Annotated in this window: 60 protein-coding genes, 2 tRNA genes and 1 other RNA gene (2 of these 63 cut by a window edge); 55 read left to right on the top strand and 8 right to left on the bottom strand. The window is 64.2% G+C overall.

All coding sequences use genetic code 11. The features are described 5' to 3' along the window. From bamB to JY500_RS15540, 9 genes are all read left to right on the top strand, one after another. A protein-coding gene (bamB, locus tag JY500_RS15580; protein ID WP_206253731.1) for an outer membrane protein assembly factor BamB crosses the window boundary here: on the top strand, window positions 1-227 show its final stretch. Its footprint begins 916 nt before the window's first position; the window shows 227 of its 1,143 coding nt (coding positions 917-1,143); the start codon falls outside the window, past its left edge; its stop codon occupies window positions 225-227. Window positions 228-237: 10 nt separating this feature from the next. Continuing rightward, window positions 238-1,566 (top strand): ribosome biogenesis GTPase Der, encoded by a 1,329-nt coding sequence (gene der, locus JY500_RS15575; protein WP_172197480.1) that lies wholly within the window; start codon window positions 238-240, stop codon window positions 1,564-1,566. Between the two features lie 94 nt (window positions 1,567-1,660). Next, window positions 1,661-1,903, top strand: a complete 243-nt coding sequence (gene hfq, locus JY500_RS15570; RefSeq protein ID WP_172197483.1) for an RNA chaperone Hfq — start codon at window positions 1,661-1,663, stop codon at window positions 1,901-1,903. Window positions 1,904-1,947: 44 nt separating this feature from the next. Next, window positions 1,948-3,057 (top strand): GTPase HflX, encoded by a 1,110-nt coding sequence (gene hflX / locus JY500_RS15565; RefSeq protein WP_206253730.1) that lies wholly within the window; start codon window positions 1,948-1,950, stop codon window positions 3,055-3,057. Between the two features lie 39 nt (window positions 3,058-3,096). Further along, window positions 3,097-4,350, top strand: a complete 1,254-nt coding sequence (gene hflK, locus JY500_RS15560) for an FtsH protease activity modulator HflK (RefSeq protein WP_206253729.1) — start codon at window positions 3,097-3,099, stop codon at window positions 4,348-4,350. Continuing rightward, window positions 4,350-5,240 (top strand): protease modulator HflC, encoded by an 891-nt coding sequence (gene hflC / locus JY500_RS15555; RefSeq protein WP_206253728.1) that lies wholly within the window; start codon window positions 4,350-4,352, stop codon window positions 5,238-5,240. The genes hflK and hflC overlap by 1 nt, the downstream gene beginning before the upstream one ends. 3 nt (window positions 5,241-5,243) lie before the next feature. Next, window positions 5,244-5,429, top strand: a complete 186-nt coding sequence (locus JY500_RS15550) for a DUF2065 domain-containing protein (RefSeq protein WP_172197495.1) — start codon at window positions 5,244-5,246, stop codon at window positions 5,427-5,429. A gap of 5 nt (window positions 5,430-5,434) precedes the next feature. Continuing rightward, complete coding sequence (locus tag JY500_RS15545; protein WP_206253727.1) at window positions 5,435-6,601, top strand: ATP phosphoribosyltransferase regulatory subunit; 1,167 nt, start codon at window positions 5,435-5,437, stop codon at window positions 6,599-6,601. A gap of 2 nt (window positions 6,602-6,603) precedes the next feature. Next, a complete protein-coding gene (locus JY500_RS15540) occupies window positions 6,604-7,911 on the top strand; it encodes an adenylosuccinate synthase (protein ID WP_172197501.1) in 1,308 nt (435 codons plus the stop codon). 157 nt (window positions 7,912-8,068) lie between these two features. Here the strand turns inward: JY500_RS15540 and JY500_RS15535 are convergent. Then, window positions 8,069-8,153 (bottom strand) — tRNA-Leu (locus JY500_RS15535). 92 nt (window positions 8,154-8,245) lie between these two features. On the opposite strand from JY500_RS15535, the gene rnr reads away from it, so the two are divergent. From rnr to ffs, 3 genes are all read left to right on the top strand, one after another. Further along, window positions 8,246-10,882, top strand: coding sequence for a ribonuclease R (gene rnr, locus JY500_RS15530; RefSeq protein WP_206253726.1), 2,637 nt, complete (start codon window positions 8,246-8,248; stop codon window positions 10,880-10,882). Further along, window positions 10,875-11,618 carry a 23S rRNA (guanosine(2251)-2'-O)-methyltransferase RlmB gene (rlmB, locus tag JY500_RS15525; protein WP_172197507.1) on the top strand — a complete coding sequence of 248 codons (744 nt, stop codon included), beginning with the start codon at window positions 10,875-10,877 and terminating at the stop codon, window positions 11,616-11,618. The genes rnr and rlmB overlap by 8 nt, the downstream gene beginning before the upstream one ends. A 130-nt stretch (window positions 11,619-11,748) precedes the next feature. Continuing rightward, window positions 11,749-11,846, top strand: an RNA gene (gene ffs / locus JY500_RS15520) — signal recognition particle sRNA small type. Window positions 11,847-11,910: 64 nt separating this feature from the next. On the opposite strand, the gene JY500_RS15515 is transcribed toward ffs, so the two are convergent. Beyond that, a complete protein-coding gene (locus JY500_RS15515; RefSeq protein ID WP_206253725.1) occupies window positions 11,911-12,114 on the bottom strand; it encodes a hypothetical protein in 204 nt (67 codons plus the stop codon). Between the two features lie 157 nt (window positions 12,115-12,271). Between JY500_RS15515 and dnaX the strand changes: the two genes are divergently transcribed. The 8 genes from dnaX to JY500_RS15475 all read left to right on the top strand — a co-directional run bounded on the left by dnaX (window position 12,272) and on the right by JY500_RS15475 (window position 21,926). After that, a complete protein-coding gene (dnaX, locus tag JY500_RS15510) occupies window positions 12,272-14,155 on the top strand; it encodes a DNA polymerase III subunit gamma/tau (RefSeq protein WP_206253724.1) in 1,884 nt (627 codons plus the stop codon). A 15-nt stretch (window positions 14,156-14,170) separates the two neighbouring features. Next, on the top strand, window positions 14,171-14,506 hold the full coding sequence (locus JY500_RS15505; protein ID WP_172197515.1) for a YbaB/EbfC family nucleoid-associated protein: 336 nt from the start codon (window positions 14,171-14,173) through the stop codon (window positions 14,504-14,506). 62 nt (window positions 14,507-14,568) lie between these two features. Further along, on the top strand, window positions 14,569-15,159 hold the full coding sequence (gene recR / locus JY500_RS15500; protein WP_172197518.1) for a recombination mediator RecR: 591 nt from the start codon (window positions 14,569-14,571) through the stop codon (window positions 15,157-15,159). 64 nt (window positions 15,160-15,223) lie between these two features. After that, the gene (locus JY500_RS15495) at window positions 15,224-16,282 is read left to right on the top strand and encodes a rhomboid family intramembrane serine protease (RefSeq protein ID WP_206253723.1); all 1,059 of its coding nucleotides are present in this window, start codon (window positions 15,224-15,226) and stop codon (window positions 16,280-16,282) included. Window positions 16,283-16,304: 22 nt separating this feature from the next. Then, complete coding sequence (locus JY500_RS15490; protein WP_206253722.1) at window positions 16,305-17,282, top strand: Gfo/Idh/MocA family protein; 978 nt, start codon at window positions 16,305-16,307, stop codon at window positions 17,280-17,282. A 62-nt stretch (window positions 17,283-17,344) separates the two neighbouring features. Further along, window positions 17,345-20,995, top strand: coding sequence for a DUF748 domain-containing protein (locus tag JY500_RS15485; RefSeq protein WP_206253721.1), 3,651 nt, complete (start codon window positions 17,345-17,347; stop codon window positions 20,993-20,995). A gap of 47 nt (window positions 20,996-21,042) precedes the next feature. Further along, a complete protein-coding gene (locus JY500_RS15480) occupies window positions 21,043-21,633 on the top strand; it encodes a malonic semialdehyde reductase (RefSeq protein ID WP_206253720.1) in 591 nt (196 codons plus the stop codon). A gap of 8 nt (window positions 21,634-21,641) precedes the next feature. Further along, window positions 21,642-21,926, top strand: coding sequence for a 4a-hydroxytetrahydrobiopterin dehydratase (locus tag JY500_RS15475; RefSeq protein WP_172197533.1), 285 nt, complete (start codon window positions 21,642-21,644; stop codon window positions 21,924-21,926). A gap of 71 nt (window positions 21,927-21,997) precedes the next feature. Here the strand turns inward: JY500_RS15475 and JY500_RS15470 are convergent, their stop codons facing one another. Beyond that, window positions 21,998-23,269 (bottom strand): O-acetylhomoserine aminocarboxypropyltransferase/cysteine synthase family protein, encoded by a 1,272-nt coding sequence (locus JY500_RS15470; RefSeq protein WP_172197536.1) that lies wholly within the window; start codon window positions 23,267-23,269, stop codon window positions 21,998-22,000. A gap of 223 nt (window positions 23,270-23,492) precedes the next feature. Between JY500_RS15470 and rpsF the strand changes: the two genes are divergently transcribed. From rpsF to rplI, 4 genes are read left to right on the top strand one after another with little or no spacing between them, the layout of a single operon-like run. After that, a complete protein-coding gene (gene rpsF / locus JY500_RS15465) occupies window positions 23,493-23,870 on the top strand; it encodes a 30S ribosomal protein S6 (protein ID WP_172197539.1) in 378 nt (125 codons plus the stop codon). A 29-nt stretch (window positions 23,871-23,899) separates the two neighbouring features. After that, window positions 23,900-24,202: a primosomal replication protein N gene (priB, locus tag JY500_RS15460; RefSeq protein ID WP_172197542.1), complete on the top strand. Its 303-nt coding sequence runs from the start codon at window positions 23,900-23,902 to the stop codon at window positions 24,200-24,202. Between the two features lie 2 nt (window positions 24,203-24,204). Continuing rightward, window positions 24,205-24,480, top strand: coding sequence for a 30S ribosomal protein S18 (gene rpsR, locus JY500_RS15455; protein ID WP_172197545.1), 276 nt, complete (start codon window positions 24,205-24,207; stop codon window positions 24,478-24,480). 21 nt (window positions 24,481-24,501) lie between these two features. After that, on the top strand, window positions 24,502-24,951 hold the full coding sequence (rplI, locus tag JY500_RS15450; RefSeq protein ID WP_172197548.1) for a 50S ribosomal protein L9: 450 nt from the start codon (window positions 24,502-24,504) through the stop codon (window positions 24,949-24,951). An 89-nt stretch (window positions 24,952-25,040) separates the two neighbouring features. On the opposite strand, the gene JY500_RS15445 is transcribed toward rplI, so the two are convergent. The 5 genes from JY500_RS15445 to rplU form a co-directional block, all read right to left on the bottom strand. Next, a complete protein-coding gene (locus tag JY500_RS15445; RefSeq protein WP_206253719.1) occupies window positions 25,041-26,372 on the bottom strand; it encodes an NAD(P)/FAD-dependent oxidoreductase in 1,332 nt (443 codons plus the stop codon). A 127-nt stretch (window positions 26,373-26,499) separates the two neighbouring features. Then, window positions 26,500-27,615 carry a glutamate 5-kinase gene (gene proB, locus JY500_RS15440; RefSeq protein ID WP_172197554.1) on the bottom strand — a complete coding sequence of 372 codons (1,116 nt, stop codon included), beginning with the start codon at window positions 27,613-27,615 and terminating at the stop codon, window positions 26,500-26,502. A 3-nt stretch (window positions 27,616-27,618) separates the two neighbouring features. Then, window positions 27,619-28,764, bottom strand: a complete 1,146-nt coding sequence (cgtA, locus tag JY500_RS15435) for an Obg family GTPase CgtA (RefSeq protein WP_206253718.1) — start codon at window positions 28,762-28,764, stop codon at window positions 27,619-27,621. A gap of 132 nt (window positions 28,765-28,896) precedes the next feature. Continuing rightward, window positions 28,897-29,160 (bottom strand): 50S ribosomal protein L27, encoded by a 264-nt coding sequence (gene rpmA / locus JY500_RS15430; protein ID WP_172197560.1) that lies wholly within the window; start codon window positions 29,158-29,160, stop codon window positions 28,897-28,899. Window positions 29,161-29,178: 18 nt separating this feature from the next. Then, window positions 29,179-29,490: a 50S ribosomal protein L21 gene (gene rplU, locus JY500_RS15425; protein ID WP_183634247.1), complete on the bottom strand. Its 312-nt coding sequence runs from the start codon at window positions 29,488-29,490 to the stop codon at window positions 29,179-29,181. Window positions 29,491-29,661: 171 nt separating this feature from the next. Here rplU and JY500_RS15420 point away from each other — a divergent pair, with 171 nt between their 5' ends. The 31 genes from JY500_RS15420 to JY500_RS15270 all read left to right on the top strand — a co-directional run. Then, the gene (locus tag JY500_RS15420) at window positions 29,662-30,630 is read left to right on the top strand and encodes a polyprenyl synthetase family protein (protein WP_172197566.1); all 969 of its coding nucleotides are present in this window, start codon (window positions 29,662-29,664) and stop codon (window positions 30,628-30,630) included. 19 nt (window positions 30,631-30,649) lie between these two features. After that, a tRNA-Pro gene (locus JY500_RS15415) sits at window positions 30,650-30,726 on the top strand. A 366-nt stretch (window positions 30,727-31,092) separates the two neighbouring features. Beyond that, the gene (locus JY500_RS15410; RefSeq protein ID WP_206253717.1) at window positions 31,093-31,800 is read left to right on the top strand and encodes a beta-ketoacyl synthase chain length factor; all 708 of its coding nucleotides are present in this window, start codon (window positions 31,093-31,095) and stop codon (window positions 31,798-31,800) included. Continuing rightward, entirely contained in the window at window positions 31,793-32,566 is a 774-nt protein-coding gene (locus tag JY500_RS15405; protein ID WP_206253716.1) for a lysophospholipid acyltransferase family protein, read from the top strand. The genes JY500_RS15410 and JY500_RS15405 overlap by 8 nt, the downstream gene beginning before the upstream one ends. Beyond that, window positions 32,559-32,831, top strand: a complete 273-nt coding sequence (locus tag JY500_RS15400) for a phosphopantetheine-binding protein (protein ID WP_172197575.1) — start codon at window positions 32,559-32,561, stop codon at window positions 32,829-32,831. The genes JY500_RS15405 and JY500_RS15400 overlap by 8 nt, the downstream gene beginning before the upstream one ends. After that, entirely contained in the window at window positions 32,828-33,079 is a 252-nt protein-coding gene (locus tag JY500_RS15395; RefSeq protein ID WP_172197578.1) for an acyl carrier protein, read from the top strand. Before JY500_RS15400 ends, JY500_RS15395 begins: the two co-directional genes overlap by 4 nt. 6 nt (window positions 33,080-33,085) lie before the next feature. Continuing rightward, on the top strand, window positions 33,086-33,631 hold the full coding sequence (locus JY500_RS15390) for a COG4648 family protein (protein WP_206253715.1): 546 nt from the start codon (window positions 33,086-33,088) through the stop codon (window positions 33,629-33,631). Further along, window positions 33,624-35,303 (top strand): ApeI family dehydratase, encoded by a 1,680-nt coding sequence (locus tag JY500_RS15385; RefSeq protein ID WP_206253714.1) that lies wholly within the window; start codon window positions 33,624-33,626, stop codon window positions 35,301-35,303. Before JY500_RS15390 ends, JY500_RS15385 begins: the two co-directional genes overlap by 8 nt. After that, window positions 35,300-36,040 (top strand): glycosyltransferase family 2 protein, encoded by a 741-nt coding sequence (locus tag JY500_RS15380; protein WP_246479648.1) that lies wholly within the window; start codon window positions 35,300-35,302, stop codon window positions 36,038-36,040. Before JY500_RS15385 ends, JY500_RS15380 begins: the two co-directional genes overlap by 4 nt. Beyond that, window positions 36,037-37,029: a lysophospholipid acyltransferase family protein gene (locus JY500_RS15375; protein ID WP_206253712.1), complete on the top strand. Its 993-nt coding sequence runs from the start codon at window positions 36,037-36,039 to the stop codon at window positions 37,027-37,029. The genes JY500_RS15380 and JY500_RS15375 overlap by 4 nt, the downstream gene beginning before the upstream one ends. Then, window positions 37,013-38,554 (top strand): HAL/PAL/TAL family ammonia-lyase, encoded by a 1,542-nt coding sequence (locus tag JY500_RS15370; protein WP_206253711.1) that lies wholly within the window; start codon window positions 37,013-37,015, stop codon window positions 38,552-38,554. The genes JY500_RS15375 and JY500_RS15370 overlap by 17 nt, the downstream gene beginning before the upstream one ends. Beyond that, window positions 38,547-38,963 carry an acyl-CoA thioesterase gene (locus JY500_RS15365; RefSeq protein WP_172197596.1) on the top strand — a complete coding sequence of 139 codons (417 nt, stop codon included), beginning with the start codon at window positions 38,547-38,549 and terminating at the stop codon, window positions 38,961-38,963. Before JY500_RS15370 ends, JY500_RS15365 begins: the two co-directional genes overlap by 8 nt. Then, window positions 38,960-39,565, top strand: coding sequence for an outer membrane lipoprotein carrier protein LolA (locus JY500_RS15360; RefSeq protein ID WP_206253710.1), 606 nt, complete (start codon window positions 38,960-38,962; stop codon window positions 39,563-39,565). The genes JY500_RS15365 and JY500_RS15360 overlap by 4 nt, the downstream gene beginning before the upstream one ends. Then, window positions 39,558-41,924, top strand: a complete 2,367-nt coding sequence (locus JY500_RS15355) for an MMPL family transporter (RefSeq protein WP_206253709.1) — start codon at window positions 39,558-39,560, stop codon at window positions 41,922-41,924. Before JY500_RS15360 ends, JY500_RS15355 begins: the two co-directional genes overlap by 8 nt. Then, window positions 41,921-42,451, top strand: a complete 531-nt coding sequence (locus JY500_RS15350; RefSeq protein ID WP_206253708.1) for a DUF3261 domain-containing protein — start codon at window positions 41,921-41,923, stop codon at window positions 42,449-42,451. The genes JY500_RS15355 and JY500_RS15350 overlap by 4 nt, the downstream gene beginning before the upstream one ends. After that, window positions 42,448-43,635, top strand: a complete 1,188-nt coding sequence (locus JY500_RS15345; protein WP_206253707.1) for a beta-ketoacyl-[acyl-carrier-protein] synthase family protein — start codon at window positions 42,448-42,450, stop codon at window positions 43,633-43,635. The genes JY500_RS15350 and JY500_RS15345 overlap by 4 nt, the downstream gene beginning before the upstream one ends. Further along, window positions 43,635-44,081: a hotdog family protein gene (locus JY500_RS15340; protein WP_206253706.1), complete on the top strand. Its 447-nt coding sequence runs from the start codon at window positions 43,635-43,637 to the stop codon at window positions 44,079-44,081. The genes JY500_RS15345 and JY500_RS15340 overlap by 1 nt, the downstream gene beginning before the upstream one ends. Then, window positions 44,078-44,803, top strand: coding sequence for a 3-ketoacyl-ACP reductase FabG2 (locus JY500_RS15335; protein WP_206253705.1), 726 nt, complete (start codon window positions 44,078-44,080; stop codon window positions 44,801-44,803). Before JY500_RS15340 ends, JY500_RS15335 begins: the two co-directional genes overlap by 4 nt. Beyond that, window positions 44,800-46,023 (top strand): beta-ketoacyl-ACP synthase, encoded by a 1,224-nt coding sequence (locus JY500_RS15330; RefSeq protein WP_206253704.1) that lies wholly within the window; start codon window positions 44,800-44,802, stop codon window positions 46,021-46,023. The genes JY500_RS15335 and JY500_RS15330 overlap by 4 nt, the downstream gene beginning before the upstream one ends. Before the next feature lie 24 nt (window positions 46,024-46,047). Further along, window positions 46,048-46,476: a hypothetical protein gene (locus JY500_RS15325; protein WP_206253703.1), complete on the top strand. Its 429-nt coding sequence runs from the start codon at window positions 46,048-46,050 to the stop codon at window positions 46,474-46,476. Window positions 46,477-46,493: 17 nt separating this feature from the next. After that, entirely contained in the window at window positions 46,494-46,973 is a 480-nt protein-coding gene (locus JY500_RS15320; RefSeq protein WP_206253702.1) for a hypothetical protein, read from the top strand. A gap of 166 nt (window positions 46,974-47,139) precedes the next feature. Beyond that, window positions 47,140-48,219 carry a class I SAM-dependent methyltransferase gene (locus JY500_RS15315; protein ID WP_206253701.1) on the top strand — a complete coding sequence of 360 codons (1,080 nt, stop codon included), beginning with the start codon at window positions 47,140-47,142 and terminating at the stop codon, window positions 48,217-48,219. Between the two features lie 25 nt (window positions 48,220-48,244). Beyond that, window positions 48,245-48,718: a hypothetical protein gene (locus JY500_RS15310; RefSeq protein WP_206253700.1), complete on the top strand. Its 474-nt coding sequence runs from the start codon at window positions 48,245-48,247 to the stop codon at window positions 48,716-48,718. A 38-nt stretch (window positions 48,719-48,756) separates the two neighbouring features. Continuing rightward, window positions 48,757-49,719: a flavodoxin family protein gene (locus JY500_RS15305; protein WP_206253699.1), complete on the top strand. Its 963-nt coding sequence runs from the start codon at window positions 48,757-48,759 to the stop codon at window positions 49,717-49,719. Next, window positions 49,712-50,866 (top strand): beta-ketoacyl-ACP synthase III, encoded by a 1,155-nt coding sequence (locus JY500_RS15300; RefSeq protein WP_206253698.1) that lies wholly within the window; start codon window positions 49,712-49,714, stop codon window positions 50,864-50,866. Before JY500_RS15305 ends, JY500_RS15300 begins: the two co-directional genes overlap by 8 nt. After that, complete coding sequence (locus JY500_RS15295; protein ID WP_206253697.1) at window positions 50,866-51,267, top strand: DarG family dialkylresorcinol biosynthesis protein; 402 nt, start codon at window positions 50,866-50,868, stop codon at window positions 51,265-51,267. Before JY500_RS15300 ends, JY500_RS15295 begins: the two co-directional genes overlap by 1 nt. Then, window positions 51,264-52,256: a BtrH-related acyltransferase DarH gene (darH, locus tag JY500_RS15290; protein ID WP_206253696.1), complete on the top strand. Its 993-nt coding sequence runs from the start codon at window positions 51,264-51,266 to the stop codon at window positions 52,254-52,256. The genes JY500_RS15295 and darH overlap by 4 nt, the downstream gene beginning before the upstream one ends. Continuing rightward, window positions 52,253-53,167 (top strand): ABC transporter ATP-binding protein, encoded by a 915-nt coding sequence (locus JY500_RS15285; RefSeq protein ID WP_246479646.1) that lies wholly within the window; start codon window positions 52,253-52,255, stop codon window positions 53,165-53,167. Before darH ends, JY500_RS15285 begins: the two co-directional genes overlap by 4 nt. After that, a complete protein-coding gene (locus tag JY500_RS15280; protein WP_206253695.1) occupies window positions 53,164-54,372 on the top strand; it encodes an ABC transporter permease in 1,209 nt (402 codons plus the stop codon). The genes JY500_RS15285 and JY500_RS15280 overlap by 4 nt, the downstream gene beginning before the upstream one ends. Window positions 54,373-54,380: 8 nt before the next feature. Then, a complete protein-coding gene (locus JY500_RS15275) occupies window positions 54,381-54,653 on the top strand; it encodes a phosphopantetheine-binding protein (protein WP_206253694.1) in 273 nt (90 codons plus the stop codon). Then, window positions 54,650-55,570: the 5' portion of a beta-ketoacyl synthase N-terminal-like domain-containing protein gene (locus JY500_RS15270; RefSeq protein WP_206253693.1), read on the top strand. Its footprint extends 132 nt past the window's final position; only the first 921 of its 1,053 coding nucleotides appear in the window; its start codon is at window positions 54,650-54,652; its stop codon lies beyond the right edge, outside the window. The genes JY500_RS15275 and JY500_RS15270 overlap by 4 nt, the downstream gene beginning before the upstream one ends.

Raw genomic sequence — 55,570 nt, 5'->3', positions numbered from 1 at the left:
AGGATGACCTGAAGTTGCGCAAGGTCGGTCGTCCGCTTGAATTTGATCGATACGTCGCCGTAGGTGATGTCGAGGGTTGGGTGCATCTGCTCAACAAGGCTGACGGCCACTTCGCCGCCCGTCTGCGTGCGGACAACTCGCCGCTGGATGCGCCGCTGCTCGAACACGACGGCGGCATTGTTGCACTCTCACGTGACGGCATCCTGTCGTACATGAAAGTGCGTTGAGGTAAATGCAGTGAAACCCACCCTGGTCCTCGTCGGGCGTCCGAATGTTGGCAAGTCGACGCTATTCAACCGTTTGACCCGATCGCGTGACGCGCTCGTGGCAGACATGCCCGGCCTGACGCGTGACCGTCACTACGGCATCGGCCGCCTCGGCGACCGGCCGTATTTCGTGGTCGATACCGGCGGCCTTGAGCCGGCCGCGAAGGACGGCATCCTTGCCGAGATGGCGCGCCAGGCCGATCAGGCGATCGCCGAGGCCGATGCGCTGCTGTTCCTGGTGGACGGCCGCGCGGGCTTGACGCCCCAAGACAAGCAAATCGCCGTCGAACTGCGCCGTACCGGGCGTCCGGTTCATCTGGTCGTCAACAAGGGCGAGGGCATGAACCGCGCCGTCGTGGCTGCGGACTTCCATGAACTTGGGTTTGGCGATCCGATCGTGATTTCCGCCTCGCACGGTGATGGTGTGCGCGGCCTGATCGATGCCGCGCTGGCACCGTTTCCGGTCGATCCGGAGGGTGAGGACGACGGCTCGGGTGGCCCCAAGGTCGCAATCATTGGCCGTCCGAACGTCGGTAAATCGACGCTGATCAATGCGCTGCTGGGTGAAGAGCGCGTTATCGCCTTCGACATGCCGGGCACGACGCGTGATGCGATCTCCATCCCCTTCGAGCGCAATGGCAAGAACTACACGCTGATCGACACCGCTGGTCTGCGCCGCAAGGGCAAGGTGTTCGAAGCGATCGAGAAGTTCTCGGTAATCAAGACCCTGCAGGCGATCGAGCAATCGAACGTCGCGGTACTGGTGCTCGACGCCAGCCAGGACATCTCGGAGCAGGACGCGCACATCGCCGGCTTCGCGCTGGAGTCCGGTCGCGCGATGGTGGTGGCGGTCAACAAGTGGGATGCGGTGGATAGCTATCGCCGCGAACAGCTCAAGAACGATCTGGCGCGCAAGCTCAACTTCCTGTCCTGGGCAAAGTTCCACTACATTTCGGCGCTGGAAGGTGACGGCATTGGTGCGCTGATGCGTTCCGTCGATGGCGCCTACGCTGCGGCGATGATCAAGCTCGCGACGCCGAAGCTGACCCGCACGCTGCAAGCGGCGATTACGAAGCAGGCGCCGCCGCGCCACGGAATCTTCCGCCCGAAGATGCGCTATGCGCACCAGGGGGGCTCCAACCCGCCGGTGGTCGTGGTGCATGGCAACGCGCTGGAGCACATCCCTGATTCTTACAAGCGCTTCCTTGAGCGCAACTTCATGGAAGTCTTCAAGCTACAGGGCACGCCGTTGCGGATACAATTCAAGACGGCCCGCAATCCGTTCTCCGACACGGAATAGGGCCTGGCGGGGACACGGCTGACCCCGCATTCGATCTACCCCGGGACATGCGCCCATCGAATGATTATTACAAGCACACAAGAGGACACCCGAAATGAGCAACAAAGGGCAACTGCTACAAGACCCGTTTCTGAATACGCTGCGCCGGGAACATGTTCCGGTCTCGATCTACCTGGTTAACGGCATCAAGCTGCAGGGTCAGATCGAGTCCTTCGATCAGTACGTCGTGCTGCTGAAGAACACCGTCACCCAGATGGTCTACAAGCACGCCATCTCCACCGTTGTCCCGGCGCGTCCGGTCTCGATCCAGCAGGATCACGGAGACAAGCAGGATTGAACGCACGCTGTCTGAAAGCGGCCGCGCAAGCGGCCGTTCGCTGAATGTTTGAACGGCCCGCGAGCGGTAACAGGGCCGTCATCGTTCAACTCGATCTCGGCGAACCCGGCCAGGTTGAGCGACTGAACGAAATCTCTCTCCTCGCCAAGAGCGCCGGCGCTGAAGTGCTGGCCGTCGTGCGCGGCAAGCGGCGCGCACCCGATGCAGCCTTGTTCGCAGGGCGCGGCAAGGTGGAAGAAATTGGTGCTGCATGCCAGGAACACCAGGCCGATCTGGTGCTCTTCAATCACCAGCTATCCCCGGTTCAGCAACGAAATCTCGAACGCGAGCTGCAGTGCCGCGTTGTCGATCGCAATGCGCTGATCCTCGATATTTTCGCGTTGCGTGCCAAGAGTCACGAAGGCAAGTTGCAGGTCGAGCTGGCGCAGCTTGAACATCTGGCAACGCGCTTGGTGCGGGGCTGGACCCACCTTGAGCGGCAGAAGGGTGGCATTGGCTTGCGTGGCCCGGGCGAAAAGCAGCTCGAAACCGACCGCCGTTTGCTCGGCGTGCGGGTAAAGGCACTGAAGGAGCGCCTCGCCCAGGTTGAACGCCAGCGCAAGACACGTCGACGTGCAAGGGAACGTCGCGACATTCCGACGGTCTCTCTAGTCGGTTATACGAACGCAGGCAAATCGACGCTGTTCAATGCGCTGACTAAGGCGGGTGCCTATGCGGCAGACCAGCTGTTCGCGACCCTCGACACGACCTCCCGCAGGGTGTTTCTTGGTCGTGGCACCGTGGTGTTGTCGGACACCGTAGGTTTCATCCGCGACTTGCCGCACTCTCTGGTGGCAGCGTTTCACGCGACCTTGGAAGAGACTGCAAGTGCTGATCTCTTGCTGCATGTGGTGGACAGCGCCAGCGACGACCGTGAAGCTCAGATCGAGGTGGTCAACAAGGTGTTGCAGGAAATCGGCGCAGGTGATGTGCCGCAGATTCTCGTGCTGAACAAGATCGATGCGACCCTAGCGGCGCCCAAGGTTGAGCGGGACGCCTGTGGTAACATCGCCCGCGTTTTTGTCAGCGCTCAGACTGGCGCCGGCCTTGATGGCCTGCGCGAAGCGCTCGCCGAGCTGTTGCTCGGCGAGGACGTGCCCGCAGAGCCGGGCTGATCTCCAAGGACCATCCCTATGGTCATCACCGGAATTCTCATGTCTCTCAACGACCCGCGCTGGGGCAACAACAATCAGGGTGGCGGCGACCGCGGCGGCAATCAAGGGCCGCCCGATCTGGAAGAGGTATGGCGCGATGTCAATCGCCGCCTGTCCGGCTTCTTTGGTCGCAAGGGTGGCGGCAGCGGCGACTCGGGCGGTAATTCGCCAAGCCCCGGCCAGATCGGTGGCGGCATCGGCCTGATCGTCGGCGTCGTCGCCGCGCTATGGCTTGCGAGCGGTTTCTACATTGTTGATGCGAGCCAGCGCGGCATCGTGCTGCGCTTCGGCAAGTTCATCCAGAGCACCGAACCGGGTTTGCGCTGGCGTTTGCCCTACCCGATCGAGACGCACGAACTGGTCAACCTGACTGGTGTGCGTACCGTCGAAATCGGCTATCGCGGCAGCGAGCGCAACAAGGTGTTGAATGAATCGCTGATGCTCACGGACGACGAAAACATCGTGAACATTCAGTTCGCGGTGCAGTACGTGTTGAAGGATCCGAAGGAATACCTGTTCAACAACCGTGAGCCGGACGCAAACGTCGTTCAGGCGGCGGAGTCCGCGATCCGCGAGATCGTCGGCAAGAGCAAGATGGACTTCGTGCTTTACGAGGGCCGTGAGCAGATTGCGACGAACGCCGCGACGCTGATGCAGGAAATCCTGGACCGCTATCAGGCGGGGATCATGATCTCCAAGGTGACAATGCAGAATGCGCAGCCGCCCGAGCAGGTGCAGGCGGCATTCGATGACGCGGTGAAGGCAGGGCAGGATCGCGAGCGTCAGAAGAACGAAGGTCAGGCCTATTTCAACGACGTCGTGCCGAAGGCCAAGGGCACGGCATCGCGCCTGTTCGAAGAGGCGGCGGGCTACCAGGCTCGCGTGATTGCGAACGCCGAAGGCGATGCCTCGCGCTTCAAGAGCATCGTCACCGAGTATGCGAAGGCGCCGGAGGTGACGCGCCAGCGCATGTACCTCGACACCATGCAGCAGATCTTTGCCAACACCACCAAGGTGATGGTCGATGCCAAGGGCAATGGCAATCTGCTCTATCTGCCGCTCGACAAACTGATGCAGGCGACCGCTCAGGGCCCAAGCGCGCCGGTGGCAGCGCCGGACGTCGCTGCGACCCCGAGTCGTCCGGCGAGCACGGCTGGCTCGGATCCGGTCGCGCCGCCGAAGGCCGATGTGCCGGTGCCTGCCGATTATCGTAGTCGCGAAGCCATGCGTTCGCGCGAAAGGGGAGAGCGCTGATGCGCGAACGTTTGCCTTTGCTCGCGGGGCTTGCTCTCGCGATCATCGCGGTGCTGTCGCTCGCCGTCTTTACGGTGGATCAGCGCCAGTACGCGATCGTTTTCCAGCTCGGCGAGATCCGTCGTGTCGCCAACGAGCCGGGTTTGTTCTTCAAGGTGCCGCTGGTGCAGAACGTGCGCTACTTCGACAAGCGCATCCTGACCTTCGAAACCAGCGATCCCGAGCGTTTCATCACCAGCGAAAAGAAGAACGTGCTGGTTGATCTGTTCGTGAAGTGGCGCATCGTCGATCCAAAGGCCTACTACACGGCTGTTGGCGGCGACGAAGCGCGCGCCCGTACCCGACTGGAGCAGACCGTGAACGCTGGTCTGCGCGAAGAGTTCGGCAAGCGCACCGTGCATGAAGTCGTCTCCGGCGAACGCGAGCGCATCATGAACGAGATGCGCAGCAAGGCCGACCTCGATGCGCGCAAGATCGGCGTGCAGGTGGTGGATGTTCGCCTCAAGCGCGTCGAGTTGCCGACCGAAGTCAGCGCCGCTGTCTTCAGCCGGATGGAGGCAGAGCGCAAGCGCGTTGCAAACGAGCTGCGCTCGCAGGGCTCAGCCGAGGCTGAGAAGATTCGCGCCGATGCTGATCGCCAGCGCGAAGTGATCATCGCCGAGGCCTACCGCGACGCGCAGAAGGTCAAGGGCGAGGGTGACGCGAAGGCGGCCGCCATCTACGCGGAAGCCTTCAATCGGAACCCCGAGTTCTACAGCTTCTACCGCAGTCTGGAAGCGTACCGCCAGAGCTTCAAGAACCGCAGCGACGTGCTGGTCGTCGATCCGGGCTCGGAGTTCTTCAAGTACTACCGCGGAGCCGGCAGCAACAAGGGCGGCGCCGGCAAGTAGGCCATGTTTGATACCCTGTTCATGGCCTTCGCACTGATGCTGGTGCTCGAAGGCCTGCTGCCCTTTCTGGCGCCCGGTGTGTGGCGCAAAGTCTTTTTGCAGGTTGCCAGCCTCGCAGACGGCCAAATCCGATTCATCGGGCTGACCTCAATGCTGGTCGGCCTGATTCTCCTGATCCTTTCGCACTGATACTCATGTCGTCGCCGCGCTGGGCTTTGCCCGACCATATTGAAGACGCATTGCCACTTGAGGCCGCTCGCCTTGAGGCGATGCGCCGCCGCCTGCTCGACGAGTTCCGGCTCCACGGCTACCAGTTGGTGATGCCGCCGCTGATCGAGTACGTCGAATCGCTGCTTTCCGGTACTGGCAAGGAGATGGGCGAGCACACCTTCCGCATGGCCGATCCGTTCACCGGTCGCGTCCTCGGGTTGCGCGCCGATATCACGCCGCAGGTCACGCGGATCGATGCGCACCTCTTGAATCGGCAGGGTGTGACGCGTCTTTGCTATGCCGCGAGCGTCGTGCGGACGACCCCGCGCTCGCTTCTGGCGAGCCGTCAGCCGATGCAGCTTGGCGTCGAAATCTACGGCCACGCCGGCATCGATGCCGATATCGAGGTCATCCGCATGTTGGCGCGAACCCTTGATGTCGCTGGCGTGAAGGCTTCGCGCATCGACGTTGGTCACATCGGGCTGTTCCGCGCGTTCGCGGAGCTCGCCGGACTGAGCGCAGAGCAGGAGCGTGAGCTGTTCGCTGTGCTGCAGGCGAAGGATGTGCCGACGCTGGAGGCGATGACGGCCAGCATGCCGGCCGAGGCTGCTGCCGCCTTGCGGCAGTTGCCGGTGCTGTACGGTGATGTCAGTGTGCTTGCACGTGCCGCCGCGGTGTTGCCCGCAATTCCGGCCGTGCAGGCTGCTTTGGCCGATCTGCGCGCGATTGCTGAGGCATTGCCGGATCTGCCCTTGTCATTTGACCTCGCGGATTTGCGCGGCTACGACTATCACAGCGGGCTGGTATTTGCGGCCTTCTGTGGTACCTCGCCAGCCGCCGTGGCCTTCGGTGGTCGCTACGACGAGGTAGGGCGCGCGTTCGGGCGTGCGCGTCCGGCGACGGGATTCAGCGTCAATGATCTGCGTGACCTGATCGACGCGGATTTGGATGCCGTGTTGCCCGGTGCGGTGTTGGCGCCGGCCGGCGACGATCCGTTGCTCGCGCAGGCGGTTGCCTCGCTACGCGCCGCTGGTGAGATCGTCACGCGTGCGCTGCCGGGGCATGAGGGTACCTGGCGCGAAGCCGGATGTGATCGGGAATTGGTTCTGCAGGGCGACCGTTGGGTGGTCGTCCCGCTTCAGGGAGATTGAGCATGGCAAGAAATGTTGTCGTCGTCGGCACCCAGTGGGGTGACGAGGGCAAAGGCAAGGTCGTCGACTGGCTGACCGATCACGCGCAGGGTGTTGTGCGTTTCCAGGGCGGTCACAATGCCGGCCACACGCTGGTGATCAAGGGGCAGAAGTACGCGTTGAACCTGATTCCGTCGGGCATCATGCGCGATGGCGTACGCTGCTATATCGGCAATGGCGTGGTCGTCAATGCCGAGCATCTGCTGTACGAGATCGACAAGCTGGAAGCCGGTGGCATTGAAGTCCGCTCGCGCCTGATGGTCAGCGAAGGCTGCCCGCTGATCCTGCCGTATCACCAGAAGCTGGATCTCGCACGCGAAGCCCGCCGCGGCGAAGCCAAGATCGGCACGACGGGCAAGGGTATCGGGCCGACCTACGAAGACAAGGTCGCCCGCCGCGCGCTGCGCGTGCTGGATCTGTTCTATCCGGATCTCTTTGCCGAGAAGCTGCGCGAGAACCTCGACTATCACAACTTCGTGCTGACCAAGTATTTCGGCGGCGAAGCGGTTGATTTCCAGCAGACGTACGACGCCTCGATGGCCAACGCGGCGCGGGTGCTGCCGCTCGTGGGCGACGTGTCGGCTGCGCTGCATGCGGTCAACCGCCGCGGCGAGAACCTGCTGTTTGAAGGCGCGCAGGGCACGCTGCTGGACGTTGATCACGGCACCTACCCGTACGTGACGTCGAGCAACTGTGTGGCGGGCGCAGCGTCGCCCGGTTCGGGTGTTGGCCCGAACATGCTGCACTACATCCTGGGCATCACCAAGGCTTACACGACCCGCGTCGGTGCAGGCCCGTTCCCGAGCGAACTGCCAATCGAGGAAGAGGGCTGCGTTGGCCATCATCTGTCGACGGTTGGCCACGAGCGTGGCACCGTCACCGGGCGCGTGCGCCGTTGCGGCTGGTTCGACGCGGCCTTGCTCAAGCGCTCGATTCAGATCAATGGCGTTTCGGGTCTTTGCATCACCAAGCTCGATGTGCTGGATGGCATCGAAGAGCTGCAGCTGTGTGCGGGGTATCGACTCGACGGCAAGATCATTGACCTGTTGCCGATCGGCGCCGATCGCGTTGCGCGCTGCGAACCGATTTACGAGACGATGCCGGGTTGGAACGAGCCGACGGTGGGCGTGAAGTCCTACGACGCTTTGCCGGCGAATGCGCGCGCCTACCTGCGCCGTATCGAAGAGCTTTGCGGCGTGCCGGTCGACATGATCTCGACGGGCCCTGATCGCGAAGAGACGATCGTTCTGCGCCACCCGTTCAAGGGCTGAGCGCAGACAGTAACAGATGGGGTCTGGCTGCGATGGGTGGCCAGACCTCACGATGAAACGCCCACACCACTACACCGACGGCGAAACGGAAACGCGTGCAGGGAAAGCACAAAAGAAAAATGCCAGCTCGAAGAGCTGGCATTCTTTGCGAAATTCTTGGTGCCCAGGAGAGGACTCGAACCTCCACACCTTGCGGCACTAGTACCTGAAACTAGCGCGTCTACCAATTTCGCCACCTGGGCATTCGCTGCTCCGCAGCGAGAACAGAAGTATAAACGAAGGAATTGAATTGTCAACAACACCAAAGAAAAATATGCGCTCACGCAAGACGACGATGAGTGAAGTACCCGATACCGCCGCTGAAGTTACGCCGGCGGCCGAACCGAAAAAGCGCGTGAGCAAGAAGGCTGCTGGCCCGGCGCTCTCGAAGATTCGGCGCGCAGATCCGTTTCTCGAACGGGAACTGCAGAAATACGAATATCCGCTACCGAGCCGCGAGTACATCCTGCAGACCCTGACGGATCGCGGCGTGCCGATGACCGGCGAAGATCTCGCCGACGCGCTCGACATCACGCTCGAAGAGTCTGACGTGTTTGCGCGCCGCCTCGGTGCGATGGAACGCGACGGTCAGATGATGCGCAACCGTCGTGGCGCGTACATCCTGCCGGACAAGGCGGATCTGATTCGCGGCCGGGTGGAAGGCCATCCCGATGGGTTTGGCTTCCTGAAGCCGGAGGAGGGCGGCGACGACCTCTTCCTCGGCCCGCGCGAGATGAAGGCCGTGCTGCACGGCGACCGCGCCCTGGTGCGGGTCACCGGAGCGGACTGGAAGGGGCGTCGCGAAGCCAAGATCGTCGAAGTGCTTGAGCGCGCTAACGAGCGCCTGGTTGGTCGCGTCGTTGTCGAGCACGGCGTGCACTACGTTGTGGCCGAGAACCGACGCATCAACCAGGAGATCCTGCTCGCGCGCGAGGGGCGTACCAAGCTTCCCGTCGCCGGTCAGGTCGTGACCGTCGAGCTTGTGCAGCAACCGACCAAGAACAGCCAGCCCATCGGCAAGGTGGTCGAGGTGCTGGGGGCGTACGCCGACCCGGGCATGGAAATCGAGATCGCCCTGCGCAAGCACGATCTGCCGTTTGAGTTCTCGAAGGCTGCCAAAGCGCAGACTGCGCGGATTCCCGATACGGTGCGCGAGAGTGATCTGGGCGGTGGCCGCGAGGACTTGCGCGCACTGCCGCTGGTGACGATTGACGGAGAGACCGCAAAGGACTTCGATGACGCAGTGTTCGCCGAACCGGTTGGCAAGGGCTGGCGTTTGGTCGTCGCGATCGCCGATGTGAGCCACTATGTCACCGAGGGCAGCGCGCTCGACAAGGACGCCTACGAACGCGGCAATTCGGTCTACTTCCCGCGCCGGGTCATCCCGATGCTGCCGGAGAAGCTCTCGAACGGCCTGTGCTCGCTGAACCCCAACGTCGATCGCCTGTGCATGGTCTGCGACATGGCGATTTCGGTGACCGGCAAGATTCAGCGCTATCGCTTCTACCCTGCCGTCATGCATTCGAAGGCGCGCCTGACCTACACCAAGGTCGCCGCAGCCCTGTATGACAAGGATGAGGCCACGCGAGCAGAGCTTGCGCCCTTGTTGCCGCATCTGGAGTCGCTCGACGCGGTGTTCCAGATTCTGCTCAAGGCGCGCGCGCGGCGCGGTGCGATCGATTTCGAGACGACCGAGACGCGCATGGTGTTCAACGATCAGGGCAAGATCGAGAAGATCGTGCCGGAGACGCGCAATGACGCGCACCGCCTGATCGAGGAGTGCATGCTCGCAGCCAACGTATGCGCCTCCGAATACCTCGAGTTCAACGAACAGCCGGCGCTGTATCGGATTCACGAGGGGCCGAAGCCGGAGAAGCTGGAAAAGCTGCGGACCTTCCTCGGCGAATTCGGGTTTGATCTGGGCGGTGGCGACGACCCGGCCGCATCTGATTTCGCGCGCCTGATCGACCGTATCAAGACGCGGCCGGATCGCCAGCTGCTGCAGACGGTGATGCTGCGTTCGCTGCGCCAGGCGATGTACAGCCCGGACAACGTCGGCCACTTTGGCCTTGCCTATGACGCATATACCCACTTTACGTCGCCGATTCGTCGCTACCCGGATCTGCTGGTGCATCGCGCCATTAAGGCAGTGATCGCTCGCCAACAGCCGCGCAAGAAGAGCAAAGCGGCGGAAGCGCTCGCCGCGCTGGATCTTGATGAAGTCGGCGCGCATTGCTCGGCAACCGAGCGTCGTGCTGACGAAGCTACGCGCGATGTCGAGGCCTGGCTCAAGTGTTTCTTCATGCAAGACCGGATCGGCGAGCAATTCGAAGGCAGCGTTTCTGCCGCTGTCCCGTTCGGCATTTTCGTGGCGCTCGACGATGTGTTCATCGAAGGCTTGGTGCACATCTCGGATCTGGGTGCCGACTATTTCCACTTCGACGATGCGCGTCACGAACTGGTGGGCGAGCGCACCGGGCAGCGTTTCCGTCTGTCCGATCGCGTGAAGGTGCAACTGGTGCGCGTGGACCTCGAAAGCCGCAAGATCGACTTCCGCCTGGTCGAGGCCACCCCGTCGGCAACCGCGCGTCGCGGCAAGACTGCGCGCGACGCCGCGCGTGGCGATGCACGCGAGAAACCGGTTGTGGCATCGCTGGACGATGACGAAGGTGAGTTCGTGAGCTGGCGCGAGCTTCAGGGGGTGAAGGCCGGCGCCCAGGTGCCGGGCGCGGCCGCAGGTCGCCGCAAGACGGCGGGGCCGGCACGCGAACGCAGCGGTCCGCCACCGGCGGGTGCGAAGAAGGCGGGCGCCAAGCCAGCCAAGAAAGCAGGCGCCGCGCCGCGTAAGGCAACCGGCGGGAAGCCCGCACCGACAGGCAAGAAGCCGGCGCCCAAGGGTGGCCCGCGCAAGAAGGGAGGCCGTCGTGGCTGAAACGCGTTACATCCATGGTTTTCACGCGATTGGCGCCAAGCTGCGGCATGACCCGGAATCGGTGCTCGAAATCTATCTGGACGCCAAACGCGCCGATGCGAGGGCGAAGGACCTTGTGGCGCGCGCTGAACTGGCGGGCGTGCGGCTACATCCGGTGGATGGGCCACGGCTGGATGGCATGGCGGGCACCCACCGCCACCAGGGCGTTGTCGCAAAGATCGACGCGCGGCAGCGCGCGCTGAAAGTCGACGATGTGCTCGAAGGGCTGACGGAACCGGCGCTGCTGCTGGTGCTCGATGGGGTGACTGATCCGCACAACCTTGGCGCTGCGTTGCGTGTGGCAGACGGCGCTGGGGCGCATGCGGTGATTGCGCCGAAGGACCGCTCGGTCGGGCTCAACGCCACGGCGATGAAGGTTGCCAGCGGCGCTGCGGACACCGTGCCCTACATCACCGTGACCAACCTGGCCCGCACGCTGCGCGAGTTGCAGGATGCTGGCGTGTGGTGTGTCGGCGCGGCGGGCGAGGCGGAGAAGGACCTCTACGCCATCGACCAGCGTGGATCGCTCGCCTGGGTGCTGGGTGCTGAGGGTGATGGGCTGCGTCGACTCACGCGCGAAACCTGCGACGAGTTGGCGAAGATACCGATGTACGGCTCGGTCGAGAGCCTCAACGTCTCGGTTGCCAGCGGAATCTGCCTGTTTGAGGCGAGGCGGCAGCGCACGCGTAGCGCCTAAGGCGATTGCTCGGCGGTTCGCCCTCTGCGCAGCGCCAAGTATCGGCTGCGCAAGGGCTGCGGCGACCTCGCGTCGTTAGACGGCGCATTGCCGCGCAGATGTCCGCTTTCGCCGTGTTATGATTCGGCGTGGCGGGTCTCCTCGCATTGCAGCGTGGGAATCTGGTCAGGTCCGGAAGGAAGCAGCCATAACCGCTCCCTGCAAGTGCCGGGGGTCAGGCTCGCCACCCTGACTACGAGAAGGGCGCCGAAGGAAACTTCGGCGCCCTTTGCTTTTTCAGCGCGGTGCGTCCTTACGTCGCGATGCCGACATGCTTGCCGATACCGTGCGCCGGTGAAACGATCGTGTGGATGCGCGGGTCGAGATGCGGCGTCCGGTCTGCTCCGATCGCGCTGGCGCCCTGCATGGCCAGAACCGTTACACCGCCCATGAAGATGGCGAGCCCAAGGCTGCGGCGCGCGCGGCGCAGGGTGTGGCTGCGAGTGATCTGGTTCATGGTGGCCTCCCGTTGCTCTGTTGGTGTTGCCCAGTGTGGTCGTTTGGTTTCGGTAGGGCCAATTGATTAAAGCAACCATTGTCATCAGGTTTGCCTATCGATCGGCTACGCCGCACCGCTCGCGGGGCCCCTCCGACCCTCTGCTAGAATCCCCCGCATGAGTTACTTGGTGCTGGCGCGCAAATGGCGCCCAAAAAGCTTCGACACCCTCGTCGGGCAGGAGCATGTGGTGCGCGCGCTGACGCATGCGCTGGCCACCGGCCGCCTGCACCACGCCTGGCTCTTTACCGGCACGCGAGGGGTCGGCAAGACGACGATCTCGCGCATCCTCGCCAAGGCCTTGAACTGCGAGACCGGGGTGACGGCGACCCCGTGCGGCGTGTGTTCGGCCTGCCAGGAAATCGATGCCGGGCGCTTCGTCGATTACGTCGAGATGGACGCCGCGAGCAACCGTGGCGTGGACGACATGGCCTCGCTGCTGGACAAGGCGGCTTATGCGCCGACCCGCGGTCGCTACAAGGTCTACATGATCGACGAAGTGCACCAGCTCACCGGGCATGCGTTCAACGCGATGCTCAAGACGCTGGAAGAGCCGCCCGCGCACATGAAGTTCATCCTCGCGACCACCGATCCGCAGAAGATTCCGGTGACCGTGCTGTCGCGCTGCCTTCAGTTCAATCTGAAGCAAATGCCGCCGGGGCACATCGTCGATCACCTGTCGCGCATCCTTGAGCAGGAGAACGTGCCCTTCGAGGCCGGCGCCTTGCGCCACCTCGCGCGCGGCGCGAATGGTTCGATGCGTGATGCGCTGTCCTTGCTTGACCAGGCGATCGCGCATGGCGCGGGCCGTGTCGAGGAGCAGGGCGTGCGCGACATGCTGGGCTCGGTTGGCGAGGATCAGCTCTACGCGCTTGTGGAAGGCCTTGCGGCACAAGACCTTCCGGCGATGCTGGCGGTGGCCGACGAGATGCAGGCCCGTAGCCTCAGTTTTGAAGCCGCATTGCAGGCGTTTGCCAGTCTCCTCCACCGCCTTGCGCTGACCCAGTTCGCGCCGCAGGCCATCATGGACCTGCAGGAGCGTGCGCAGCTTGAAGCGTTGGCCGCGCGTTTTGATCCGGAATTCCTGCAGCTGGCCTATCAGATCGCGATTCATGGTCGCGACGATCTTGCGCTGGCGCCGGATCCCTATGCCGGATTCACGATGACACTGCTGCGCCTGCATGCGTTCCGGCCGGAGATGCCGGGCGATGCACGCGGTGCGCAGGGTGGGGCGCCCTCGGGTGGCGGTGCGCCGCGCGCGCGACCAATGCCGGCCGCTCCGCAGGTCGCAACCACTGCGCCACAGACACAGGCTGCACCCGCCGCGGCACCGCACGCGCAAGCGCCGGTGGCGGTGTCGACGCCGCGCGAGCCCGCGCCTGATCCCGAACCAGAGCCTGCTGCGCCAGCGCCGGCTGTCGCTGCACCGCAAAGCGAACCGCCGTTTGATCCAGGTTTTGATGACCGCTACGAACCGGTACTCGAGCCGGATTTCGAACCGCCATTTGATCCACCCTATGTGCAGGCGGAGGCACGTACCGCTGCGCCAGCTGCACGCGAAGCCGCGCAGAAGCCTGTCGACGTGGCGCCTGCGGTTGTCGAACCGGCGAGCTGGAATGGCGCGCTCGACGACTGGCATGGCATGGTTGCCGCGATGCGGCTGGGCGGACTGGTGCGTGAGCTCGCGCAGCAATGCGAGCTGCTGGGTTTCGATGGTTCCTTGGTGCGCTTGCGCCTGCCCGAAACGCACAAACATCTTGCCGCGATGCAGAGCACGCGCGACAAGTTGCAGGACGCGCTAACCGCCTTGTTGGGGCGCGCTGCGCGTCTTGGTATTGAGATTGGCGCCGTTGCCAGTGAAACGCCGGCACAGCGCAACCAGATTGAAAAGCAGCGTCGCCATGCTGATGCCGTGGCGGCGCTGGAGGCCGATCCCTTCGTGCGCGAAGTGATCGAACGATTCGACGCGACGCTTGTGGAAGCGTCGGTAAAACCGCTTTAAGAAGGAGAGCAAGCGATGTTCAAGGGTGGTGGCATGGGCAATCTGGCCGGGCTGATGAAGCAGGCCCAGCAGATGCAGGAAAACATGAAGAAGGCGCAGGAAGCCCTGGCGCTGATCGAGGTCGAGGGTGCGTCGGGTGCCGGTATGGTCAAGGTTCAGATGACCTGCAAGTACGATGTGCGCCGTGTGACGATTGATCCCTCGGTCATGGATGACAAGGAAATGCTTGAAGACCTCGTCGCCGCCGCCATGAACGATGCGGTGCGCAAGGTTGAAGCCACCACGCAGGAGAAGATGGCCGGCTTCACCGCCGGACTCAACCTGCCGCCGGGCATGAAACTGCCCTTCTGAGCCAATGGCGCGCGGTGCTCTGCCAAGTGCGGAGCTACGCGCCTCACAACTGAAGCGACTGCATGCCTGCCGCCCTAGACGAACTGATTGATGCCTTGCGCGTGTTGCCAGGCGTGGGGCCGAAGTCCGCCCAGCGTATGGCCTATCACCTGCTGCAGCGTGATCGTCAGGGCGCAGGGCGTCTCGGTCGGGCGCTGGAAGGCGCGCTTGCGCACATCCGCCATTGCAATCGCTGCAATACCTTCACCGAGGCCGAGGTCTGCGATCGCTGCCTCAATCCTGCGCGCGATCCGCAGCAGCTTTGCGTCGTGGAGATGCCGGCCGACCTCGCGATGATGGAGCAGACCCACGCCTACCGCGGCATGTACTACGTGCTGATGGGGCGCGTCTCACCACTCGACGGTATCGGCGCGCGCGAACTGCGGCTCGACCGCCTGTTGGCGCGAGCGACCGACGGCACCGTGCAGGAAGTGATCCTCGCGACGAACTTCACCAACGAGGGTGAAGCGACTGCGCACTACGTCGGCGAGATGCTGCGCGCGCGCGGGCTGAAGGTCAGCCGCATCGCCCGCGGGCTGCCGGTCGGCGGCGAGCTGGAACACACCGATATCGGAACAATCGCGCAGGCGCTGGTCGAGCGCCGCGCGCTCTGAGGGCTGCAAGCTGGACGAACAACGCTTCCTCGATCTGTTGTTCGGGCGCATCAAGCGCCCGTGGGTGACCACCGTGCTGCTGCTGGCCAACGGTTTGGCATTCGGCTGGCTGATGCTGCGCAGCCACGGCTTGCTGCAGATCGACAGCCGGGTGCTGATTCGCGCCGGCGCACTGTACGGCCCGGCGGCACTGACGGGCCAGACATGGCGTGTCGTCACCGCGCTGTTCCTGCACGGCGGGCTGATGCACATCGCGATGAACATGTTCGCGCTGTGGCAGGTCGGTGCGGTGACCGAGCGACTCTTTGGGCACCGCAACTTCCTGCTGACCTACGCCGGAGCGGGCCTGCTCGGCTCGCTCGCGAGCCTGTGGTGGAAGCCCGCGGTGCTGAGTGTGGGCGCTTCGGGCGCGATCTTCGGTCTCTACGGCGCCTTGCTCGCCTACCTGATTTTTGAACGCCGCGCGGTGCCCGAGGGCTTGCTGCAGGAACTGCGCACCAGCACGGTGGCGTTCATCGGCTTCTCGCTGGTCGCCGGATTCACCTTGCCGGGCATCGACAATGCCGCGCACGTCGGCGGCCTGGTCGGCGGTTTCGTACTCGGTGCGGGCTTTGCTCATCCGCTCGACCAGAAGCCGGGGCTGGGCGTTTGGCTGCGCGGGCTCGCTGGCATCTCGGCGGTATGCGGTGTTGCGCTGGTGCTGTGGGGCGGGGCGCAGCCGGCGGGTGAAGGCTTCCGCCGCATGGCTGCCGAGCAGCATCAGACCCTGCTGTTCGCCGAGGCGGATCAGGAGCTGACACAACACACGGCGACGTTGGTGGCCGGTATGCGGCAGGGCAAGATCACCAGCGCTGAAGCGCTCGAACAGATCGAGGGGGAGCTGCTGCCGGGGCGCGAGCTGCAATTGCGCACTGTGACGGCGCTGCCCGCAGGGGCGCCGAACCGCGAGCTTCTGCTGCATTACGTGCAGGCGCGGCGCAGTGCCGTGGTCGCCCTGGGTCAGGCCTGTACGACAGGAAATCCGCGCTGGTTTGATCTGGCGGTTAACCATTCGCTGCGGGCTGACAACATCATCCTTGCATTGCGTCTGCAGCAGGCCGAAGGCGTCAAGAGCAGGCAGTAAGTTTGCCCGGGGGAGGGCAGCAATGAACACGACGGTGGGCGCTACGGTGAAGTGGGGCGTGCTTGGCGCCGCACGGATCGCCGAACAAGCGTTGATTCCGGCAATCCGGGCTGCGGGTGGGCATGTGGCCGCCCTCGGCTGCCGTGATTTGCAGCGGGGCCAAGCCTATGCGCAGCGCAATGGCATCCCGCACACGATGGGCTATCTCGATCTGGTGCAAAACGCGGATGTCGATGCGGTCTATATCGCCCTGCACAACGCCGCGCATTTGCCCTGGGCGCTTGCCGCCCTGGCTGCGGGAAAGCATGTGCTGTGCGAGAAACCGCTTACGCTTAACGCGCGGCAGGTCGCGCAGTTGCAGGCTGCTCAGCGGATTCACGGCCGCTTTGCGATGGAAGCGTTCATGTATCGCTTCCACCCCGCGATCGAGCAACTCCACGCGCTGGTGCGTGATGGCGCGATCGGCCAGCCGCGCGTGATGCGCGGCGCCTTCGCTTTCGTGCTCGACCGGCCCGAGGATGTGCGCTGGGACCCGGCAATGGGTGGCGGCGCCCTGTACGACGTCGGGTGTTATCCACTCGACCTGATGCGCCAGTTGACCGGTGAGCAACCCGACGTGCTGGCAGCCCAGGCGAGCTACACCGATCGCGGTGTGGACCATGCGCTGAGCGCGCTGCTGCGGTTCGGCGATGCGACGGCGCACATGGACTGCGGCTTCTCGCTGCCTTTTCATCAGGGGTTTGAAGTGCTCGGCGCGCACGGCGCCCTGCGGGTTGATCAGCCCTTCCTGAACAAGGACCGGGATGTCGTGCTGTGGCACGACGCGCACGCGCATCGCTTTCCGCCCACCGATGCGTATGTACGCATGGTGTCCCATTTTCAGCGTGCGATTCGCGTCGAGGAGCCCCTGCGGTATCCGCTTGATGATGCGTTGGCGCAGGCGGAAACGCTCGACCGTGTTTTTCTGGCGATGGAGCCAGCGCCAACCGGCGCAATGTGAGTCGTAGTGCGGGCGCGCTGCTAAGCTGAAAGCAGGCCCAAAACAAGAAAACGAGGGTTGCGATGAAGGCCTTTCCGGCGGTGATGAGTCATCCTGGGGTTCGGCGCTGGGGGCGCCGTGCGGCGATCGCGGTTGTAGCGGTTCTGGTACTCGCCGGGGTCGTGGGGGTGCTGGTGCCGCCCTTCGTGCGCGGCGCGCTGCAGAAGGAATTGGGCGCCGTACTTGACCGGCCGGTCACGGTCGGTGCCGTGCACATCAACCTGCTTCGGCTCTCGGCCGGCATCGATGACCTGAAGGTCGGCGGGCGCCCCGGTGAGCCGCCGCTGCTCGAAATCGGCCGCGCCGAAGCCAATCTGGAAGGCCCCAGTTCCCTGCTGCATCGTGCTGTGGTCGTGCGTTCGCTCAGTATCGAACGGCCGCAGCTGTACGTTGCCCGCGAGGGGGCGAACCGCTACTCGATCAGCGATATTCTCGAACGCCTCGCCAAGCAGCCCAAGAAAGAGGGCGGCGGCGACACGCGCTTTGCGCTCTACAACATCGAAGTCCGCGATGGCGTGCTTCGCTTCAACGACAAGCCTGTTGGCCGCGAGCACCGCATTGAGCGCCTCACGTTTGGCCTGCCGTTCATTTCCAGCATCCCGGCGGATGTCGATATCTTTGCCAGCCCGCACCTGTCGGCGCTGGTGAATGGCACCGCGCTCGAACTCGGCGGCAAGGCGCGCCCCTTCTTGCGCGAGCGGCGTGATGCTGAAATCGAGCTCAAGCTGGCACCGATCGAACTGGCCCCATATCTCGCCTATCTGCCCAAAAAACCGGGGGTTACCCTGGACAAGGGCAAGATCGCGGCCGATCTGCGCCTCCGCTTCGAACAGCCTCTGGGCAAGGCGCCCGCCATTTCGCTGTCGGGCCAGGCCAGCGCGCTGGATTGGCTGGTGCGCGACTCGGACGGCAGCGACATCGCCCACTTCGAGGCGCTGCGTATCGCACTCGCCGACGTTCAGCCGCTGGCGCGTAAGGCGCATGTGCAACAGGTGGAACTGGTCAAACCCGGCATGGCGGTCGAGTTCGATCGCACGAACCGGGTCAAGGCCGTACTGGCGATTCAACGCGAATTGCTGGCCTACGCGGCACCGGCCGATGCGGCGGCGCCTGCCCAGCCGGAAGCCGGCGGCGGCTGGCAGTGGCAGATCGACCGCATCGCGCTGGATCGTGGGCATGTCGATATCTCCAACGTAACCACCGATCCGCCCGTGAAGATGGCTGTTGAAACCCTGGACATCGAACTGAAGGGGCTGTCTTCGGCGCTTGATAAAGCTGCGGCGCTCAAGGTTGCTGCCAAGGGCGACGCGGGTGAATCGATCGGGCTCGATGCGAAGCTTGCGATCAAGCCGCTGCATCTGGCCGGGGTGCTGGACTTCGCTGAGTTTCAACCTGCGCGGGGCTCGCCCTATGTCGCGGCGACGGTGCCTGGATTGGTGATCGATGCCGCCCGTTTCAGCGGCCATGTTCCGTTGGATCTTCAGGTTGGCGAAAGCGGTGTCGGCATCGTGCTGACTGATGCGGAGCTTGGCGCAGCAGACGTTGCGCTGCGCGTGCGTGGCGAGAAGACGCCCTTCCTGAAGGCCCCGAAGATCGCCCTGAGTGCGGTGACCTTGGACCTTCCGCAGCGCACGATCAAGCTCGGCGCCGCGACGATCGACGCACCTGAATTCGCTTTGCAGCGTGACAAGGAGGGTCGTTTCAATCTCTCGCGCCTGATGGGAACGAAGCCGGCCGCCAAAGCGAGCGAACCGCCCAAGACCGCCAAGGCGGAATCCGACTGGGCCTACGCCCTGGGCGAACTGAAGCTCAACGGCGCAACGCTGCGTTACGACGACGTCTCGCACGCGACCCCGCTGCGCCTGAACCTCTCGCCACTGACGCTGGCCGTGAGCAACGTGGACAGCCGTGCGGGCAGCTACGCGCAGCTCAAGTTGGCAACGGGCTGGAACCAGAAGGGGAAACTGACGGTGGATGGACGCGTGTCGCCGCAGCCGCTGCGCGCCGACTTGAAGATTGACGGCAGTGGCCTGGACGTCGTGCCGCTGGTGGCACAGGTGACGCGTGACTATGAGGTCTCCGTGACACGCGCGAAGGTGTCGGCGCAAGGGGCGCTCAGCCTCGACCTGAGTAAGCCCGATGCGCCCGCGGGCAGCTACAAGGGACGCGTGGCGGTGGCGGATTTCTCGTCGCTCGATCTGATCAACGATGCCGACTTCGTGCGCTGGGGCAACTTCTCCGTCAGCGGTATCGATCTGCGCTTGGCGCCATTGTCGATCGGCATCGGCGAGATCGCGTTGCGCGATTTGCAGACCCGGCTGATTCTGAGCAAGGAGGGTGAGCTGAATCTGCGCGAAGTCACGCAGCGTCGTCATTCGGATGACGACACCCCCACGCCCCCGCCTACTGATGCCAAGAAAGCGGCGACTGCAACCAGCACGACGACGGTGCCACCCGCGAAGCCGATGCCGCCGATCCGGATCGACCGCATCGTTTTGAGCGGCGCGTCGATCAACTACAGCGATCGCTTTGTGCGGCCTAATTTCGATGCACGCCTTTCCGGGGTTGCCGGCCGTATCGAGAACCTCGGTACCGATCCGGCGAAAGTGGCCTCGCTGGATCTGCGGGGTGCGGTGGATGGGCTGGCGCCGCTCGAAATCAGCGGCCAGCTTGCGCCGTTCCGTAACGACCGCTTCCTCGACGTGAAGACCTCGGTCAAGGGGTATGAGCTCACGGCCCTGTCGGCATATGCGAGCAAGTACGTTGGCTACGGCATCGAGAAGGGCAAGCTCTCGATGGATCTGCGCTACCGCATCGAAGATCGCAAGCTCAGCGCCGAGAACCATGTGTTCCTCGACCAACTGACCTTCGGCGACAAGGTCGAGAGCCCGGATGCAACCTCGCTACCGGTGCGCTTCGCGGTGAATCTGCTGAAGAACAGCCGCGGCGAAATCGACGTCAATCTGCCCGTGGGGGGCACGCTTGATGACCCGGAGTTCTCGGTCGGCGGCATCGTCTGGAAGATGATCCTCAACTTCTTCGGCAAGGTCGTCTCGTCGCCGTTCTCCTTCCTGGCAGGCGGTGGTGCGGATGCCGATTTTTCCAACCTGCCGTTTACCGCGGGTTCGGCCCGTATTGACGCCGAAGGCACCAAGCGACTCGATACCGTGGCGAAGACCTTGAAGGACCGGCCTGCGCTTACCCTTGAGTTGATCGGGCGCGCCGATCCGCTGGTGGACGCGGAGGGGCTCAAGCGCGAGAGCTATCAGCGCAAGGTTCGTAGCCTGAAGTTGCAGGACATGGCGAAGGCGGGCGAATCGGGCGGCAGCATCGACGAGGTGCGCATCGACCCGGCCGAATATCCGGCACTGCTCAAGCGTGTTTACGCCGACGAGAAGATCCCCAACAAGCCGCGCAACGTCGTGGGGATGCAGAAGGATGTTCCCGTCGCTGACATGGAGCGGATGCTGATGAGTGTTGCCAACGTCGGCGACGCCGATGTGCGCGCACTGGCGCAGGAGCGTGCGAACCAGGTCAAGGCTTGGTTGGTCGAAACCGGGAAGGTGCCCGTCGAGCGCGTGTTCGTTCTGGCGCCAAAGGTGGGAGAAGACAAGGACAAGAGCGACGCGAAGGCTGCCACAAGCGCCAGTCGCGTCGATTTTTCACTGCGCTGACCCAATCGGTCTGGCGCGATTATCGGCTGACGGAGCAACTCACACCCATGACGCAAGCCCTTGGCGCGGAAGCGCTGGACCAATTGTTCAACGCCGCACGCACGCACAGCAAATGGCTCAACAAGCCAGTCGAGCCCGCGTTACTGCACCGACTTTACGATCTGCTGAAGATGGCGCCGACGTCGGCCAACTGTTCGCCGGCACGCATCGTCTTTGTGACCTCGCCGGAAGCCAAGGCGCGTCTCGCCCCAGCGCTTGACGACGGGAACCGCGCAAAGACGATGGCGGCGCCGGTGACGGCGATCATCGGTTACGACCTGCAGTTCCACGACCGCCTCGACTTTCTGTTTCCGCATACCGACGCAAGATCCTGGTTCGCGGGCAATGACGCCAAGATCCAGACCACGGCCTTCCGCAATGGCAGCCTCCAGGGCGCTTACCTGATTCTTGCCGCCCGTGCTTTGGGGCTCGATTGCGGGCCGATGTCCGGCTTCAACAACGCGATGGTCGATGTCGAGTTCTTCGCCGGCACCGCCATCAAGAGCAACTTCCTCTGCAACCTCGGTTACGGTGACGCGAGTGCGCTGCATGCGCGCAGCCCGCGCTTCGCCTTCGACCAGGCATGCAGCATCGTCTGAGGCGCACCATGGCAATCGCAAAACTCACCGAGGCCGAGCGTGCAGCGCTGGTGTCACTGAACGGGTGGGCGCACGACGCCAGCCGTGATGCGCTGGTGAAGCACTTCAAGTTCAGGGACTTCAGCGAGGCCTGGGGATTCATGAATCGCGTGGCGCTGCTGGCAGAGAAGCACGACCATCATCCCGAGTGGAGCAACGTCTACAACCGCGTCGAGATCTTGCTGACGACACACGACGCAGGCGGTTTGTCGGCGCGCGATGTGGCGATGGCGAAGGCGATCGACGCCTTGTGATCGCCGCAGTTGGCCGAGAACGAAAAAAGGGCACCCGAGGGTGCCCTATTTGTTGTGGTGATCGACCGACCTCAGGCTGCGGCGAGCGCTTGCTCCAGATCGGCGATCAGGTCGTCGATATGCTCGATACCGATCGAGAGGCGTACCGTATCCAGCGTTACGCCCGCTTTCTCAAGTTCCGCCGGCGAGAGTTGGCGGTGCGTGGTGGAGGCCGGGTGGCAGGCAAGCGACTTCGCGTCGCCGATGTTAACCAGGCGGGTGAATAGCTTCAGCGCATCCTGGAAGCGCGCGCCGCCTTCCAGGCCGCCCTCGACGCCGAAGGTCAGGATGCCGGACGGGCGGCCGCCCATGTACTTCTGCGCCAGCGCATGGTCGCGGTGGTCGGCAAGCCCCGCGTAATTCACCCACTTCACCTTCGCATGGCCCTTCAGGTATTCGGCGATCTTGCGGGTGTTCGCAGTGATGCGATCCATCCGCAGCGCGAGCGTTTCGATGCCCTGCAGGATCATGAAGGCGTTGAAGGGGGAGATCGCGGCACCCATGTTTCGCAGCGGCACCACGCGTGCGCGGCCGATGTACGCCGCCGGGCCAAGCGCTTCGGTGTAGACCACGCCGTGGTAGGACACATCCGGCTCGTTGAGGCGGCGGAAGCGCGCCTTGTGATCCGCCCACGGGAACTTGCCCGAGTCGACGATCGCACCGCCGATCGAGTTGCCATGGCCGCCGAGGTACTTCGTCAGGGAGTGCACCACGATGTCCGCGCCGAACTCGATCGGCCGCAGCAGGTAGGGCGACGGCACGGTGTTGTCGACGATCAGCGGCACCCCGTGGCGGTGCGCGATGGCAGCGATGGCTTCGATGTCGGTGATGTTGCCGAGCGGGTTGCCGATCGATTCAACATAGACCGCCTTGGTCCGCTCATCGATCAATGCTTCAAAGCTCGCCGGGTCACGGTAGTCGGCAAAGCGTACGTTGATGCCGTACTGCGGCAGCGTATGGGCGAACAGGTTGTAGGTGCCACCGTAGAGCGTGGCGGCTGACACGATGTTGTCGCCGGCCTCCGCGATCGTCTGGATCGCGTAGGTGATCGCCGCCTGGCCGGAAGCCAGTGCCAGCGCGGCGATGCCGCCTTCGAGCGCGGCCACGCGCTTCTCCAGCACATCCTGAGTCGGGTTCATGATCCGCGTGTAGATGTTGCCCGGCACCTTCAGGTCAAACAGATCGGCGCCATGCTGGGTGTCGTCGAAGGCGTAGGCCACCGTCTGGTAGAGCGGCACCGCGACTGCGCGCGTGGTCGGGTCGGGCGAGTAGCCGGCATGTACCGCAAGCGTTTCGAGCTTCATCTGTTTGGTCTCCGGGTCACAAAAACAAGCGCACGAGTATAGAGGCGGCGCCCGCGGCGGCTATTGCGAAATCTTGCAATGCATATCGTCTCCTGCCGCCATTCTGGCGCCGCTGGCGTCAACTTGAATAAATACATGGGCTTGTATAAAATCGCGGGTTCCCTTGCTCCACCGGTTTCGCATGCCGGGGGGCTGTGATTCACGCAAACCGCAAGGAGCATCCATGCGACATTACGAAGTTGTCTTCATCGTCCACCCGGACCAGTCCGAACAGGTGCCGGCGATGATCGAGCGCTACAAGGCGCTCGTGACCCAGCGTGGCGGCCAGATCCATCGTCTTGAAGACTGGGGTCGTCGTCAGCTGGCTTACCCGATCCAGAAGGTTCACAAGGCTCACTACGTCCTGATGAACATCGAGACGGATCAGGAAGCGCTCACCGAACTCGAACACGCGTTCAAGTTCAACGACGCCGTCCTGCGCCACCTCACCATCAAGATGAAGAAGGCCGTCACTGCGCCGTCTCCGATGATGAAGGAAGAGAAGGCCAAGTCGCTGACCCCGGCACCTGCTGCCGACGAAGCCAAGACCGCCGAAGCCTGAGTCGCCTGACTCCCGGGCCACCGGAGGTGATGCGTAACGCACTGGTTCTGGATGGAGTGATCGCCGAATGCGGCGTACTCCGCAGAACGCCGGCAGGAATGCCGGTCCTCGAATTCAGCCTCGAACATGTCTCACGGCAGATCGAAGCCGGGATCGAGCGGGAAGTGCGGTGCGAGGTTTCCGTCCTGGCCTTGGGTGATGCCGCGCTGTCCGCGCAGGCTCGCCGCCCGGGTGACAAGGTGACGCTCACCGGATTTCTCGCAGCGCGTAGCGCGCGGCACAAGGGTCTGGTGATGCATGTGAATACGATCGAAATTTTGGAAGGGAACTGAAAATGGCTTTCAGACCGAAGAAAAAAGATGACAAGAAGGGCGGCAACCGCCGCGGCGGGCTCTTCAAGCGTCGCAAGTTCTGCCGTTTTACGGCTGAAAAAGTCGAGCTGATCGACTACAAGGACGTCGACGTCCTCAAGGAATTCGTGACCGAAACCGGCAAGATCATGCCGGCCCGTATCACCGGCACCAAGGCCGGCTATCAGCGTCAGCTGCAGGCTGCTATCAAGCGCGCCCGCTTCCTGGCCCTGCTGCCGTTCTGCGACCTGCACGACTAATCGGGTCGAAGAGGAATCACCATGCAAATCATTCTGCTCGAAAAGGTCATCAACCTCGGCAACCTCGGCGATGTCGTCAAGGTCAAGGACGGTTACGCCCGTAACTTCCTGATCCCGAACGGCAAGGCCAAGCGCGCTACCGCTGACAACCTGGCTGCCTTCGAAGCCAAGCGCGCTGAACTTGAGCGCGTTGCTGCCGAGAAGCTGGCTGCTGCTCAGGAACTGGCCGGCAAGCTGGACGGCACCACCGTTCAGATCGTTCGCAAGGCTGGTGTCGATGGCCGTCTGTTCGGCTCCGTCACCAATGCCGACGTCGCCGAAGCGCTCAACGCGCAAGGCTTCTCGGTTGAGAAGGCTGCGGTTCGCATGCCGCTCGGCCCGATCAAGGCTATCGGCGACAACGCGCTGCAAGTCGCGCTGCACACCGATGTGCTGGTCAACGTGACGGTGTCGGTGCTCGGCGAGAACTAAGCCGAACCCGCTGCTGCATGTGAAACGGCCCGCTTTTGCGGGCCGTTTTTTTTGAGCGCGGTGTCGGCCGTGTAGCCAACACGCAGCGTTCAGTGCAGTTTGATGCGCGGATTGCGCATACGGTCGATGGCCTCGACCCAGGTTGCCAGCCAGGTGCGAAACATGCCGTTGATCGCAACCTGATGCTTCTTGTAGAGCGACCAGTACATCCACTTGGCGAACATGCCCTCGATGAACACGCCGCCGCTGGCCACGCGCCCCATCAGGCTCCCCACCGTGCTGTATTCACCAAGCGAAACCAGCGAACCATGGTCGTGGTAGCGGAAGGGCAGGCCTGGCTTGCCGGCCAGCACCCGCGGAATGGTCTTGGCGAGCAGCAGCGCTTGCTGATGTGCCGCCTGGGCGCGCGGCGGCACCATCGCCTTGCCGCTATCGTCCATCGGGCATGCAGCGCAATCGCCCATCGCGTAGATCGACGGGTCGCGCGTGCTGCGCAAGGTGCGATCGACCACCAGCTGGTTGATCCGGTTGGTTTCAAGCCCGTCGATGTCGCGCAGAAAATCCGGCGCCTTGATGCCCGCGGCCCACACCGTCAGGCCACTCGGGATGAACTTGCCGCTGCCCATCCGCACGCCTTCGGCGCTGACTTCGACAACCTTTTCGTTCGTGTGCAGATCGATGTCGAGCTTGCGCAGCTCTCGCGACACGGCCGACGACACGCGCTCGGGCAGCAGCGGCAGGACGCGTGGCGCGGCGTCGACGATCGAGATCTTCAGATCGCGTTCCGGATGCAGGTTCTCCAGCCCGAAGCTCGCCATGATGCGGGCGGTCATATGCAGTTCGGCGGCGAGCTCCACGCCCGTCGCGCCGCCGCCGATGATCGCCACGGTGAAGCGGCCTTGACCCGCGGCCGGGCCGCCTGCCTGCGCGCGGATCGAGGCGTCGATCAGTTTGCGGTGGAAGTGCAGCGCGGCGGCGGGTGAGTCCAGCATGATGCTGTGCTCGCGCGCGCCCGGCGTGCCGAAGTCGTTGGTCTGGCTGCCCAGCGCGAACACGAGCGTGTCGTAGGGCAGGCTCGACTCCGGTAGCAGAATCTCGCCTTCAAGCGAGCGTACGGGCGCCAAACGGATCTGCTTGCTGGCTCGATCGAGCCCGGTGAATTCACCCTGCCGAAAACGGAAGTGGTGACGCCGACCGAGCGCAAGGTATTCGATCTCGTCTGCATGGCTGTCGAGCGTGCCTGCCGCAACCTGATGCAGCAGTGGTTTCCAGACGTGCGTGCGGCCGCGGTCGACGAGGGTGATGTCTGCCTTGCCGGGCTTGCCGAGACAGTCGCCGAGTTTGACTGCCAGCTCGAGCCCGCCTGCGCCGCCGCCGACGATGATGATGCGATGGCGCGGTGTTGCGTCAGCCTGTGTCACGTTTGAATCTCCGGTGCTGCTGAAGGACCGGGGACTCTAGCGGCAATGCGCTAGGGGCGACAATCGAATTTCATGATTGACGCATCGGCCGCCGCTATGTCGCGGAAACCCGCGTGAAAGCGGGCGCTCAGAGCAGTACGAGATTGTCGCGGTGGATCAGCTCTGGTTCGTCGACATAACCGAGAATGCTCTCGATTTCATGGCTGGCGTGGCGCGCAATACGGTTTGCCTCACGGCTGGCGTAGTTCGTCAGTCCGCGTGCCAGCGCGCGGCCATCGGGCCCCACGCAGGCGACTACGGCGCCGCGGCCAAATTCACCTTCGACCGAAACCACGCCGACCGGAAGCAGGCTACGACCGGTTTCGAGCGCGCGCACCGCACCCGCGTCGAGATGAAGCGTGCCGGCGAGCTGAAGATGATCCGCCAGCCACTGTTTGCGGGCCGCCAGCGGCGAGCTGGATGCGTAGAGCAGTGTCCCCAGCGATTCACCTTTGGCGAGTCGCAGCAGCGCGTCGGCCTCGCGGCCGCTGGCGATGCAGGTGTGCGTACCGCTGCGTGCACCGCGCTGCGCAGCGCGAATCTTGGTGATCATGCCGCCGCGCGAGATACCGGTGCCGGCACCGCCAGCCATCGCTTCGAGCGACGTGTCTTCGGCGCGTGCTTCGGCCACCAGCGTGGCATCCGGGTCTTTACGTGGGTCGGCGGTGTAGAGGCCTTGCTGGTCGGTCAGGATGATCAGCGCGTCGGCTTCGATCAGATTGGCGACCAGGGCGCCGAGGGTGTCGTTGTCGCCGAACTTGATCTCGTCAGTGACGACTGTGTCGTTCTCGTTGATGATCGGAATCACGCCGAGATCCAGCAGCGTCAGCAGGGTCGAACGTGCATTGAGGTAGCGGGTGCGATCGGCGAGATCTTCGTGCGTCAGCAGCACTTGGGCGGTTTTCAGGCCATGGGCTGAAAAGATGCCCTCGTAGGCTTGCGCGAGGCCCATTTGCCCCACCGCGGCAGCCGCTTGCAGTGCGTGCGTCTCGTGCGGGCGGGTCGTCCAGCCCAGGCGTTGCATGCCGGCTGCAATCGCGCCGGAAGAGACCAGCACGATCTGTCGACCTTCGCGACGCAGCGCCGCGATTTGGCGCGCCCAGTCTTCAAGGGCGGCGAGCGCGAGCCCGCGCCCGTTGTCGGTCACCAGTGCGCTGCCGACTTTCACAACCAGCCGGCGGGCTTCGCGGATCTGCTCGCGCATCGCTTACTTGTCCTCGTCTTCGTCCGTTTCGTCTTCGCTGTCGTCGCCTTCCGCGGCCGCCGCGGCGAGGATTTCTTCCTCGGAGGGGCCGACCGGTTCGGCCGGCAGGCCTTCCTCGTCGTCAACGAACTCCGGCTTCGGTTGGGCGTCGAGGAATTCCTGAATCGCCAGCACCAGCGAACGGCAGTTTTCCCCGTTGATCGCTGCAATCGCAAACCAGCGCTCGACGGGACCGTAGGCTTCGAGGAAGGCTTTGACGCGCGCTTCGCGCTCTTCCTCGTCGAGGAGATCGATCTTGTTGATGATCAACCAGCGCGGTTTGGCGGCGAGTGCCGGGTCGTACTTCTCGAGTTCTGCAACGATCGCCTTCGCTTCACGAACCGGGTCAGTCTCCGGCGAGAAGGGGGCAATGTCGACCAGGTGCAGCAGCACGTTGGTGCGCGCAAGGTGCCGCAGGAAGCGATGTCCAAGCCCGGCGCCGTCTGCAGCACCCTCGATCAGGCCTGGGACGTCGGCGATCACGAAGCTGCGCCCCTCGTCGGTCCGCACTACACCCAGGTTCGGATGCAGCGTGGTGAAGGGATAGTCTGCCACCTTCGGCTTGGCCGCCGAGACCGCGCGGATAAAGGTCGATTTGCCGGCATTCGGCATGCCGAGCAGGCCCACGTCGGCAAGCACCTTGAGTTCCAGATGCAGGCTGCGGCGCTCGCCGGGAATACCCATCGTCTTCTTGCGCGGCGCACGGTTGGTGGCGGTCTTGAAATGCAGATTGCCCAAGCCACCGCGCCCGCCGCGGGCGATCACCACCCGCTTGCCGTCCCGGTTCATGTCGGCGATGCGCTCGCCGGTCTCCAGGTCGGTGATGATCGTTCCGACGGGCATGCGCAGGACGATGTCCTTGCCGCCCTTGCCAAAGCAATCCTTGCTGCCGCCGTTCTCGCCGCGCTCTGCGCGGAAGGTGCGGGTGAAGCGGTAGTCGATCAGCGTGTTCACATTGCGATCGGCCACCACGATGACGTGGCCACCGTGGCCGCCGTCGCCGCCATCCGGGCCGCCCTTGGGGATGTACTTCTCGCGGCGGAAGGAGGCCATACCGTTGCCACCGTCGCCGGCGAGCACATCAATGCGGGCTTCGTCGAAAAATTTCATGCGTTTCTCCTTGCACCGCAGACAGGCGGTCGCACCTAGAGGATGCGACCGCCTCTCTGCAGTGGTTGTGCGCCATCAGAAATGAAAAAGCCCTATCACGCGGATAGGGCTTTTGCTTCCCGACAGCGATGATTACTGCTGGGCGGGCACCACGGTGATGGTGCGGCGGCGGCTCGCGCCCTTGATCACGAACTGAACGACGCCGTCGATCTTCGCGAAGAGGGTGTGATCCTTGCCGATGCCGACGTTGTCGCCCGGGTGGTATTCGGTACCGCGCTGACGAACGAGGATGTTGCCAGCCAGCACGAATTGACCGCCGTAGCGCTTGACGCCGAGGCGTTTCGATTCTGAGTCGCGGCCGTTACGTGAACTGCCGCCGGCTTTTTTGTGTGCCATGTGCGTGACTCCCCGTTATCAGGCCGAGATCGCTTCGATGCGAAGCTCGGTGTAGTTCTGACGATGCCCCTGGTGCTTCTGGTAGTGCTTGCGACGGCGCATCTTGAAAATCGTGACCTTGTCGTGACGGCCTTGAGCGATCACGGTGGCCTTCACGGCAGCACCAGCAACCACAGGCGTGCCGATCTTGACCGACTCGCCTTCACCCACGGCCAGAACCTGGTCCAGGGTGATCTCAGCGCCAACGTCCGCAGGTATCTGTTCTACCTTGATCTTTTGGCCGGCGGACACACGATACTGCTTGCCCCCGGTTTTTACGACCGCGTACATGTTGACTCCGTTCTTTACGAACAACTACGTGGAAAAGCCCGCGACTCTAACTTTTTGCGAGAGCTAAGTCAAGGTTTCTAATCGGGTTTTCCTGTTTTGATCGAAGTGCGCGCCTTGACTCGCCGGCCGCCGCTTCCTAGCATTGCGTCTTTTGTCACGCACGGCCGCACCTTGTCGACCCAAGAACTCTACGCGCCGATTGCCGCCGATATGGCCGCGGTTGATGGCGTGATCCGCCAGCGCCTCCATTCCGATGTGGTGCTCATCCGGCAGGTGGCCGAGTACATCATCGCAGCGGGTGGCAAGCGCTTGCGCCCGGCTTTGCTCCTCTTTGTGGCCAACGCGCTTGGCTATCGAGGCGTCCATCACCATGAACTGGCGGCGGTGGTTGAATTCATTCACACCGCGACCTTGCTTCACGACGACGTCGTGGACGAATCCGCATTGCGTCGTGGCAACAGCACCGCCAACGCAATGTTTGGTAACGCCGCTGCGGTGCTGGTGGGCGACTTCTTGTATTCGCGCGCCTTCCAGATGATGGTGGGCGTGGACGACATGCGCGTGATGCGGGTGTTGGCGGATGCGACCAACGTCATCGCGGAGGGGGAGGTGCTCCAGCTCCTCAATGTCCGCAATGTGGATGTGACGGTCGAAGACTACCTTCGCGTGATTCGCTACAAGACCGCCATGCTGTTTGAGGCAGCTGCGCGGCTCGGCGCAATCCTGGGCGGGTTGGATGAGGCTGGTCAGGAGTCGCTGGCAAGCTTTGGTCGCCACATCGGCACCGCGTTCCAGTTGGTGGATGATGTGCTGGACTACTCCGGTGACGAGGCTCATACCGGCAAGCATGTTGGCGACGATCTTGCCGAGGGCAAGCCGACTTTGCCCCTGATTCATGTGATGCGCCATGGCTCGCAGGAGCACGCCGACGCGGTGCGCCATGCGATCACCGAAGGGGGGCGCGAATCCTACCCTGCAGTGATGGCGGCGATCCGCGCCACTGATGCGCTGGAGCGCACGCGCCAAGCGGCCGTGGAGGAGGTTGCGCTGGCAAAAGCGGGTCTCGTTGCATTACCCCCTTCACATTTCAAAGATTCGCTGCTACAATTGTCGGACTTTGCAGTTGCGAGAGATCACTGATCGGTCGCAGCAAGAAAAACGGGGTGTAGCTTAGCCTGGTAGAGCGCTACGTTCGGGACGTAGAGGCCGGAGGTTCGAATCCTCTCACCCCGACCAGGTTTCATGAAAAACGCCGGCTTTATGCCGGCGTTTTTTCGTTTGTGCGAAAATATTTATATTTTCTGACAAATTTGTTGGTTTTGTTTGCTTGTGTCGTAGTTGCTATGCCATTCGTTGGGGTGTGATGTGGTCGTCAGGCGATCATCGCCTGGGATAATTTGCCCCTCGATTGATTGTGGAGTTCGTGAGCGATTGCATCGCCGCGGCACCGGCGATTAGCAAACAATCCGAACTTTTTTGCGCCGACTCGTGGCGCTGTGGCAACTCGATGCGCGCACCCGTATCTATCTTTGCTGTCTTTTGTCTGCCGATGCGCGCCCGCGCAGCGTTGGGTGCGGGCCGGGCGTTTGCGGGTGTTGTGTGATGTCGGGTTTGCTAAGCGTGTCGTCCTGGACGGCGTGGGCGCCCGGCTTGCCGGATCGCGCTGCGTGGCAGGAGTGGGCCGACGGTCTTCGCACACCTGAGTCCGCCGGTGAGCCCGTGCTGCCGGAAATTCCGGCAATGCTGCGACGCCGGGCTGATCGACTGGCGCGTATGACCTTGCGTGCCGCGTTCGATGTTCTGGGCGATCGAACCGGTTTGCCGGTCGTGTACGTGTCGAGGCATGGATCGGTCGGCCGTTCCGCAGAGTTGCTCGAGGCGCTTGCGCGAGGTGAGACCTTGTCGCCGGCCGGCTTTGCTGCGTCGGTGCACAACGCGGCGCCTGGCTTGCTCGGCATCGTGCGCAAGGATTCGGCGCCGTATACGGCGCTCGCTGCTGAGACGGGCGGGGTCTTCGCGATGCTCGCCGAAGTAATGGCCTTTCTGGCTGATGGTCATGCTGAAGTTCTGGCGATTCTGAGTGATGAGCCGGTGCCCGCCTGCTATTCAAGTTATGTGACTGAGCCTGAGCTCCCTGCCGCTTGGGCGGGCATTTTCCGGCTTGGCGACGGCACCGGCCTGGCGCTGTCGCAAGCGGCGGTGCCAACGCCCGCGTATTCCGAACCAGAGGTGCTGGCTTGGACGCGGTGGTTGGCCGGCGACTCCGTTTCATTCGACTGCGCTCGCGGGTGGCAGGTGCGGCGTGTCTAGTCCGTTTAATCGCGCTTGGCGGATCTTCGCGACCGCGTTCTGCTTCTCGAGTTTCGGGCTCGGCGGACTGGTGCTTGGGCTATTGATCTTTCCGCTGATTCGCATCGCGGTTTGGGAGCGGAACGCGCGCCGCCGTATTTCACGCAACGTGATCCGCTTCGCATTCCGAGTGTTCGTCGCGCAGATGCGCGTGATGGGCATCTATACCTATGAGCTTCGGAACGTCGAGCGGCTGCAGCGGGACGGGCTCCTGGTTGTTGCGAACCATCCGACCTTGATCGACGTCGTGTTCTTAATGTCGCTGGTGCGCAATGCTGATTGCGTGGTGAAGGCGGCGTTGTGGCGTAATCCGTTCACTCGCGGCCCGGTCCAGGCTGCTGACTATGTAAGCAATGGTTCCGGCCCGGAAGTCGTCGATGCCTGCATCGCGTCGGTCCGTAACGGCAGCAACCTGATCATCTTCCCGGAAGGTACGCGCACGGTGCCCGGGTGCCCGCTCTCGTTTCAGCGCGGCGCCGGAAACCTTGCGGTACGGGGTGCGCTTGCGCTGACACCGGTCTATATCCAGTGCAGCCCGATCATGCTGACCAAGGGGGAGAAGTGGTATCGAGTGCCGCTTCGGCGGCCGCATTTTGTGTTTTCCGTGGGGGAAGACATACCCGTCACCCCCTACCTGCGTCCCGATTTGCCTCTTGCTCTCGCGGCCCGGCATCTGACACAGGATCTCGAACGGCATTTCGCCCAGGAGTTGTTGCGCCATGGATGAGTTGTACAAAGAAATCAAACAGATGATCATCGACTGCCTCGACCTCGAGGACATCTCGGTCGACGATATCGACACCGATGCACCGCTGTTCGGCGATGGGCTGGGCCTCGATTCGATCGATGCGCTTGAGCTTGGCGTCGCGCTGCAGAAACATTACGGAATCACGCTGTCAGCTGATTCGAACGAGACGCGCGCGCACTTCGCCAGCGTTGCCGCACTCGCCGAGTTGGTCAAGGCGCGCCGGCGTACGCAGGAGGCTGTATGAACCGCGAGCAGATTTATGCCTGGATCGTGGGCGTGCTTCACGACACTTTCGAGATCGATCCGGCCGACGTGAAACCGGAATCGAATCTCTACACGGATCTCGATATCGACTCGATCGATGCGGTTGATCTCATGCTCCGCGCCAAGGAGCTGACCGGCAAGCGTATGCAGCCCGAGGTCTTCAAGACGGTCCGTACCGTGCAGGACGTGGTGGATGCGCTTTACGGTGTGATGGCCGAAGCCGCCTGACGCACGATGCCCAACGGCGTGCTCGCGCTCTTTGCGATCCTGTTTCCGCTTGCACTTGCGTTTGGCCAGCGCTGGGTGTCGCCTCGCTGGCTGGCGGCTGCGCTGCTGGTCGCGGCCCTGACACGCCTCGTCGTCGGTCCGCGCGATCGTATGGCGTGGACGTGGGTCGGTGCGGCAACGCTGATCGCCGGCTATGCGTTGCTTTCCAATGACGCACTGCCGCTGCGCTTCTACCCCTTGGCGATCAACCTTGGCTTGCTTGCGGTGTTCGGCTGGAGCCTGCTGCATCCGCCAACCGTCATCGAGCGTTTCGCGCGCCTGCAAGAACCGGATCTTCCGGACGCCGCAGTGCCCTATGTCCGGCGCGTGACGCAGGTTTGGTGCGGCTTCTTCGTGATAAACGGCAGCATCTCGCTCGCGACAGCGCTGTGGGCTTCGGACGCGATCTGGGCTTTGTACAACGGTTGCCTGTCTTACGTCGCGATGGGGCTTTTGTTTGCCGCGGAATGGGTGGTCCGTCAGCGCGTCAAGCGGAGGCTTGCCGGTGCTTGATCGCCTTTCGAGCGCGCTGTTACAGGCGCGCGCGCCTGAGACGCCGTTCGCGCTCAGCCACGGCAGCCTCGTTTCCTGGGGGATGTTCCTCGCGCGTGTACGCGCGTGGGCCGCGCGCCTGGGCGAGATGCCGGGCGCGCGATGGGGGCTTTACTGCGGCGACGTCGATGAAGCCGCCGTGCGCCTATTCGGTGCCTGGGCGGCCGGCAAAACGGTCGTACTGCCGGGTGACCTTCTGCCGGCGACACTTCAGCGCTTGCAAGGAGAGGTCGACGGCTGGCTGGCCGGCCCAGCGAGCGCGATCGCAGAGCCCGCGCCGGCTGATTTCGCCCTCGCGGCGCTTGATGGCGAACTGCCAGCCTTGGTCGTCTTCACGTCGGGCACCAGCGGCGCGCCGGTGGCAATCGAAAAACGACTGCGCCAACTGGCTGCCGAACTCGCCGTCATTGAGTCGACCTGGGGAGAGGCGGCAGCCGATGCAACGATTGTGGGCACAGTCTCCCACCAGCACCTTTACGGGCTGCTGTTTCGTTTGCTGTGGCCCGTGGTCAGTGGTCGCGTGCTGCTCGCCCAGCAACTGCTGTATCCCGAGGCCGTCGCCGCCGCATTGGGGGGCCAAGATGCGGTGCTGGTGTCGAGCCCCGCTTATCTGCGACGCTGGCCCGAAGCGCTGGCGCTGCATGCGCTGCCACCAGCGCCGCGCATCGTCTTTTCGTCGGGCGGGCCGCTGGCGCGGGACGCTTCGCTCGCGGTGCGTGGCACCCTGGGTGTGCCCGTGATCGAGGTCTATGGCAGCTCCGAGACGGGTGGCATCGCGTGGCGGAGCCAGTCCGATGCGGCGCTTGATGCGGTGTGGCAGCAGCACGGCTGTGTTGACCTTGAATTCGCGGAGACTGGACTGCGTCTGCGCTCTCCTTTCATGCCCGACCCTGCTGCGTGGTACGACACCGCCGATCGTGCGCAGCCAATCGGGGCGGGCTTCCGTTTGCTGGGTCGCGCCGACCGTATCGTGAAGGTCGAGGAAAAAAGGGTGTCGCTCGACGCGGTTGAGCGCGCACTCACCGGCCAACCTGAAATTGCCGAGGCGCGCTGCTGCGTGCTGCCGGAGGGGCGTTTGGGGGCGGTCCTCGTGTTGAGCGAGACCGGGCATGCCGCGCTTGCTCGGCTTGGTCGTGCGGGGCTGCACGGGTATTTGCGCACTGCGATTGCTGGCGATGTCGAAGCGCTGGCGCTGCCGCGGCGTTGGCGGCATGTCGAAACGATACCGCTCAACGCGCTGGGCAAGACGCCGCAGGCGCTGCTCGTGGCCTTGTTCGGCGCCTCGGCCGAGCAGCCGGAAGCGCAGGTGCTGTCGGTGAGCGATACCCAAGCGGTCGTCGCGTTGGAGGTGGCGGCCTCACTCGCTGCCTTTGAAGGGCATTTTCCCGATACGCCGATCCTGCCGGGTGTCGTACAGCTCGATTGGGCGATGCGCTGGGCACAGGACATGTTCGGCATTGCGGCGCCATTCCGCGGTGTTGATGCCCTGAAGTTCCAGCACGTCGTGCGCCCCGGTTGCCGCTTGGTGCTGTCACTTGAGCATTTGCCTGCGAAGGCGGCCGTGGCCTTTCGGATCACCGATGGCGAACGCCCTTGTGCGAGTGGCCGCCTGATGTTTGGAGCTGCGCGGTGAAGTGCTGCGCCGTGATCCCGGTCTACAACCACGAGCATGCAGTGGGCGGCGTGGTGGCGGCCCTGCGCGCGCAGCGCCTGCCCGTCTTGATGGTGGATGACGGCAGCCGCGCCGAGTGCGCAACGGTGCTAGACGCTCTGGCGGCGGCTGACACTGATGTGACGGTGCTGCGCCGGCAACAGAACGGCGGTAAGGGCGCGGCGGTGTCCGACGGCCTTTGCGCTGCCCATGCGGCAGGCTACACGCACGCCCTGCAGATCGATGCCGACGGCCAGCATGACACGGCTGACGTGCCGCGTTTTCTCGCCGAAGCCGAATCTGCGCCCGACCACGCGATCATCGGTTGCCCGGTCTATGACGCCAGTGTGCCGAAAGGGCGTCTCTACGGGCGCTACGCCACGCATGTATGGGTCTGGATCAACACGCTCTCGTTCCGCATCACCGATTCGATGTGCGGATTCCGCGTCTACCCGCTCGATGCGGTGGTGCCCTTGTTGCAGCGCACCCGCATCGGACGCCGCATGGACTTCGATGTTGAGGTTCTGGTTAGGCTGGACTGGGCCGGCCTGCCGATCCGAAACGTGCCAACCCATGTGCGCTATCCGGAAGGTGGTGTGTCGCACTTCCGCCCGCTGGCGGACAACTTGGCGATTTCGTGGATGCACACGCGCCTGTTCTTCGGCATGTTGCCGAGGGCGCCGCGCCTGCTGCTGCGGCACTTCCGGAGTGCAGCATGAATCGTCCGCAGGCGAGCCCCGCGCCCGGGGCAGGGCAGCCGCCTGCGCGCGGCGCACGGCATTGGGCGCAGATGGACGAGGTGGGCTTCATCTTCGGCATGCGGCTGCTCTATCGCCTGCATCGCGCGCTGGGGCGCCTGCCGTTCCAGTTGGCGCTGTACCCGGTGGTTTTTGTGTATTGGCTGAGCGCGCGCAGCGCACGTGAAGCGTCGCTGGCCTACATCGAGCGCTTGCGGGCGAGTGGCGTCGAGCCCGGGCGCTGGGCATCGCTGCGCCACTTCGTGGCCTTCGCCGAGTGCATTCTCGACAAGCTGATGGTCTGGAATGGCGGACTCGATCCGGCGCGCTGCATCGTCGAGGGGGCCGAATTGTGTGCCGAGGCGTTTCGCGCGCGACGCGGTGGCCTCATTGTCACCGCTCATCTCGGCAACTTCGAGGCCAGCCGGGCGCTGGCGTCGAGCTACCATGACGCCGGCAAGATCCATGTGCTGGTGCACACGCGGCACGCGGCGCGCTTCAACCGGCTGATGGCCGAACTCAATCCGGACAGCCAGCTCAACCTGATTCAGGTGACCGAACTGGATCCGGCGATGGCCATGTTCCTCGCGGAGCGCGTTGCCGACGGCGACTTCATCGTGATGACTGGCGATCGTGTCCCGGTCACGCAGGATGCGGGGGTGCTCGAAGCCCCGTTTCTCGGCAAGGCCGCGCCATTTCCGATCGGCCCCTGGGTGCTGGCAGCGGTGCTGGGCGTACCGGTGTTCCTGATGTGGCCGACCGCTGAAGGCAAGGGTTTTCGCGTGCGTTTCGAGCGCTTCCGCGATCGCATCGTGCTGCCGCGGCGCAACCGCGAAGCGGCCTTGCAGCCGCTGGTGCAGGAGTTCGCCGCGCGCCTTGAGGCGGAAACACGACGCACGCCGTTGCAGTGGTTCAACTTTTTCGATTTCTGGGCGCGCCCCGTGCGCGTGACACATGACTCGCAAGCCTGATTCTGCCATCCGCGTCGGTGGCACCCGCATCCATACGGTCGACGTGGTCGCCGCCAGTCAGCGGCGCGCTGCCGTGGCGCTCGATCCCGCTCCAGCCTTCCGTGATCGCATCGAACGCGGCGCTGCCTTCCTTGACCGCCTGCTGGCGGAAGACGGCGTGATCTACGGCGTGACGACCGGCTACGGCGATTCCTGCACCGTCACGATCCCGCCAGCACTGGTCGCGGAGTTGCCGCACCATCTTTTCACCTACCACGGCTGCGGGCTGGGGCGCTGGCTCACGCCGGAAGAAACACGTGCAGTGCTGGTGGCGCGCCTGACCTCGTTGGCTCAGGGCTTTTCGGGCGTGAGTTGGGGCCTGCTTCGGCAGATCGAAACCCTGCTGGCGCAGGACATCCTGCCGTTGATTCCCGCCGAAGGCTCAGTCGGCGCGAGCGGTGATCTGACGCCGCTCTCGTATGTTGCTGCGGTGCTGTGTGGCGAGCGCCAGGTGTGGGTCGAAGGTTCGATCCGCAACACAGCCGATGTCTTTGCCGAACGCGGCATCACGCCGCTGCGCCTGCGCCCGAAAGAGGGGCTGGCGATCATGAACGGCACCGCGGTGATGACAGGCCTGGCTTGCCTCGCGATTGAGCGCGCCGAATACCTTGCGCGGCTGGCTACGCGCATGACCGGGCTGGCCTGCCTTGCACTCGACGGAAACGCCCACCATTTCGACGAGACGCTGTTCTCGGTGAAGCCGCACGCCGGCCAGCAGGGGGTGGCAGCACGCTTGCGCGCCGATCTGCATTCCGATCGCCCGCCGCGCAACGAGAAGCGCCTGCAGGATCGCTACTCGATCCGCTGTGCGCCGCATGTGATCGGGGTGCTGGAAGATGCGCTGCCATTCCTGCGCACGACACTGGAAAACGAACTCAACAGCGCAAACGACAACCCGATCATCGATCCGGATGGTGAACAGGTGCTGCACGGCGGCCACTTCTACGGCGGCCATGTCGCATTTGCCATGGATAGCCTGAAGAACCTCGTCGCGAACCTCGCCGACCTGATGGACCGCCAGATGGCGTTGCTGGTCGATACCCGCTTCAACCATGGGCTACCGTCCAACCTGTCCGGCGCCAGCGGCGAGCGCGCGCCGATCAACCACGGCCTCAAGGCGCTGCAGATTTCGCTGTCGGCCTGGACTGCCGAAGCGCTGAAGCTGACGATGCCGGCCTCGGTGTTCTCGCGCTCGACCGAGTGCCATAACCAGGACAAGGTCAGCATGGGCACGATCGCTGCGCGCGATGCGTTGCGTGTGCTGGAACTGGTGGAGCAAGTTGCGGCCGGGCATCTGATCGCGGTGCGCCAGGGCGTCGCGCTGCGGCGCGCGCAGCAGGCCGTCGAGCTGACGGAAGAACTCGGCGAGTTCGTTGCCGACCTTGATCAGTTGATTCCTTTCGTAGCCGAAGATCGCGCGCTCGACGCTGACTTGCATCGCGTGCTCGGGGCGCTGCGCAGCCAGCGCTGGGGGCTGTATGCGTGACAACTGGCAGGCCGAGATCGAGATCGAGGTGCCTTTCCACGACCTCGACCCGATGGAAGTCGTTTGGCACGGTAACTATGTGCGTTACTTCGAACGCGCCCGCCATGCCTTGCTGCAGGGCCTGGACTACGACTATCCGCAGATGCGTGATTCGGGCTATGCCTGGCCTGTGATCGACATGTCGGTCCGTTACGCACGCCCTGCACGTTTTGCGCAGCGCCTGCGCGTGTCTGCCCGCATCGTCGAATGGGAAAACCGGCTGCGCATCCGTTACGAAGTGCGTGATGCAGCCAGCGGCGAGCGCTTGACCAAGGGCGAGACGATCCAGGTGGCGGTGGAGATCGCCAACGGCGAGATGTGCTTCGTTTCGCCGCCGGTCCTGTTTGAGAAGCTTGGGGTGAGCCTGTGATTCGCTTGTTGTGTGCGTTGAGCCTGTCGCTGGTGGCCTCCGTTGCGCATGCGGCCGACCCGTTGGTCGACAAGGTGCGTGGCTTGTTGCAGCAGCCACCGGTGGTGAGCGGCCGCTTTGAACAGGTGCGTGAGCTGAGTGGTTTTCCGAAGCCAGTCGCTTCGCGGGGGCGCTTCATCGTCGCCCGCGACCGCGGCGTGTTGTGGCAGACCGAAGCCCCGTTCGCGAGCAGCGTGCGGCTCACCAAGGGGGAGATCCTGCAGAAGGCGGGTGACACGGTGACGATGCGCATGTCGGCGGACAAGGAGCCCGCGGTGCGCGCGATCAACGGCGTGATGTTCGCGCTGCTCTCTGGCGATATCGCTCAGCTCGAACAGCGTTTCACGGTAACCGGCAAGGTCGACGGCAATCGCTGGTCCTTGAGCCTTGCGCCGCGCGAAGCGTCGATGGCGCAGGTGTTGTCGAAGATCGATCTGGCGGGGCAACGCTTCGTCGAATCGGTGGACATGCTCGACGCCAACGGTGACCGCACCCGTATTCGCCTGCTTGATATCGTGCCGGCAGCGGCGTTGGGCAAGGCCGAGGCCGCGCAGTTTGACTGATTCACCTTCGGCCCCCCACGCTCGCGACGAAGTCTCGTGGCTGCCGGAAGGTGGCTGGCGCGCACTCGCCTGCGTGTGGCTGTTGCTCGTGCTTGCCGCCTGCGCGCACTTGGGCTGGCTCTGGCAGGTAGAGCGGCCAAGGCCGGATTCCGACGTGATGGCGTTGTTGCCGCAGGACGACCGTGACCCGGTTGCCGAGGCGGCTTTTGCGCGCATGGCCTCGTCGGCCGAACGGCGTGTGGTGGTGATGGTTGGCGCGCGCGACGCAGCGACCACGCGTAAGGCTGTGGATGCGTGGCTGAGCGGGATCGACGGTGTGCCGGCATCGGTGCGCCACCGGGTCAGCGGTGGAGACCTCGCCGCATGGCGCGCGTTTCTTGCGCCTTATCGCGGCGGCCTGATCAGCGATGCGGGCCGGGGCGTGCTCGCTCAGGGTGCCGACAAACAGGCGGACCATGCGCTGGCGCGACTCTTCTCGCCGGCGGGCGGTGGCGGTCTGGCCTGGCGCGAAGATCCGCTCGGCTTGTTCGGCGACTGGATGATGGATCAGGCCGGTGGGCAGCGCGTGCGCACCGTTGATGGCCGCCTGTGGGTGTCAGCGGAAGGGCGTGAATGGGGCGTCGTGCTACTGACGCTGAAGGAGGGCGCTTTCTCGCTCGACGCGCAGCAAAACCTGATGGAACACCTCGGCCTGGCCCGGCAGCGCGCCGTGGGTGCTGCGCCGGATGCCGAGATCCTGATCGCCGGTGTGGCGCCGATTGCTGCGGTGATCGCGAGCGAGGCGCGCAATGAATTCGCCGCGATTGGTCTCGGCTCGACCTTCGGGGTGACCCTGCTGGTGTTTCTGATCTTCCGCCGCCCGGGTGCCTTGGTGCTGTCGCTGTTGCCGCTGTTCATCGGCACTCTCTGTGCAATGAGCGCCACCTGGCTGGTCTTCGAGCGTGTGCATGTGCTGACGCTGGTGTTCGGCGCCAGCCTGATCGGCGTCGGCGTGGATTACGGTGTGCACTTTCTCGCCGCCGGCATTGGCGAGCAGCCCTTCGACCCAAAGCGCCGGCGCGACCAGCTCAACCCGGGGCTCTGGCTCGCGATGGTGACGACGGTGCTGGCCTATGTCGCGCTCGCGTTGGCACCCTTCCCAGGATTGCGCCAAATGGCGCTGTTCTCAGGCGTCGGCCTCGTCGCCGCGTGGCTCACTGTAATCCTGTGGTTTCCCTATCTTCAGTGGCGCGCCACGCATGGCACAAGCGTTGGCACCTGGATGGGCCATCTGCGAGCGATCTGGCCGACGTTTGGGCGTGGGCCGATGGGCATTGCGATGGCGCTTGCCACCCTGACCGTGCTGGTACTCGGACTCGCGCAGATCAAGGTTCAGGACGACGTGCGTGCGCTGCAGTCGGCGCCGCCGGCCTTGCTGGCAGAGCAGGCACACGTTGCGCAACTCGCCGGCGTGCCGAGTCCAGCGCAGTTCTTCGTGGTGCAGGCGGGCAGCGCGGAAGCGGTGCTGCAGGCGCAGGAGGCGCTGGCAGCGCGCCTGGCCGCTCGTGTTGCCGACGGCACGCTGAGCGGCTACGACATGCTTGCCCGACACATTCCATCGCAAGCCCGGCAAGCAGCCGATTGTGCAGCGCTGCAAACGGTGTATCGCGCGCCGCAATGGCGCGAGCGCATCGAGGCGACCACCGGTTTCGACCCGGCGCTGATGGCCGATCGACTGGCCTGCAAACCGCTGGCTTTCGACGACTGGCTCAAGCATCCGGTGTCCGAGCCCTTCCACAGCCTATGGCTGGGCCGAATCGGCGCGCAGTTCGCAGGGGTCGTGCTGTTGAGCGGCGTGACCGGGGCCGCATCGCTGGATCGTCTGCGCACGCTGGGCGAGGGGATTCCCGGCGTGAGCTGGGTCGACAAGCCGGGCCGCATATCGAGCGTCATCGCGCGTTACCGCGGGCTGATGAGCGGCGTGATCGTACTTGGCTACCTCGGCTCCTTCTGGCTGCTGTGGCGTCGCTATGGCCGCGAAACCTGGCGTGCGGTGGTGCCGACTGTGCTGGCGAGTTTGCTTGCGGCTGCTGCGCTGGGCATCGCTGGCCTGCCATTTCAGCTGTTCGCAGTGCTGGGGCTGTTCATCGTGCTCGGCATGGGCATCGACTACGGCATCTTCCTGCTCGAGCATCCGCGCAATGACGATGGGAATCCGTGGCTCGCCGTCACACTGTCTGCATTCAGCACCCTGCTGTCGTTCGGCTTGCTCGCGCTGTCGCACACCCCGGCGCTGCGGGTCTTTGGCTTGGTGTGTCTGGTCGGCGTAGGTGCATCGTGGCTGCTGGCGCCGGCTTTCGCGCGCAAGGAGCGGGCATGAGAAGCTGGCTGCTGGCCTTGCTGACGTTGCTTGCGGCGTGCGCCGGGCCGTCACCCAATGAAGTGCCGCTGGGTTACGTTGCACCGGCTGCCTTTGGCCGCACGCTGACGCTGACGCAGCAGATCACCGTGGTCGCCATGGGCGAATCGCGCAGTTTCGAGGCGGTGGTGGCCATCGATCCGGAGCGCATCGACCTTGCTGCGCTGGCGATGGGGCGTCGGATGATCGCCGTGCATCTGGACGCCGGCGGTCTGCGTGAAGACCGCAGTCCGCTGGTGCCCGAGGCAGTGTCGGGAGCGCGTATCCTGCGCGACCTGCAGCTGGCGTACTGGCCGCGCGAGGCGCTCGCGGCGGCCCTGCCAGCTGGCTGGTCGGTGGAGGAGGGGGCGCATAGCCGCGACGTGCTGCTCAACGGCGCGACCATCCTGCATATCGAGTATTCCGGCGAGCCTCGCTGGCGGGGGCGGACGACGCTTGAGCACCGCCGCTTTGGCTATCGCCTGACGATTGATTCTGAAGAAGCATGAGCACGATCTATCTGAACCACCTGGGCCTGCTGTGCGCGTTGGGCGATAGCCCGAGCGAAGTGGCCGCCGCGCTGCAAGCAGGGGAATCGCCGGGCATGCGCATGCGCGAGGGCTACCTTGCCGGGCGCGAGGTGATGGTCGGCGAGGTACGGGCGGCGCTGCCGTCGGTCGCGCACTTGCCGCTGCGTCAGCGCAGCCGCAACAACGCGCTGATGCTCGCAGCCCTGGCGCAGATCCGCCCGCAGGTCGATGCCGCGATCGCGCGCGTCGGAGCGCATCGCGTGGCCGTGGTACTCGGCACCAGCACATCGGGCATTGCCGAGGGTGAGCAGGCGATGCGCGAGCGGGTGGCGCAGGGCGAATTCCCGCCGGCATACCACTATGGGCAGCAGGAACTCGGGTCGCCGGCGCAATGCCTCGCCGAGACACTGGGGACTTCTGGCCCGATCTACACGATTTCCACGGCATGTTCGTCGAGTGCGCGTGCGCTGATCTCGGCTGCGCGGCTGTTACGTGCGGGCTTGGCCGATGTGGTGATCGCCGGCGGGGTAGACAGCCTGTGCGCATTCACCGTCAGCGGGTTTGCCGCGCTGGATTCGGTGAGTACGGAGCGCTGTAACCCGTTCTCGCGCAACCGCCACGGCATCAATATCGGCGAAGGCGCCGCGTTGTTCCTGGTGTCCCGTGAGCCGGCTGCGGTGAGCCTTACGGGCTGGGGCGAGAGCGCCGACGCGCACCACATGTCGGCGCCAGACCCGGAAGGGCGCGGTGCGGAAGCTTCGATGCGCGAGGCGCTGCGAAGGGCGGGCCTGGCTCCCGAGAACATCGACTACGTCAATGTGCATGGCACGGCGACGCCGCACAATGACGCGATGGAAGCACCGGCGATTGCGCGTGTGCTGGGAACGTCGGTGCCCGTCAGTTCAACCAAGCCGCTTACCGGCCATACGCTGGGCGCGGCGGGTGCGATCGAGGCTGCACTTGCCTGGCTCGCACTGCAGCCGGACAACGTTGACGGTTGGTTGCCACCGCATCTGTGGGATGGCGAGCCGGATCCGGCGCTCCCGGCCCTTTGCCTGGCTACCGCGGGCACGCGTCTGGGGCGCCGCCCGCGTCATGTGTTGTCGAATTCCTTTGCATTCGGCGGCAACAATGCGAGCCTCATTCTGGGGGCGGAACCATGATGCCTGCAATCGAATCGCTGCTGCCCCATCGTGGGCGCATGCGGCTGGTTGATCGGCTAGTCTCGCATGAAGGCGACGCCGTCCTGTGTGAGCTGACGGTTCGCGACGATCCGCTCTTCTGCCACGACGGGAGCGTCGGTGCTTGGGTCGGTATCGAGTACATGGCCCAGACCGTCGCGGCGCTCATTGGCGTGCGGGCGCAGAAGGCGGGTGCGCCGGTGAAGATTGGTTTGCTGTTGGGCGCGCGTCGCTATGTGGCCCATGTGCCGGGGTTTGCGCCGGGCGATGTGCTGCAGGTAGCGGCCTGTCAGGTTTTTCAGGGTGACAACGGGCTGGCGGCGTTCGATGCGCGGATCACGCGCGATGGTGCCGTAGTGGCGGAGGCGACGCTGTCGGCTTTCCAGCCTGACGATGTGAACGTTTTTCTGAAGGGTTCTGAAGCATGAACCGGACGGTTCTTGTCACGGGTTCCAGTCGTGGAATCGGACGTGGTGTGGCGCTGCAGCTTGCGCGCGATGGATTCGATGTTGTGCTGCATTGCCGCAGCAGGCGCGAGGAGGCGCTCGCCGTAGCGGCGGAGATCGAATCGCTCGGGCGCGCAGCGCGCGTGCTGCAGTTCGACGTATCCGACCGTGCCGCAGCGCGCGCTGCGTTGGATGCGGACGTGGGTGCCAACGGCGCCTACTGGGGCGTTGTCCTGAATGCCGGCATCACACGCGACACGGCTTTCCCGGCGATGGCGGAAGACGATTGGGACGCCGTGCTGCGGACCAATCTGGATGGTTTCTACAACGTGCTGCATCCGTTGGTAATGCCGATGGTGCAGCTGCGGCAGGGCGGTCGGATCGTGACGCTGGCCTCTGTCTCAGGTGTCATCGGCAACCGCGGGCAGGTGAACTACAGCGCATCGAAAGCCGGCCTGATCGGCGCGACAAAGGCGCTGTCGCTGGAACTTGCGAAACGTCGTATCACGGTGAACTGCGTTGCGCCGGGGCTGATCGAGACCGACTTGACGAGCGATATGCCAGCCGAGATTCGCGACATGATCCCGCTGCGCCGCGCCGGCACGGTGTCGGAAGTCGCCGGTACCGTGGCGTTTTTGATGAGCGAGGCGGCGGCCTACATTACGCGGCAAGTGATCGTGGTGGACGGAGGATTGGCAGGATGAAGCGCGTCGTGATTACCGGCGTGGGGGCAATCAGCCCGCTAGGCCACGACTGGGAAACAGTGTCGGCGCGTCTGAAGGGCTCGCAGAATGCAATCCAGGTGATGGACGACTGGGCTCAGTACGAGGGCCTCAACACACGCCTGGGTGCACCGGCCGCCCCCTTCGAATTGCCGGCCCACTACAACCGTAAAACCACACGAAGCATGGGGCGTAATGCGCTGATGGCCGTGCGTGCCAGCGAAGTTGCGTTGGGTGACGCAGGTCTGCTTGGCGACCCATTGGTGCAGAGCGGCCGCATGGGTATTTCGTATGGCTCGTCCGCCGGTACGCCGAATTCGATGGGCGACTTCGGCAACATGCTTAACAACAAGACGGTCGAAGGCATCAACGCCACCACCTACATCAAGATGATGGCGCACACCGCGCCGGTGAACATCGCGGTCTTCTTCGGCATGACCGGCCGAGTCATCACGACTTCCAGCGCGTGCACCTCCGGCAGCCAGGGCGTGGGCTACGCCTTCGAGGCGATCCGCAGCGGCGCCCAGCTGGCGATGCTCGCAGGCGGTTCGGAGGAACTTTGCGCCACCGAGGCGGCTGTGTTCGACACGCTGTTCGCGACCTGTGTATCGAACGACACCCCGCAGCTTGTGCCACGCCCCTTCGATGCAAAGCGCGATGGTTTGGTGCTCGGCGAAGGTGCCGGCACACTGGTGCTGGAAGAGTACGAACACGCGAAGGCCCGCGGCGCGAAGATCTACGCCGAGATCGTCGGCTTCGGCACCAACTGCGACGGCTCGCATGTCACGAATCCGCGTTCGGAAACCATGGGCCGTGCGATGCTGCTGGCGCTGGAGAGCGCTGGCCTGTCGCCGGACGAAATCGGGTACGTCAACGCACACGGTACGGCGACCGAGCAGGGTGATATTGCCGAGTCGCAAGCGACGGCACGGGTCTTTGGCCGCGCGGTGCCCTTCAGTTCGCTCAAGAGCTACATGGGCCACACCCTCGGCGCCTGCGGCGCGCTGGAGGCCTGGATGTCGGTGCGGATGATGAACGAAGGCTGGTTCTCGCCGACGCTCAACCTCACCGAGATCGACCCACGCTGCGGCGACCTTGACTACATCCGTGACGGGATCCGCGCGATCGACACCGGCTACGTCATGTCCAACAACTTCGCGTTCGGCGGCATCAACACTTCGTTGATCTTCCGGCGTGTCTGATTTCTGTATTGTCCTGGAGCTTTCATGTACCGCTTTATGCAAGTGCTCGCCATGGTGTTCATGCTCGGTCTGGCAACCGCTGCTGGCGCCTACCAGACTGAGTTGAAGGATGACTATCAGATCAAGATCTCCACGATCACGACGGTTGCGCTCACCAAGCAACAGGTTCGCGATGCCGTCTTGTCCGGCGGTCTGGCGCACGGTTGGGCGCTCAAGTCGGAGGCGCCCGGTCGTCTTGTGCTCGAACTGGAACACCGCGGCAAATATCGCGTCGAGATCGCGGTCAGCTATGACGAAACGCAGTACAGCATTACCTATGTTTCCAGCGATAACCTGCGGTACAGCGAGACGGCCGATGGCGCGCGGATGATCGACAACGCCTATTACCGTTGGCTGTCGTCTCTGACAAAGGCGGCCAGCACTGCGCTGCGCAACGTGCGCGCTGCGCCCTGACCGCGGAACTGCGACGAATGTCGTTCTCGATGATCCGCGTGGGTCTGTTCGCGCTGCTACTCGGGGCTGGGTTCTCCAGCAGTGTGTCGGGCGCCGTGCCTGTTCCTTTGGTCAATCCGGCGCCGATCAAGACTGCGACGCTCACCCGCGTTAAGTTGAGGGCACCTCAGGTCCGCGCGGCGATCATCGCGGGCGGCGCAGCCCAAGCATGGATGCTGAAATCCGAGGAAGCGGACCACGTTGTGCTCCGCTTTGAAAAGGGGCGCTATGCGGTGGAGGTCAGGCTGCCGTACTCGGAAGAGGGCTACCGCATTGAGTATCTCAGCAGCCGTAACCTTGACTATCAGATCGCTGAGCTCGATTCGCGTCCGAACGTTTTTCCCGAGATCGGCGTCACGAAGCCGACCGGACCGGTAATACACCCGGCATATACGCGCTGGACCGATGCTCTATCCCGCTCGATCAACGCCTTCATCGTCGGAACGCGCGCGGAGTGACGATCGCAGCTTCCCACTCCGTCTTGCTCGCCTGTCGGGAGGCAACGGGCGACCGCCTTGATGCCGCAATGATCCCGGGCCGGGAAACTGACGCGGCATGATCGTCGCCGGCGGCGCTGACCATGCCAGACAACGCCTGATCGGCATGAACCTGTACTGAATAATGATGAACGCCGTGAATGAACTGTTCCGCCCCCGCAAGTTGTCGGCGCTTGATGCGCAGTACGACGCCCAGCGCATCGCTTTTGCGCCAGTCGTATTCCAGTGTGTACGCGTCGCCTGGAAGCGCGGCATGCTGGACGCCCTGGCCGGCGCCGCGAAGGCTGGCTTGACGACGGAAGACCTGGTGCCAATTGGCCGCCTGTCGCGTTATGCGGTTGGCGTGCTGATGGAAACGGCGCTGTCGGCTGGCGTGGTCTCGCGAGACCAAGACCGCTGGTATCTGACCAAGACCGGGCACTTTGTCGTGTCTGACCCGCTGTTCCGCGTCAATGCAGATTTTGTGCACGATGTCTGCTACATCGGCCTCGCGGATCTGGAGGCCTGCCTTGAACAGGAACGCCCCATCGGGCTGCGCGCACTTGGCGACTGGCCCACGATTTACGAGGGGCTCTCGATCCTTCCGGAGCCGGCACGCAAGAGCTGGTTCGATTTCGACCATTACTATTCCGACTCTGCATTCCCGGACGTGCTGCCGCACGTCCTTGCCCATCAGCCTGCGCGGCTCATGGATATTGGGGCGAATACCGGCAAGTTTTCCCGCATGTGCCTGCAGCAGGATCCCGCGCTTCACGTGACGATGCTGGATCTACCTGTGCAGCTCAACGTCGCGCGTCAGACGCTTGCCGATGCTGGCGTGCTTGATCGCGCCACCCCTTACGAAATCGACCTGCTCGACGAGACGGCCGCTTTCCCCGGCGGACAGGACGTGGTCTGGATGAGCCAGTTCCTTTGTTGCTTCTCCGAAGAGAAGATCAGCAGCATCCTTGCACGCGCCGCGGCCGCGTTGGCCGATGGTGGGCGGGTCCTCGTACTGGATACCTTCTGGGATCGCCAGCAGCACGAAGTTGCGGCCTATTGCCTGATCAATACGTCGCCGTATTTCACTGCGCTTGCAAGCGGCAATAGCAAGATGTACGAATCGCGAGCCTTCATTGACTGTGCGCGTCGCGCCGGCCTGCAACTGGCTGACGTCCGTGACGGACTTGGAATTTGCCACTCGCTGCTGTCGTTTGCCCGAGCCTGATTCAGAAACTCCCGGAACTTCACATATGAAACTGTTTCCCTCGATCTCGCGCGCCTTGTGCTTGGCGTTGACTGTTGCAACGCTGGCCGTATTTGCAACCCCTGCGCTCGCCGGACGGAGTACTCCGCTTGTCAATCCGCCGGCAGTGGTGATTCCGGCCACTGCAGGGAAAGCTTGGACCGAGATTGAAGTCCGTGACGCGATCGTAAGAGGCGGCGCCGCCAAGACGTGGGTCTTGAAGTCGGAGCAGCCAGGGCGTGTCGTCCTTGCAGTGGATGTGCGCAGTCGCCATGCCGCTGAGGTGGCGATTACGTACGACGCGAAATCCTACCGTGTGGAATATCTCTCCAGCGTGAACCTGAACTATCGCAAGACGGAACAGGGCGAGGTGATTCATCCCACGTACATCCGCTGGGTGCGCGGTTTGATGGCTGAGATCAACAAGGGTCTTGGAATCCAGTCCACGCAAGCCGAGCCGGCCGACGCCGACGAACTGTGATCAGCGCGGGCGCGCATGCGCATCAACCTCTACGTCCCGTGCGCGCGCCGGGTTCGGGCACGAAGCGTGTCCTCGTCGTAGGTGGGTCGCAAAGCGGCCAGCTCGACCGGATCCTCGACCGCATCGTTGCCCCGCTTCATTGCAGTAGCGCGGTCGAAGTTGATCGCTGGCGGCTCGACGGGTTCGATCGATACCCTTTCCCGTGGGGCTTCTGGGAATTTCTCGACGCATTCCCGGAGTCGGTGCAACAGGATGCGCCGCCGCTTCGCACTATTCCGGCGCAGGCCGACGACTACGACCTGATCGTGCTGGGTTATCAGGTCTGGTTTCTGTCTCCATCGCTGCCGGTCACTGCCTTTCTGGAGAGCCCCCAAGCGCAACGACTCCTCGCCGGGAAGCCCGTGGTGGCCGTTGCCGCTTGCCGCAACATGTGGATGGCGGCATGGCAGAAGCTGCGCACGCGACTTGAGGCGATAGGCGCACGCGTCATTGATCACGTGGTACTGGTCGATCAGGGTCCGACACTCGCCACCTTCATTACTACGCCACGCTGGCTGCTTACAGGGCGCCGTGATCCTTTGTGGGGCATGCCGGCCGCGGGGGTGTCCGATGCTGAGATCAAAGCGACTGAGCGATTTGGCAAAGCCCTCTGTGTGGCGCTAAGCGAGGATCGCGAGCAGGGCGCTTCGCCTTTGCTGACGGGTCTGGGCGCAGTCAAGGTCGAGCCACGCCTCGCGCTGTCCGAACGCGCTGGCGCCCGGGCTTTCTCGGTGTGGTCGCGCATCGTTCGCGCAGCGGGCAAGGCCGGGCAGCGTCGCCGGCGCCCGGTGCTGTTCTTGTTCGTAACCTATCTGGTGTTGGCCATCGTCACGATCGTGCCGCTGAGCCTGGCACTGCAATCTTTGCTCGCGCCGCTGCTGCGCAAACGCTTCGAACGCATCCGTGCTGAATTCGAGGCGCCGTCCGGCAGCGGCACTGAGCGTATCCAGTCTCATGTCTGAACCGTCTTACGCGTACATCACCCGCATTGCCAGCGTGCTGCCCAATGCGCCCATTGACAACGAGCACATGGAAGATGTGCTCGGCCGTGTCGGCCCGGATCGTTCGCGCGCGCGCCGTGTCGTGCTGCGCAGCAACGGCATCCGCTCGCGCCACTATGTGCTCGATCCGGCGACCGGCGAGCCGCGCCAGAGCAATGCGCAGCTCACGGCGGCTGCGGTGCGCGCACTGGCGTCGGCCGACTTCGATCCGGCGACGATCGACTGCCTGGCATGTGGCACCTCGCTGCCCGACCAGCTGATGCCCAATCACGCGGTGATGGTGCACGGCGAATTGGGTATCCCGGCCTGCGAAGTCGTGGCGACCGCTGGCATCTGCCTGGCGGGCACTTCCGCCTTGAAATATGCCTGGATGGCGGTGATCTCCGGCCAAGCCGAGCATGCCGTTTCGACTGGTAGCGAAGTCGCATCGATGATGATGCGCGGCCGCAATTTCGCGCCAGAGCGCGATGCGCGGGTCGCTGAACTGGAAGCGCGGCCAGAGATCGCCTTCGAGAAGGACTTCCTGCGCTGGATGCTGTCTGATGGTGCCGGGGCGATGTTGGTGGAGCGTTCGCCACGAGCGGGCGGGCTTAACCTGCGAATCGACTGGATGGAGTTGTCGTCTGCAGCCCACGAATTGCCGGTTTGCATGTACGCCGGTGGCGACAAGGACGAGGCGGGCAACTTCCACGGCTGGCTCGCCTACGATCCCGCTACGCGCGACCGGGATTCGGTGATGGCGGTGAAGCAGGACGTCCGCCTGCTCAACGACAACATCATCGAACACACGCTGCGGCGACCGTTTCCCCGCGTGATTGAACGTCGTTGCCTGCGTGCGGCAGACATCGACTGGTTCTTGCCCCACATGTCGTCCGAGTTCTTCCGCGACGGCATCGCGCAAGGGCTGCGTGACGTGGGCTTCGAGATTCCGCAGTCGCGCTGGTACACCAACCTTTCGGAATGCGGCAACACCGGTGCCGCTTCGATCTACATCATGCTCGATGGCCTGCTCAAGAGCGGGCGGGTGGAGCCTGGTCACCGTATCCTGTGCGCGGTGCCGGAGAGTGGACGCTTCTCCAGCGGCTATTTCCATCTGACGGTGGTGTGATGCGCGACGAACAGGTTCCGCAAGACAGCGGGCGCGTGCTCGCCGGCCATCGCAAGGCCGTTTATGCGCAGGGCGCTGACGGTCGCTTGCATGTGGTTGCCTCGACCGGCTGGGAGGCGGAGGAAATCGTCAACCTGCAGGCGGTGGACGAACTCCAGCGCCTTGCCGAGGATGCCCGCGCGCGCGCCCTTGCCGGCCTGGCGTCACCGCTGGAATACCACATGTATCGTGCGCGCATGGACCTCGATCTGCTCGCACAGACATCCGGCGTATGGCGCTGGCGAATCCGTCGCCATTTCCGGCCGGCCGTGTTTGCGCGTTTGTCGCCACACGTGCTGCAGCGCTACGCTGCGGTGCTCGGCTGCAGCGTCGACGCGCTTCGCCGTGTGGAGGACCTATGAGTACCCCCGCGTTCGAGCACCGGCAAGCAAGTCACTGCGAAAGCGGCGTCGTGTCGGCGTTGGTGCGTCATAGCGGCGTCCAGATGTCCGAGCCGATGGCTTTTGGGCTGTCGTCTGCGCTGTCGTTCGCCTACCTGCCCTTCATCAAGCTCAACGGCCTGCCGCTGATCGCCTACCGCATGCCACCCAAGTCGATTCTGCGCGGCCTGCGCAAACCGCTGGGCTGGAAGATCCGCTTTGAGACATTCCGTTCGCCGAAAGCCGGGCGCGAACGCCTCGACCGGTTGCTCGATGCCGGGCATGTCGTCGGCTTGCAGACCTCGGTATTCTGGCTGCCGTACTTTCCGCAGGATCTGCGTTTCCATTTCAATGCGCACAACCTGCTCGTGTTCGGCCGCGAACAGGATGGTTACCGGATCAGCGATCCGGTCTTCGAGGAGCCGGTGGTCTGCGAGGCCGACGCGCTGGAGCGCGCGCGCTTTGCGCGTGGCGTGCTGGCACCAAAGGGCCTGCTCTATTACGCGGAGACCCCCGCGCAGGTGCCAGACTGGAACGCGGTACTCCCCGCCGCGATGCGTCGCACCTGTCGCATCATGCTCAAGACCCCGCTGCCGTTGATCGGCGTACGCGGTATCCATCGACTCGCGCGCGCCGTGCGCCGACTGTCGATGGAGGATGCACGTGCGAGCAAGCTCTTCGTTGGCCATATCGTGCGCATGCAGGAAGAGATCGGTACCGGCGGCGCGGGTTTCCGGTTCATCGAGGCCGCATTCCTGCAGGAGGCGGCCGAGCTGTTAGGCCGCCCGGTCTTTGCCGAACATGCGCAACAGCTGATCGAGATCGGCGACGCGTGGCGTGAGTTCGCGCTGACCGCCGCGCGGATGTGCCGCGACCGCGAACCGCTCAACCCCGCCCGACTGGCCGATGCGCTGGACGCGATGGGCCATCGGGAGAAGGCGTTCTTTCAGGCGCTGGAGCGCAGCCTGTGATACTCGCCGCCGAGGCGCTCAGCTTTCGCTATCCGAAGGCCGCCAGCGTGGCGCTCGATTCGGTGTCGCTGCGCATATCCGCTGGCGAGGTGCTCGGGCTGCTCGGGCCGAACGGCGCGGGCAAATCGACCCTGATCGCTCTGCTGGCGGGCGTGATCATGCCGACCACGGGGTGCGTGCGACGTGACGCGGCATTGGACTCTGCCGGTCGCGTCGCCTGGGTGCCGCAGGATTTCGCTTTCTACCCGATGCTCAGCGCGCGCGAAAACCTCGCGGTGTTTGCTGGCGTGCTCGGGTTGCGTGGCGCCGAATGCGCCGCACGCGTCGAACGTGCGATCGCCTACGGCCAGCTTGCAGCGTTTGTCGACCGGCCTGCACGGACGCTCTCGGGCGGCATGAAGCGGCGTTTGAACCTCGCGCTCGGGCTGCTGGGCGATCCGGCTGTCTTGCTGCTTGACGAGCCGACCGCCGGCGTCGACCCGCAATCGCGCGCTTTCCTGCTCGACACGGTGCGCGCATTGCGCAACGAGGGGCGGGGCGTGATTTACACCAGCCACTACATGGAAGAAATCGAAGCGGTCGCGGATCGCGTCGCGATTCTCGACCACGGGCGCGTCTTGGCCGAAGGCACACTGGATTCCGTATGCGCGAAGGCGGGCACGCACGCTCGCATTGCGCTTGGCGGCCCACTGCCGGCGCCGCTGGCGCAGGAATGGCAAGTGCGCTATGCCCTCAACGTGATCGGCCCGCAAACCTGGTCGCTGACGCTCGGCGCCCCCGAGGAACTCGGCGGCGTGCTTGACGCGCTGCGTCGCCACAACGTGCCGCTGCGCAGCGTGCAGTGTGGCCGCGCCACGCTGGAGGATGTGTTCCTCCAACTGACCCAGCGCGCGCTGAGGGACGACGCATGAGCCGTTTGTTAGTCCGCCTGCTCGCCCTGTGGCGCAAGGAGGCGCTTGCGCTGCTGCGCGATCCCCATGCGCTGGCGGCGCTCTTCGTGATGCCGGCAGTGTTCATCCTGATCATGTCCTTCGCCTTGCGCGACGCATTTGATCCGGCAGCGCTCAAGCCGCGCAGCGTGCTGGTGCAGCAGGACGAGAGCCCCGCTGCGCGCGCCTTGGTGGCCGCCATGCGGCGTTCGGTGTCCGGGTTTGATGAGGCCCGCGAGGTGTCGCTGGCGGATGCGCGGCGCGCCGTGGGGCGGGGCGACGCGGCGTTCGCGGTTGTGCTGCAAGCTGGTGTCGGTACCGCGATCCTGGGCCCCGAGCCCGGTGCGGCAGCGGCGAAGGTTCAGATTCTGGTAGATCCGGCGGTGGCTGTGGTGGCGCAGCAGGCGATGCGTCAGCAGGTGGCCGCCGTGCTCGGCCAGGTGCAGGCGAGCGAGATGTCGCGCCGTGTGCAGGCGCTGATGGGGGTGCCGTTGCCGGTGCCGATGGATTCCGTGGCACTGCCCTTGATGCAGCGCGCCGACGGCCGCAGCCTGAAGCCGAGCGCGGTGCAGCAGAGCGTGCCGGCATGGCTGATCTTTGGCCTGTTCTTCGTCGTGATTCCGCTCGCACCGGTCTTCATCGCCGAGCGGCAGTTCGGCACCCTGCTGCGCCTTCGTGCGATGGGGGCGTCACCGGCCTTGCTGATCGCCGGCAAATTGCCACCTTTCGTGCTGCTCAATCTGCTGCAGGCGTGTCTGATGTTCGCGGTTGGGGCCAGCCTGGTGCCTGCGCTTGGCGGCGAGGCCCTGCAGTTGCCGGGAGCGGGTGGGCTGGCGGCGCTGGCGCTGGTGTCGGTCTCAGTGTCGGCGGCTGCGATCGGTTGGGCCTTCCTCGTCGCGTCGATCGCCCGTACCTCTGAGCAGGCCACGGTCATCGGCGGCGTGGGTAACATCCTGATGGCCGCGATCGGCGGCGTGATGGTGCCACGCTTCATCATGCCCGCCGCGATGCAGCCCCTCACGCAAGTCTCGCCGATGGCCTGGGCGCTGGATGCTTTTCATGCGGTGTTGTTGCGCGATGCGCCGCTCGCCGATCTCGCACTGCCGATGCTTGCCTTGCTGGGCTTCGGTGCAGCCTGTTTGATTCTCGCTGCGTGGGCGCTGCAACGTTCGCGCGCGACAGCCTGAACACAACCATGAGCACGAATGAACTGACCGTGGCGCTCAAGCGCCTGATCGTCGACACCTGCGAGAAGGACTTGCCGCCGGAAGCCTTGAGCGATGATGAACCGATCTTCGGCCCGCAGGCGCGCCTGGCGCTCGATTCGCTCGATGCGCTGCAGCTTTCGATGGCGCTGCAGAAGCGCTATGGGGTTCGGCTGACCGATAGCAAGGAGACTCGGCGCATTCTCGCGAGTGTGGCATCGCTTGCCGACTACCTGCAGGACAAGGCTCCGCGCCTGACATGAGGATCACCGCCCGGGCGCTCGTTTCGGCAGCAGGCTTGAGTCTCGCCGACGCGGTGCACTGCGCATTGGAGGGCGAACGCGCGCTGGCGTCGCGCGAAGGGCGCCCGTTTGCAGCGATGCCGCTGGCAGGTGAGTGGGGGCATCGCCTTCACGGTGCCCTGGATCTGCTTGCCCAGGCGTTGCCGGCGCCGGCGGACGCTTTGCTCAATATCGGTTCCTCGTCCTGGCAGATTGGGGGCGCCGAGCGCGCCGAGCGCGTTGGTGTGCTGGCCGGGTCGCCGCCGACTTTCGCGGCGGGCATAGCCCATCGCCTGGGCATCAGTGCTTCGCCGCGTTGCTTTTCTGTGGCTTGCGTGTCGGGCCTTGCCGCGCTCGATGCCGCGCAGGTGGAGCTGGCTACAGGTCGTGCCCGGCAGGTGCGCGTAATCGGACTGGAACTGGACAATGCGTTCACGCGGCAGGGCTTCGCCGCCATGCAGCTACTCTCGTCGACGCCCTGCAAGCCATTCGATCGACAGCGTGATGGCTTGATGCTCGGCGAGGCGATTGGCGTACTGGATTGCGATGCACGCGACGGCGCCGGCTGGCATCTGAGCGGGAGCGGCTCGGCGCTGGACCGAAGCGGGCCAACGTCGGCCGATGCATCGGGTGAACCGGTGGCAGCTGCGATTCGCCTGGCGCTGCGCCGCGCCGGCCGAGCCCCGGCTGATATTGGTGTCGTCAAGCTGCATGGCGCGGGCAGTCCGATGACCGAATCCGCTGAGGCAGCCGGCTTGCGGGCCGTGTTTGACGAGGTGCCGCCCTGTGTGTCGTTCAAAGGCCTGATAGGCCACACCCTTGGCGCTAGTGGCCCGGCAGAGATTGCGTTGCTGACGGCTTGCCTTGACCAAGGCTGGATGCCGGCAACGTTGGGCTTT

The organism is Niveibacterium microcysteis (genome assembly GCF_017161445.1).
Classification (GTDB): Bacteria; Pseudomonadota; Gammaproteobacteria; order Burkholderiales; family Rhodocyclaceae; genus Niveibacterium; species Niveibacterium microcysteis.
This window is presented reverse-complemented; position numbering and strand designations above follow the sequence as displayed.

Coding starts and splice junctions, on each gene's coding strand:
- hfq (WP_172197483.1), top strand. CDS start 1,661: ATGAGCAACAAAGGGCAACTGCTACAAGACCCGTTTCTGAATACGCTG.
- hflX (WP_206253730.1), top strand. CDS start 1,948: ATGTTTGAACGGCCCGCGAGCGGTAACAGGGCCGTCATCGTTCAACTC.
- hflK (WP_206253729.1), top strand. CDS start 3,097: ATGTCTCTCAACGACCCGCGCTGGGGCAACAACAATCAGGGTGGCGGC.
- hflC (WP_206253728.1), top strand. CDS start 4,350: ATGCGCGAACGTTTGCCTTTGCTCGCGGGGCTTGCTCTCGCGATCATC.
- JY500_RS15550 (WP_172197495.1), top strand. CDS start 5,244: ATGTTTGATACCCTGTTCATGGCCTTCGCACTGATGCTGGTGCTCGAA.
- JY500_RS15545 (WP_206253727.1), top strand. CDS start 5,435: ATGTCGTCGCCGCGCTGGGCTTTGCCCGACCATATTGAAGACGCATTG.
- JY500_RS15540 (WP_172197501.1), top strand. CDS start 6,604: ATGGCAAGAAATGTTGTCGTCGTCGGCACCCAGTGGGGTGACGAGGGC.
- rnr (WP_206253726.1), top strand. CDS start 8,246: ATGAGTGAAGTACCCGATACCGCCGCTGAAGTTACGCCGGCGGCCGAA.
- JY500_RS15515 (WP_206253725.1), bottom strand. CDS start 12,114: ATGAACCAGATCACTCGCAGCCACACCCTGCGCCGCGCGCGCCGCAGC.
- dnaX (WP_206253724.1), top strand. CDS start 12,272: ATGAGTTACTTGGTGCTGGCGCGCAAATGGCGCCCAAAAAGCTTCGAC.
- JY500_RS15505 (WP_172197515.1), top strand. CDS start 14,171: ATGTTCAAGGGTGGTGGCATGGGCAATCTGGCCGGGCTGATGAAGCAG.
- recR (WP_172197518.1), top strand. CDS start 14,569: ATGCCTGCCGCCCTAGACGAACTGATTGATGCCTTGCGCGTGTTGCCA.
- JY500_RS15490 (WP_206253722.1), top strand. CDS start 16,305: ATGAACACGACGGTGGGCGCTACGGTGAAGTGGGGCGTGCTTGGCGCC.
- JY500_RS15485 (WP_206253721.1), top strand. CDS start 17,345: ATGAAGGCCTTTCCGGCGGTGATGAGTCATCCTGGGGTTCGGCGCTGG.
- JY500_RS15480 (WP_206253720.1), top strand. CDS start 21,043: ATGACGCAAGCCCTTGGCGCGGAAGCGCTGGACCAATTGTTCAACGCC.
- JY500_RS15475 (WP_172197533.1), top strand. CDS start 21,642: ATGGCAATCGCAAAACTCACCGAGGCCGAGCGTGCAGCGCTGGTGTCA.
- JY500_RS15470 (WP_172197536.1), bottom strand. CDS start 23,269: ATGAAGCTCGAAACGCTTGCGGTACATGCCGGCTACTCGCCCGACCCG.
- rpsF (WP_172197539.1), top strand. CDS start 23,493: ATGCGACATTACGAAGTTGTCTTCATCGTCCACCCGGACCAGTCCGAA.
- priB (WP_172197542.1), top strand. CDS start 23,900: ATGCGTAACGCACTGGTTCTGGATGGAGTGATCGCCGAATGCGGCGTA.
- rpsR (WP_172197545.1), top strand. CDS start 24,205: ATGGCTTTCAGACCGAAGAAAAAAGATGACAAGAAGGGCGGCAACCGC.
- rplI (WP_172197548.1), top strand. CDS start 24,502: ATGCAAATCATTCTGCTCGAAAAGGTCATCAACCTCGGCAACCTCGGC.
- proB (WP_172197554.1), bottom strand. CDS start 27,615: ATGCGCGAGCAGATCCGCGAAGCCCGCCGGCTGGTTGTGAAAGTCGGC.
- cgtA (WP_206253718.1), bottom strand. CDS start 28,764: ATGAAATTTTTCGACGAAGCCCGCATTGATGTGCTCGCCGGCGACGGT.
- rpmA (WP_172197560.1), bottom strand. CDS start 29,160: ATGGCACACAAAAAAGCCGGCGGCAGTTCACGTAACGGCCGCGACTCA.
- rplU (WP_183634247.1), bottom strand. CDS start 29,490: ATGTACGCGGTCGTAAAAACCGGGGGCAAGCAGTATCGTGTGTCCGCC.
- JY500_RS15410 (WP_206253717.1), top strand. CDS start 31,093: ATGTCGGGTTTGCTAAGCGTGTCGTCCTGGACGGCGTGGGCGCCCGGC.
- JY500_RS15400 (WP_172197575.1), top strand. CDS start 32,559: ATGGATGAGTTGTACAAAGAAATCAAACAGATGATCATCGACTGCCTC.
- JY500_RS15395 (WP_172197578.1), top strand. CDS start 32,828: ATGAACCGCGAGCAGATTTATGCCTGGATCGTGGGCGTGCTTCACGAC.
- JY500_RS15390 (WP_206253715.1), top strand. CDS start 33,086: ATGCCCAACGGCGTGCTCGCGCTCTTTGCGATCCTGTTTCCGCTTGCA.
- JY500_RS15375 (WP_206253712.1), top strand. CDS start 36,037: ATGAATCGTCCGCAGGCGAGCCCCGCGCCCGGGGCAGGGCAGCCGCCT.
- JY500_RS15370 (WP_206253711.1), top strand. CDS start 37,013: ATGACTCGCAAGCCTGATTCTGCCATCCGCGTCGGTGGCACCCGCATC.
- JY500_RS15365 (WP_172197596.1), top strand. CDS start 38,547: ATGCGTGACAACTGGCAGGCCGAGATCGAGATCGAGGTGCCTTTCCAC.
- JY500_RS15350 (WP_206253708.1), top strand. CDS start 41,921: ATGAGAAGCTGGCTGCTGGCCTTGCTGACGTTGCTTGCGGCGTGCGCC.
- JY500_RS15345 (WP_206253707.1), top strand. CDS start 42,448: ATGAGCACGATCTATCTGAACCACCTGGGCCTGCTGTGCGCGTTGGGC.
- JY500_RS15340 (WP_206253706.1), top strand. CDS start 43,635: ATGCCTGCAATCGAATCGCTGCTGCCCCATCGTGGGCGCATGCGGCTG.
- JY500_RS15335 (WP_206253705.1), top strand. CDS start 44,078: ATGAACCGGACGGTTCTTGTCACGGGTTCCAGTCGTGGAATCGGACGT.
- JY500_RS15330 (WP_206253704.1), top strand. CDS start 44,800: ATGAAGCGCGTCGTGATTACCGGCGTGGGGGCAATCAGCCCGCTAGGC.
- JY500_RS15325 (WP_206253703.1), top strand. CDS start 46,048: ATGTACCGCTTTATGCAAGTGCTCGCCATGGTGTTCATGCTCGGTCTG.
- JY500_RS15320 (WP_206253702.1), top strand. CDS start 46,494: ATGTCGTTCTCGATGATCCGCGTGGGTCTGTTCGCGCTGCTACTCGGG.
- JY500_RS15315 (WP_206253701.1), top strand. CDS start 47,140: ATGAACGCCGTGAATGAACTGTTCCGCCCCCGCAAGTTGTCGGCGCTT.
- JY500_RS15310 (WP_206253700.1), top strand. CDS start 48,245: ATGAAACTGTTTCCCTCGATCTCGCGCGCCTTGTGCTTGGCGTTGACT.
- JY500_RS15300 (WP_206253698.1), top strand. CDS start 49,712: ATGTCTGAACCGTCTTACGCGTACATCACCCGCATTGCCAGCGTGCTG.
- JY500_RS15295 (WP_206253697.1), top strand. CDS start 50,866: ATGCGCGACGAACAGGTTCCGCAAGACAGCGGGCGCGTGCTCGCCGGC.
- darH (WP_206253696.1), top strand. CDS start 51,264: ATGAGTACCCCCGCGTTCGAGCACCGGCAAGCAAGTCACTGCGAAAGC.
- JY500_RS15280 (WP_206253695.1), top strand. CDS start 53,164: ATGAGCCGTTTGTTAGTCCGCCTGCTCGCCCTGTGGCGCAAGGAGGCG.
- JY500_RS15275 (WP_206253694.1), top strand. CDS start 54,381: ATGAGCACGAATGAACTGACCGTGGCGCTCAAGCGCCTGATCGTCGAC.